Origin of the sequence: Salmonella sp. SJTUF15581 (assembly GCF_043356775.1) — a bacterium.
Classification (GTDB): Bacteria; Pseudomonadota; Gammaproteobacteria; order Enterobacterales; family Enterobacteriaceae; genus Salmonella; species Salmonella enterica.
Genome location: NZ_JBEUJY010000015.1, coordinates 1 through 56,615 on the forward strand (window position 1 = coordinate 1; position 56,615 = coordinate 56,615).

The following is a 56,615-nucleotide window of genomic DNA, read 5'->3' on the forward strand; positions in this document are numbered from 1 at the left end:
TCTCCTGAAGGAACGTTGAAGACGACGACGTTGATAGGCCGGGTGTGTAAGCGCAGCGATGCGTTGAGCTAACCGGTACTAATGAACCGTGAGGCTTAACCTTACAACGCCGAAGATGTTTTGGCGGTTGAGAAGACAACAATTTTCAGCTCAGATTCAGAGTCCGAAGGATTTTACGCTGAGACAAGGCGGCAAACGCAGCGACGGAAGGAGCATACAGAAGTATGTGACTGACGCTCGCAAGAGCAGCCAACGCCGTATCAGTGTAAAAGACACAGGACAGAGCACAAAGAATTTGCTTGGCGGCACTAGCGCGGTGGTCCCACCTGACCCCATGCCGAACTCAGAAGTGAAACGCCGTAGCGCCGATGGTAGTGTGGGGTCTCCCCATGCGAGAGTAGGGAACTGCCAGGCATCAAATTAAGCAGTAAACTGATGTAAAAATCAGTGGTTGTAAAAGAATTCGGTGGAGCGGTAGTTCAGTTGGTTAGAATACCTGCCTGTCACGCAGGGGGTCGCGGGTTCGAGTCCCGTCCGTTCCGCCACCCTAATTAGGGGCGTAGTTCAATTGGTAGAGCACCGGTCTCCAAAACCGGGTGTTGGGAGTTCGAGTCTCTCCGCCCCTGCCAGAAATAATCCTTAGCATCTGCTAAGGATTTTTTTTTGCCTGAAATTACCTGATTATCTGGTCAGGTAATCGTAAGTTCCCTTCTTTTTCTTTTCATCATTTTCATTGTTCATCCAGCACATCCGTTTTTAACAGATCGCAGATCAGCGAGTATTTATCGCTGTTTTGCAGCCAAATGGCGTATAGCGGCCGTGAAAGCGTTGCGCTGTCGGCAACGGTATGTAATCCGCCCTTTTCATTTGCCCAGTTTACAGGAAGCCAGCTACAGCCATTTAATGCGCTAAGCTGCTGTCGGGCGAGTTCGGCTGAGCTGGTTGTTAATACCGGCACTTCATCTGCTGCGATCAGCCCGGTTTCATGCTGTTGGAAGTCTGGTCCCCACTCCAGCCGCAGATAATTGAGTTCTGATTTCTTACGGGCAGGGCTGCTGCAATATAACGCCAAAGTGAAGTGCCCTAACAACTGACTGCTGAACTCATCCATTTTGGGCGCTTCGGTAGTAATGAGGAGATCAAGCTGGCGTTCATGAAGTTGCTTCACAAGCGATTGCCGTTGAGCGATTCTGGCTTCGAACTGCAGGCCGCTTTGCGGCTCCTGTAGTTGGTACAGTCGCCCCAGCCAGGCGTTAAGCATACACTCCCATAAAGACGCGCTGGCGCCGATGGAAAACTCGTTATGGCGTGAGGTATGCGCCACCTCTTTACGTGCCGCCTGCCACGTATTCATCAACGTTTCCGCATACGGTAAAAGTTTTTCGCCAGCCGTGGTTAAACGGATATTGTTTCTGTGCCGCGTAAAAAGGTTTACGCCCAGTTGATTCTCCAGTTGCCTGATACGAAAGCTCACCGCGGATTGCGTCAGGTAAAGTGCTTCTGCGGCCCGCCCGAAATGGCGTGTCCGGCTAACTTCCAGGAAAGTTTTTAACAATTCCGTATCCACTGTGCTCTCCACAAAATTATTTGTCGTTATGATTTAAATGTTTTGTTTTACACTCTGTCAAGCGTAACTAATACTCCGCGCCATAAATAGCTCAGACAAAGAATTAGGAGCGTGCAGGATGGCGGAAAGCTTTACGACGACTAATCGATATTTTGACAATAAACATTATCCACGTGGATTCTCTCGTCACGGTGATTTCACGATTAAAGAGGCACAACTGCTTGAGCGTCATGGTCATGCCTTTAATGATCTGGATCTTGGCAAGCGTGAGCCTGTGACTGAAGAAGAGAAGCTGTTTGTAGCGGTATGTCGCGGCGAACGCGAGCCGGTAACGGATGCAGAACGCGTCTGGTCCAAGTATATGACGCGTATCAAGCGTCCAAAACGCTTCCACACCTTGTCTGGCGGCAAGCCGCAAGTTGAAGGCGCAGAAGACTACACCGAAGCTGATGATTAATAAAAAGGGCGTAATGCCCTTTTTTTACGCCAACAGCTTTTGCAAATGAATTAACAATCTGTCTATCGCCCGATAGCTTACCGCCTCCTGCAAATGCTGACGCGAGATCTGGTCAGCCAGTTCTATGTCGGCAATGGTTCTGGCCACTTTTAGTAAACGCTGCCAGGCGCGAATGGATAATCCAAGATGCACCAGCGTGTCTTCAAGCCAGCGGGCGTCATCGTGATGCAAAATACAATATTTTTGGATTTCGCGACCCTCCAGACGCGCGTTTAACTTCTTCTGCCGTCGGTACTGCCGTTCATGGGCGGCGATGACCCGCTTTTTTACCGTAGCGCTGCTCTCACCCTTTGAGGCGTGTTGGCTAAGAATCCCGGGCGGTGGAAGCGGTATCTCAAGCGAAAGGTCAAAACGATCAAGAAACGGGCCTGACAACCGATTAAGGTAACGTAGTGTCTGTTCTGGCGTGCAGCGATTATGGTTTCCCTGATAATGTCCGGTCGGGCTGGGATTCATTGCGGCGATTAACTGGAACCTGGCAGGGTACGTTATTTTCGCTCTGGTACGGGATAAATGAATTTGACCGGATTCTATAGGTTCACGTAGCGCATCCAGTGTGCGTCGTTCAAATTCAGGCAATTCATCAAGGAACAAAATTCCGTTGTGCGCCAGCGATATCTCTCCCGGGGCGGGTATTGCGCCGCCGCCGACCATAGCAGTAAGCGAGGCGCTATGATGAGGTGAGCGAAAGGGACGTTGCTGCCATCGTTTTTGTACCGTATCGGCATTAACCAGACTGAGGATCGCGGCGCTTTCCAACGCCTCTTCATTGCTTAATGGTGGAAGAATCCCGCTTAGTCGACTGGCCAGCATGGTTTTACCCGTACCCGGCGGGCCGATCAATAGCAGATTATGTCCCCCTGCCGCTGTAATCTCCAGGCCGCGTTTACCCTGCTCCTGACCGATCACATCGCGAAGATCGGCAGTTGCGGTAGACGATGCCATATTCTGAGCTAAAGGTCTTTCCAGGGCGTGTTTCCCTTCCAGAAAGGCGCAGACGGTTTGTAGATGATCGGCGATAAAACATCCTTCTTTGCTGATAAGCCCAACCTCCGCCGCGTTCTCTGTTGCGACGATAATATTTCTGCCGGCCCTGATGGCTTCCGTTGCACTTGATATTGCGCCAGGAACGCCGCGTAATGCGCCTGTAAGCGCTAACTCACCCACCAGCTCATATGCCTCAAGATTCGACGCTGTAAGCTGCTCAGACGCGGCCAGAAGCGCAACAGCAATAGGCAGGTCATACCTTCCGCCCTCTTTCGGTAGATCGGCTGGAGCAAGGTTAATGGTTATTTTTTTAGCCGGAAATTCATATCCGCTATTAATAATCGCACTACGTACCCGATCACGCGCCTCTTTTACCGTGGTTTCCGGTAGGCCAACCATGGTTAATCCCGGTAATCCATTACTGATATGCACCTCTATAGTGATAGGCGGCGCATTGACGCCAAGTGCGGCGCGAGTATGAACAATCGCCAGTGACATAATCCCTCCTGTTACGTGGATTATGCGGGATAGAAGAGAAAATCGAATTACTGACTTTTTGTTTTTTAGCGGCTGCTTCCTGAATTTTGGCGTCATTTTCAGGTAAGAAACATCAAACTGGAAGAACGCTCGCAGAAGCGAAAAGAAGGAAAACAGGATGTAAAGCGCGCCAAAAGGGGGAGGAAAACGTGAAAATTTTTCAGTTGCTAATTTTTCTTATAAAAAACAAAGCACTTTTAGGCATTCACCTGCATTATCTGAAACGTGGTTAAAAAAATATCTTGTGCTATTGGCAAAACCTATGGTAACTCTTTAGGTATTCCTTCGAACAAGATGCAAGAATAGACAAAAATGACAGCCCTTCTACGAGTGATTAGCCTGGTCGTGATTAGCGTGGTGGTGATTATTATCCCACCGTGCGGGGCTGCACTTGGACGAGGAAAGGCTTAGAAATCAAGCCTTAACGAACTAAGACCCCCGCACCGAAAGGTCCGGGGGTTTTTTTTGGCCTGAAAAACTTAAGCGAGGAGCAGAGCGTGAATAACAGCATAAAATTCTGTTTCTCAAGATTTACGACGGGGATGTAACTATGAACGGGGCACAGTGGGTGGTACATGCTTTGCGAGCGCAGGGGGTGAAAACCGTATTTGGTTATCCTGGCGGCGCAATTATGCCGGTTTACGACGCGTTGTATGACGGTGGTGTGGAGCATTTGTTGTGCCGACACGAGCAGGGTGCCGCAATGGCGGCAATCGGTTATGCCCGTTCTACCGGCAAAACCGGTGTTTGTATCGCCACTTCCGGCCCTGGCGCCACTAACCTGATCACTGGCCTGGCGGATGCGTTGTTAGATTCGGTCCCCGTCGTCGCGATCACGGGTCAGGTTTCCGCCCCGTTCATCGGCACTGATGCGTTCCAGGAGGTGGATGTGTTAGGCCTGTCGCTGGCCTGTACCAAACACAGCTTCCTGGTGCAGTCGCTGGCAGAGCTGCCTCGTATCATGGCGGAGGCTTTTGAAGTCGCCAACGCTGGCCGTCCTGGCCCGGTTCTGGTGGATATCCCGAAAGATATCCAGTTGGCCAGCGGTGAGCTGGAACCCTGGTTTACTACCGTTGCTAACGAAGCGACCTTCCCGCAGGCTGATGTTGAACAGGCGCGCCAGATGCTGGAACAGGCGAAAAAACCCATGCTGTACGTCGGCGGTGGTGTTGGTATGGCGCAGGCGGTTCCGGCGCTGCGTAAATTTATCGCGGTAACGCAAATGCCAGTTACCTGCACGCTGAAAGGGTTGGGGGCTGTTGAAGCTGATTATCCGTACTATCTGGGCATGCTGGGAATGCACGGTACTAAAGCGGCTAATTTCGCGGTGCAAGGGTGTGATTTACTGATCGCAGTGGGTGCACGTTTTGATGACCGGGTGACCGGTAAGCTGAATACGTTTGCGCCGAACGCCAGCGTAATCCATATGGATATCGACCCGGCGGAAATGAACAAACTGCGTCAGGCACACGTCGCGTTGCAGGGCGATTTAAATTCGCTGTTGCCGGCATTACAGCAACCGCTGAAGATCGACGCATGGCGTCAGTCCTGTGCAGAGCTGCGCGCAGAACACGCCTGGCGCTATGACCATCCTGGCGAGACTATCTATGCGCCGTTGTTGTTGAAGCAATTGTCGGAACGCAAACCCGCAGACAGCGTGGTGACGACGGATGTGGGGCAGCATCAGATGTGGTCAGCCCAGCATATGACTTACACCCGCCCGGAGAACTTCATCACTTCCAGCGGTCTGGGGACGATGGGATTCGGCTTACCGGCGGCCGTTGGCGCGCAGGTAGCGCGACCGAATGATACCGTTATCTGTATCTCCGGTGACGGCTCCTTCATGATGAATGTTCAGGAGTTGGGCACCGTAAAACGCAAGCAGTTACCGTTGAAAATAGTCTTACTCGACAACCAGCGGTTAGGGATGGTTCGACAATGGCAGCAACTGTTTTTCCAGGAGCGATATAGCGAAACCACCCTGACCGATAACCCCGATTTCCTCATGCTGGCCAGCGCCTTCGGCATTCCAGGCCAGCACATTACTCGTAAAGACCAGGTTGAAGCGGCACTCGACACGATGTTGGCAAGCGAAGGGCCGTACCTGCTTCACGTCTCAATCGACGAACTTGAAAATGTCTGGCCGTTGGTGCCGCCTGGCGCCAGTAACTCTGAAATGCTGGAGAAATTATCATGATGCAACATCAGGTCAATGTATCGGCACGCTTTAATCCAGAAACCTTAGAACGTGTTTTACGCGTGGTGCGCCATCGTGGTTTTCAGGTGTGCTCCATGAATATGGAAGCCGCGACCGATGCGCAGAATATAAATATTGAATTGACCGTTGCCAGTCCCCGGTCGGTCGACTTACTGTTTAGTCAGTTAAGTAAACTGGTAGATGTTGCGCATGTCGCAATCTGCCAGAGCGCTGCCACATCACAACAAATCCGCGCCTGAGCGCAAAAGGAAGAAAAATGACGACGAAAAAAGCTGATTACATTTGGTTCAATGGCGAGATGGTGCGCTGGGAAGACGCGAAGGTTCACGTAATGTCTCACGCGCTGCACTACGGTACGTCGGTATTTGAAGGGATTCGGTGCTACGACTCTCACAAAGGCCCGGTAGTGTTTCGTCATCGTGAACATATGCAGCGCCTGCGCGACTCAGCAAAAATTTATCGTTTTCCGGTTTCCCAGAGTATTGATGAGCTGATGGAAGCCTGCCGCGAAGTGATCCGCAAAAACAACCTGACCAGCGCCTATATCCGTCCGTTGGTATTTGTCGGCGATGTCGGTATGGGCGTTAACCCGCCCCCGGGATACACCACTGACGTCATCATCGCCGCGTTCCCGTGGGGGGCATACCTGGGCGCCGAAGCGCTGGATCAGGGGATCGATGCGATGGTTTCTTCCTGGAATCGCGCTGCGCCGAACACCATTCCAACCGCTGCGAAAGCGGGCGGTAACTATCTCTCCTCACTGCTGGTGGGTAGCGAAGCGCGCCGCCACGGCTATCAGGAAGGCATCGCCCTGGATGTAAACGGCTATATCTCCGAAGGCGCAGGCGAAAACCTGTTTGAGGTAAAAGATGGCGTGCTGTTTACTCCGCCGTTTACCTCTTCCGCGCTGCCAGGCATTACTCGCGATGCGATCATCAAACTGGCGAAAGAGCTGGGTATTGAAGTGCGTGAGCAGGTGCTGTCCCGTGAATCGCTGTATCTGGCCGACGAAGTGTTTATGTCCGGAACCGCGGCAGAAATTACTCCGGTACGCAGCGTTGATGGTATCCAGGTAGGTGAAGGCCGTTGCGGCCCTGTTACCAAGCGTATTCAACAAGCCTTCTTTGGTCTCTTCACTGGAGAAACCGAGGATAAATGGGGCTGGTTGGATCCGGTAAATTCATAATAAATAAAATTAATATTTTCCCAAAATAATTTGCGTCACAGGAAGGCGGCAACGCAGCGAATCCCCAGGGCTTACTGTCGTAAGTGACTGGGGTGAGTGAGGCAGCCAACGCACCTGTGGCGTGAAGTATGAAGGGAAAAGATGGGGAGTAAATAAAGCATGCCTAAGTACCGTTCCGCCACCACCACCCATGGTCGTAATATGGCGGGTGCCCGCGCGCTGTGGCGCGCCACCGGAATGACCGACAGTGATTTTGGCAAACCGATTATCGCCGTGGTGAACTCATTCACTCAGTTTGTGCCGGGTCACGTTCATCTGCGCGATCTCGGTAAGCTGGTCGCCGAACAGATTGAAGCTTCCGGCGGTGTGGCGAAAGAGTTCAACACTATTGCCGTGGATGACGGGATCGCCATGGGGCACGGGGGTATGCTCTATTCACTGCCGTCGCGCGAGCTGATCGCCGACTCTGTTGAGTACATGGTGAACGCTCACTGCGCTGACGCGATGGTGTGTATTTCCAACTGTGACAAAATCACCCCAGGGATGCTCATGGCCTCGCTGCGCCTGAATATTCCGGTGATCTTTGTCTCCGGCGGACCGATGGAAGCCGGGAAAACCAAGCTTTCAGACAAAATTATCAAGCTGGATCTGGTTGATGCCATGATTCAGGGCGCGGACCCGAAAGTCTCTGACGATCAAAGTAACCAGGTGGAGCGTTCCGCCTGTCCAACCTGCGGCTCCTGCTCCGGCATGTTTACCGCTAATTCCATGAACTGCCTGACCGAAGCGCTGGGCCTGTCGCAGCCGGGCAACGGCTCACTGCTGGCAACCCACGCTGACCGGAAGCAGTTGTTCCTCAATGCCGGTAAGCGGATTGTTGAACTGACTAAACGCTATTACGAGCAGGATGACGAAAGTGCACTGCCGCGTAACATCGCCAGCAAAGCCGCGTTTGAAAACGCCATGACGCTGGATATTGCGATGGGCGGTTCGACCAATACCGTTCTGCATCTACTGGCGGCGGCGCAGGAAGCGGAAATCGACTTCACCATGAGTGATATCGACAAGCTGTCCCGCAAGGTGCCGCAGTTGTGTAAAGTGGCGCCAAGTACCCAGAAATACCATATGGAAGACGTTCACCGTGCCGGCGGTGTGCTGGGTATTTTAGGCGAGCTGGATCGCGCCGGGCTGCTGAACCGCAACGTGAAAAACGTATTAGGCCTGACGCTGCCGCAAACGCTGGAACAGTACGACATCACGGTTACGCAGGACGAAGCGGTTAAAAAAATGTTCCGTGCTGGCCCTGCCGGTATCCGTACTACCCAGGCGTTCTCGCAGGATTGTCGCTGGGATTCGCTGGATGACGACCGCGCAGCGGGTTGCATCCGCTCGCTGGAGTATGCCTATAGCAAAGACGGCGGTCTGGCGGTGCTGTATGGCAACTTCGCCGAAAACGGCTGCATTGTGAAAACCGCAGGCGTGGATGACAGCATCCTTAAATTTACCGGCCCGGCTAAAGTGTATGAAAGCCAGGACGACGCGGTAGAGGCGATTCTCGGCGGCAAAGTAGTGGAAGGCGATGTAGTCGTGATCCGCTACGAAGGGCCGAAAGGCGGGCCGGGAATGCAGGAAATGCTCTATCCGACCAGTTTCCTGAAGTCGATGGGGCTGGGCAAAGCCTGCGCGCTCATCACCGATGGGCGTTTCTCCGGCGGTACTTCGGGTCTTTCCATCGGCCACGTCTCGCCGGAAGCGGCCAGCGGCGGCACTATTGCGCTGATTGAAGATGGCGACACTATTGCGATTGATATCCCAAACCGCAGCATTCAGTTGCAGTTGAGCGAGGCTGAAATCGCCGCACGCCGCGAGGCGCAGGAAGCTCGCGGCGATAAAGCCTGGACGCCGAAAAATCGTCAGCGTCAGGTTTCGTTTGCCCTGCGTGCCTACGCCAGCCTGGCGACCAGCGCCGATAAAGGCGCGGTGCGCGATAAATCGAAACTGGGAGGTTGATGATGGCGGAATCTCAACCACTGTCAGTCGCGCCGGAAGGGGCGGAGTATCTGCGCGCGGTGCTACGCGCGCCAGTATACGAGGCGGCGCAGGTGACGCCGCTGCAAAAAATGGAAAAGCTCTCGTCACGTCTGGATAACGTTATTCTCGTCAAACGCGAAGACCGGCAGCCGGTACATAGCTTTAAGCTGCGCGGCGCTTACGCGATGATGGCCGGATTGACCGAAGAACAAAAAGCCCACGGCGTGATTACCGCGTCGGCGGGGAACCATGCACAGGGCGTGGCGTTTTCCTCCGCGCGGCTTGGCGTGAAGTCGCTGATCGTCATGCCAAAAGCAACGGCGGATATTAAAGTCGATGCGGTACGCGGTTTTGGCGGCGAAGTGCTGTTGCACGGCGCTAATTTTGATGAAGCGAAAGCGAAAGCTATTGAACTGGCGCAGCAGCAGGGTTTTACCTGGGTGCCGCCGTTTGATCACCCAATGGTGATCGCCGGGCAGGGCACGCTGGCGCTGGAGCTGCTTCAGCAGGATTCGCATCTCGATCGTGTCTTTGTGCCGGTTGGCGGCGGCGGCCTGGCGGCGGGCGTAGCGGTACTGATCAAACAATTGATGCCGCAAATCAAAGTAATTGCCGTCGAAGCGGAGGATTCCGCCTGCCTGAAAGCGGCGTTGGAAGCCGGTCATCCAGTGGATCTCCCGCGCGTTGGGTTATTTGCTGAAGGCGTGGCGGTAAAACGCATCGGCGACGAAACCTTCCGCCTGTGCCAGGAATATCTCGACGACATTATTACAGTCGATAGCGACGCGATCTGCGCGGCGATGAAAGACCTGTTTGAAGATGTGCGTGCGGTGGCGGAGCCGTCCGGCGCGCTGGCGCTGGCGGGGATGAAAAAATATATCGCCCAGCACAATATTCGCGGCGAACGCCTGGCGCACGTCCTTTCCGGCGCCAACGTCAACTTCCACGGCTTGCGCTATGTGTCTGAACGCTGCGAGCTGGGGGAACAGCGCGAAGCGTTACTGGCGGTGACCATTCCGGAAGAAAAGGGGAGCTTTCTCAAATTCTGCCAGTTGCTTGGCGGGCGTATGGTCACCGAATTTAACTACCGTTTTGCCGACGCGAAAAATGCCTGTATTTTTGTCGGCGTACGCGTCAGTCAGGGGCTGGAGGAGCGAAAAGAGATTATCACCCAACTGTGCGACGGCGGTTATAGCGTAGTGGATCTCTCCGACGATGAAATGGCGAAGCTGCATGTGCGCTATATGGTCGGTGGGCGTCCATCCCATCCGCTACAGGAACGCCTCTACAGCTTTGAATTTCCGGAGTCACCCGGCGCGTTGCTCAAATTCCTGCATACGCTTGGCACGCACTGGAATATTTCGCTATTCCATTACCGTAGCCACGGTACCGATTATGGCCGCGTGCTGGCGGCGTTCGAGTTAGGCGATCATGAGCCGGATTTCGAAACCCGGCTGCATGAGCTGGGCTATGAATGCCATGATGAGAGCAATAACCCGGCGTTCCGGTTCTTTCTGGCGGGTTAATTCAGCGTTTAGTTTTTCGGGCCCACAAAGTAAAGTGGGCCTAATATCAAGATATTATCTTCCCTCAGTTATTGGGCTTTTCTGCCAGCCCGGAGCATCCACTCATTTAATTTTGCGAGACGTTTTCCAGAAGGCGCCCAATCTGCTTGTGGTGAAACTCGGCTCACCATATCGTTAGCACCGCTATCACTTGCACCTGCTAAAAACAATGTATAAAATTTTATACACAAGGATGTTATGTTACTCACCCGAGCTCTCTCCAATGAAAAAGAAATTCGATGGGTGGGATCTTCTCTGGAGGATCTCCTGGCTTTTCCCATAACGGTACGTAAAGCAGTCGGTTATCAGCTTCACAAAATTCAGTATGGAATTGAACCCGATGACTGGAAACCGTTTTCAGAAATTGGGGCTGGGGTAAATGAAATTCGGATTCGTGACAACAATGGTATCTATCGCGTTATGTATGTCGCTAAGTTTGAAGAAGCACTCTACGTTTTGCATAGTTTCCAAAAACAGACGCAACAAACCAGTCAGCACGATAAAAACATCGCCAGAACGCGTTATAACCGGGTGGTGCAACAACGGAGAAACAGCTTGTGATTGCCAAAACTGATAGTGATATTCGCCATGTGACGCCATCTGGCGGTAATGTTTTTGCTGATTTGGGGTTTGATAAGCAGGACGCAGAAAAGTTTTACGCTGATTCCCTGAGTGAAATCGAAAACACGTTAGCCATTAAAGAACAGCTCATGGAAGAAATTACCCTCTGGATTACGCGAAACCAGATGAAGCAAGCCGAGGTTGCTACAGTTTTGCATATATCCCGACCGCGCGTTTCGGATGTCGTCAACAAGAAATGCAGCAAATTCACCATTGATGCTCTGGTGAATATGCTTAGCCGTATTGGGAAGCCTGTTCGGGTAATGGTAGGGCCGTAAAACTAATTCGGTAAAATCTTCCAGAACGCATCAATTAGCGGCTCATGCAGCCGCTTTTTCTGCACGCAGACGCCCAGCTCAAACGGCGTTTTTTCATCACTACGTTCTAAAATCATTACCCGGTTGCGCACCGGTTCCGGGCTGTTTTCCAGCACCACTTCCGGCAGCAGCGCCACGCCGCAGCCCAGCGCCACCATTGAGACCATCGCTTCGTGACCGCCGACGGTGGCGTAAATCTGCGGATTGCTGATTTTATGGCGGCGAAACCACAGCTCAATACGGCGGCGTACCGGCCCCTGATCGGCCATGATAAACGGCACCGTCGACCAGTCGGGCTTATCAACCGAAACCTGATTGCGCACCGGGCAGGGCAGCGCCGGGGCGATCAGCACCACCGCCAGATTTTCCAGCATCGAAAACGCCACCGCGCCCGGTAGCGTTTCTGGTTTGCCGGCGATTGCCAGGTCCGCTTCTCCCGTTACCACCTTTTCCATCGCATCGGCGGCGTCTCCGGTCGTCAATTTGATTTCAACAGAAGGGTGTTCGGCGCGAAAACGGTCTAGGATCGGCGGCAGATGACTGTATGCCGCGGTCACTGAACAGAAGATATGGAGTTCGCCGGAAAGGGACGGCCCCTGCTGATCGAGGGTATGGCGCAACTGCTGATATTGCAAAAGCGTCTGTTGGGCAAACACTCGCAGCTCTTCACCCGCTTCGGTCAGCGTGACCGTGCGGTTATCGCGCACAAACAGCGGCTGGCCGAGATCTTCTTCCAGCCGCTGAATCTGCCGGGAAAGCGTGGAGGGGCTGACGTGCATCGCTCGCGCGCTGCGGCCAAAGTGGCGGCTTTCCGCCAGATGCAGGAAGGTTTTTAGATCGCGTAAATCCACAGACAGACCTCCGGTTTTTGACGTTGCATAAACCGCAACATAACGTTGTGAATATATCAATTTCCGCAATAAATTTCCTGTTGTAATGTGGGTTCATTCGCACAGATAGCAATCTGTAAACCGAACAATAAGCGCGACAACACAACATCACGGAGTACACCATCATGGCTAACTACTTTAATACACTGAATCTGCGTCAGCAGCTGGCACAGCTGGGTAAATGCCGCTTTATGGGCCGCGACGAATTCGCCGACGGCGCGAGCTACCTGCAGGGTAAAAAAGTGGTCATCGTCGGCTGTGGCGCTCAGGGGCTGAACCAGGGCCTGAACATGCGTGACTCCGGTCTGGATATTTCCTACGCCCTGCGTAAAGAAGCCATTGCTGAAAAGCGTGCCTCCTGGCGTAAAGCGACCGAAAACGGCTTCAAAGTGGGTACCTACGAAGAGCTGATCCCGCAGGCGGATCTGGTGGTTAACCTGACGCCAGACAAACAGCACTCCGACGTGGTGCGCTCCGTACAGCCGCTGATGAAAGACGGCGCGGCGCTGGGCTATTCACACGGCTTCAACATCGTGGAAGTGGGCGAGCAGATCCGTAAAGACATCACCGTAGTGATGGTAGCGCCGAAGTGTCCGGGCACCGAAGTACGTGAAGAATACAAGCGTGGCTTCGGTGTGCCAACGCTGATCGCCGTTCACCCGGAAAACGATCCGAAAGGCGAAGGCATGGCGATTGCTAAAGCCTGGGCTGCGGCCACCGGCGGCCACCGTGCGGGCGTACTGGAATCTTCTTTCGTGGCGGAAGTGAAATCTGACCTGATGGGCGAGCAGACTATTCTGTGCGGTATGTTGCAGGCCGGTTCTCTGCTGTGCTTCGACAAGCTGGTGGCAGAAGGCACCGAACCGGCATACGCGGAAAAACTGATTCAGTTCGGCTGGGAAACCATCACCGAAGCGCTGAAGCAGGGCGGCATCACCCTGATGATGGACCGTCTGTCTAACCCGGCGAAACTGCGTGCTTACGCGCTGTCCGAACAATTGAAAGAGATCATGGCGCCGCTGTTCCAGAAACACATGGATGACATCATCTCCGGCGAATTCTCTTCCGGCATGATGGCTGACTGGGCTAACGACGATAAGAAACTGCTGACCTGGCGTGAAGAGACCGGCAAAACCGCGTTCGAAACCGCGCCGCAGTTTGAAGGTAAGATCGGCGAGCAGGAGTACTTCGATAAAGGCGTGCTGATGATCGCGATGGTGAAAGCGGGCGTTGAGCTGGCGTTCGAAACCATGGTCGATTCCGGCATCATCGAAGAATCCGCTTACTACGAATCACTGCACGAACTGCCGTTGATCGCCAACACCATCGCCCGTAAGCGTCTGTATGAAATGAACGTGGTTATCTCTGATACCGCAGAATACGGTAACTACCTGTTCTCTTACGCTTGCGTACCGCTGCTGAAACCGTTTATGGCGGAATTGCAACCGGGCGATCTGGGTAGTGCTATCCCGGAAGGCGCGGTAGACAACGCACAGCTTCGCGACGTGAACGACGCGATTCGTAGCCATGCGATTGAGCAGGTAGGTAAGAAATTGCGCGGCTATATGACGGATATGAAGCGTATTGCGGTAGCGGGTTGATATACCTTGTCGGGTGGCGCTAGCGCTTACCCGACCTACAAAATCAAGCAGACGATGTAGGCCGGGTAAGGCGTAGCCGCCACCCGGCTTTTTATTTGCGATACAATACCTTAATGATGTGATAACCGAACTGGGTGTGCAATGGGCCGGTTGGCTCCAGTACCGGGCAGGAAAAGACTACTTTATCGAATGCCGGAACCATCTGGCCCTGACGAAATTCGCCTAAATGACCGCCTTTTTTACCGGATGGGCAGATAGAATGCTTCTTCGCCAGCTTCTCAAAATCGCCGCCGTTTTTAATTTGCTCCAGAAGATCTAAAGCCAGTTTCTCTTCTTTTACAAGAATATGCAGTGCTGCTGCCATTTTTGCCATTATTGTGTTCTCACGTCGCAAAGATTGGCCGTCACTTTATCACTCCTTAGGCCGTCAGACATATACTCTTCGCCATTACAGGACAGATGTCCCGCCTGATTTAATGAACCGGGAGATAAGCGGCATTTTTAGCAGGCGTATTTCGGATGCGCGGGACGGCGGTCCTGTCCTTTCTGACAAGGGGCGAGATACCATGAACATAATGAAAAACGCAGAATTTCCAGACGACTGGCTTTTAGGGCTACGCCAGGTTGTACGCGACCCAGTGCTCTATGAATTACTCAAATACTGCCCGTTGGAAATCATGCAGTGCTGGCGATTTGACGACATTTCCCGCGGCGCGCTTATCTGCCGCCAGGGGGAAATATGCCAGCAATTTTCACTCATTGTGGCCGGCGAAGTGGATGTTTTTTACGAAGCTGAAGATGGACGCCGTTACCGGCAGGCGCGTTATGGCAAAGGAGACATGCTGGGCGAGCTAGAGATATTTGAGTCGCGGCATTACATCTGTTCTGTCGTAGCCGTCGGCAATGTACAGCTACTCAGCCTGCCGCAAGCGCATTTTTGCCGCTGGCTGACGCTGGATAACCACTTTAACCAGCGAATGCTGCGGTTTTTCAGCCAACAGTATTACCAGTTGTCGAAAAAGGCCAGTAGCGACAATTTGTACTCGCTGCATCAGCGCGTATGCCAGGCATTATGGCTGCGTTATCAACAATATGAATCAACCACTATTTTGCTTGATAAGCAGAATCTTGGTCAGGAATTTGCGGCGACGACGCGCAGTATCAACCGGATACTGCACGATCTGAAATCGCTGAACATTATCGATACCGACGGTGAGCGGATCATTTTACTGGCTCCTGAAAAACTCAAACAGGAGGCGGAAATCTGAACCTCTCAGAACAATAAGGAGACGGGAGATGCAACCCCATATTCGGCTTAACACAAGCATGACCCGCGCGAAATATGCGCTTTTGCCCGGCGATCCCGGGCGGGTGGATAGAATCGCCCGTTTTCTTGATAAGGCTGAGATTCTGGGGCAAAACCGGGAGTTTCGCGCGGCGCGCGGTTGGTACCAGGGGGTTGAAATAGTCGTGCTCTCCACGGGAATCGGCGGACCGTCAACCGCTATCGCCATTGAGGAGTTACGCCAGGTTGGCGTCAACACGCTAATCCGTATCGGTAGTTGCGGCGCGTTGCAGGACTCGCTGGCGTTGGGCGATGTGATCATCGCCCACGGCGCGGTGGCTGACGACGGCGCCAGCAAAACCTATGCGCCCGCCAGTTATCCGGCCTGTGCGGACCCGTATCTTACCGCCACGCTGATACAGCAGGCGAAACAGATGAACATCTCTGCCGTTTGCGGGCTGGTGCGCAGCCATGACAGTTTTTATACCGATCGCGAAGCTGAACTGGATGCCGAATGGTCGGCCAGGGGAGTTCTCGGCGCGGATATGGAAACCGCCGCGCTGATGGTGGTGGGGGCGTTACGTGGGCTGCGTACCGCGTCGTTGCTAAACGTGGTCGTCGCGCATAGTGGCTGTCTGGAGAGCAGCATTAACCATTATGTTCAGCAGGAAACCTTGTGCCAGCAAGGTGAAGAGCGCCAGATTTCTCTGGCGCTTCAGGCCATTTATTTCGATAGTTTGCAAGGAGAGCAATGATGGACTTTTTCAGCATTAACAATGTAATGGTCAACATTCCTCTCGGCGAGGGTGGGTATGCGCTGTCGTGGATTGAGGCTATCGGCACCGTCTTTGGCTTATTGTGCATCTGGTGCGCCAGCCGGGAAAAAATCGTTAATTACCTGTTTGGTTTGATTAACGTCACTCTGTTTGCCGCCATCTTTTTTCAGATTCAACTGTATGCCAGCTTGCTACTTCAGGTATTTTTCTTTGCGGCGAATATTTACGGCTGGTACGCATGGAGCCGGCAGAATGACGCCCGGGAAGCCGCTCTGAAAGTACGCTGGCTTTCTCGTCAACAAACATGGAGGTTGGGGGGCATATGTATTATCGCCATTCTGCTGATGACGTGGTTTATCGATCCGGTCTTCGCTATGTTGACCCGCGTTATGCTCGCTCTGCTGCAAACGGTAGGTATGCAGGTGGCGATGCCTGAACTCCAGCCGGACGCGTTCCCGTTCTGGGATTCCACCATGCTGGTGTTGTCGATTGCGGCGATGGTGCTGATGACCCGCAAGTACGTGGAAAACTGGCTGCTGTGGGTGATTATTGATGTAATTAGCGTCGTGATCTATGCAGTACAGGGCGTTTATGCGATGTCGCTTGAGTATGTTCTGCTGACGGCGATCGCGCTAATGGGTTCTTACAGTTGGATCAAGAGCGCACAGCGTAATGGCTATACGCCGCTTGCCGCCAGAGCCTGCTGATTGACCTTTTCCAGGCTGCCTGAAAAAGCAGCCTGGTCTTCTCTGGGCCTCGCTTTCTGCTACAATCCCTCCCCCGTTCGAAGATTGAGCACTATTCCCATGCGTTTAAATCCCGGCCAACAACACGCTGTCGAATTCGTCACCGGACCCTGCCTGGTGCTGGCAGGAGCGGGTTCTGGTAAAACTCGCGTAATTACCAATAAAATCGCCCACCTGATCCGCGGATGCGGCTATCAGGCCCGGCATATTGCGGCGGTGACGTTTACCAACAAGGCAGCGCGTGAGATGAAAGAACGCGTCGGGCAGACGCTCGGCCGTAAGGAAGCGCGCGGTTTGATGATCTCCACCTTTCATACGCTAGGGCTGGATATTATTAAGCGTGAGTACGCTGCGCTGGGGATGAAATCGAACTTTTCATTGTTTGACGATACCGACCAGGTCGCCTTGCTCAAAGAGCTGACCGAAGGCCTGATCGAAGACGACAAGGTTCTGTTGCAACAGCTGATCTCCACGATCTCCAACTGGAAAAACGATCTCAAAACGCCTGCGCAGGCAGCGGCGGGGGCGAAAGGTGAACGCGATCGTATTTTTGCCCACTGCTACGGGCTTTACGACGCCCATATGAAGGCATGCAACGTTCTCGATTTTGATGATTTGATTTTGCTGCCGACGCTGCTGCTGCAACGCAATGACGAGGTGCGCGAGCGCTGGCAGAATAAAATTCGTTATCTGTTGGTGGATGAATATCAGGATACTAACACCAGCCAGTATGAGTTGGTTAAGCTGCTGGTCGGGCAACGCGCGCGCTTTACGGTCGTAGGCGATGACGATCAGTCTATCTACTCCTGGCGCGGGGCGCGTCCGCAAAACCTGGTGTTACTGAGCCAGGATTTTCCGGCGCTGCAGGTGATTAAACTGGAGCAAAACTATCGTTCTTCGGGCCGTATCCTGAAAGCGGCGAATATTCTCATCGCCAACAATCCGCACGTCTTTGAAAAGCGCCTCTTTTCCGAACTCGGTTACGGCGCGGAACTCAAAGTGTTAAGCGCAAACAATGAAGAGCATGAAGCTGAGCGCGTTACCGGCGAACTGATTGCCCATCACTTTGTGAACAAGACCCAGTACAAGGATTACGCCATTCTGTATCGCGGGAATCATCAGTCGCGGGTATTTGAAAAATTCCTCATGCAGAACCGCATTCCGTACAAAATTTCCGGCGGCACCTCATTCTTCTCCCGTCCGGAGATTAAAGACCTGCTGGCCTACCTGCGTGTGTTGACCAACCCGGATGATGACAGCGCTTTCCTGCGCATCGTGAATACGCCAAAACGCGAAATCGGTCCGGCTACTCTGCAAAAGCTGGGTGAATGGGCAATGACGCGTAATAAGAGCCTGTTTACCGCCAGCTTTGATATGGGACTTAGCCAAAAGCTGACCGGACGTGGTTACGATTCATTGACGCGTTTTACCCACTGGCTGGGGGAAATCCAGCGTCTGGCCGAACGCGAGCCTGTCGCCGCCGTGCGCGATCTCATCCACGGTATTGACTATGAATCCTGGTTGTACGAAACCTCGCCGAGCCCCAAAGCGGCGGAAATGCGTATGAAAAACGTTAATCAGCTCTTTAGCTGGATGACTGAGATGCTGGAAGGCAACGAACTCGATGAGCCGATGACGCTCACCCAGGTGGTTACACGCTTTACGCTGCGCGATATGATGGAGCGCGGCGAGAGCGAAGAAGAGCTGGATCAGGTACAGTTGATGACGCTTCATGCATCGAAAGGACTGGAATTCCCGTATGTCTATATGGTGGGAATGGAAGAAGGATTTTTGCCGCATCAAAGCAGCATTGACGAAGATAATATTGAGGAAGAGCGTCGGCTGGCCTATGTCGGGATCACTCGCGCGCAGAAAGAGCTTACCTTTACATTATGTAAAGAGCGCCGTCAGTATGGGGAACTGGTGCGCCCGGAACCCAGCCGCTTCCTGTTAGAACTGCCGCAGGATGATTTAATCTGGGAGCAGGAGCGCAAAGTGGTAAGCGCTGAGGAGCGAATGCAAAAAGGGCAAAGTCACCTGGCTAATCTGAAAGCCATGATGGCGGCAAAGCGAGCGAAATCGTAGGCCGGATAAGCGAAGCGTCATCCGGCAATCAGACTACAGTTAGCGAACGTCCAGCGGCCAGTGTACATAGCTTTGCCACTGGCTTTCCTGATCAATCAACTCTTTACCCAGCGGGTGATGCGCCAGCCAGTCGCCAGGTAAGGTTAACGTCAGATTTTCATTTAGCGCCTGTAGCGTAATTTCTGGTACCAGATCGTCACGACGGCGACCGGCAAAAAGAATCGCCAGGCGCAGCAAACGGCATAGCTGTTCCGCAACACGGGGCGGTACCGCGTTTTGCTGATGAAGCGAAGAGAGATCGACCGGATTGGTCTGATTCAGTAAGAGGGTGGCGAGCAACTTTTTCTGCGCGGGCGTATAGCCAGGCAGATCCAAATGGCGTACTAAATAGGCGGCATGATAGGGCGCCTGTTTAAAATCAACGCTCAAACCGATCTCATGCAATTGGCAAGCGCTCAGCAACAGTTCACGACTGATAGGCTCAATATGCCAGGCATTTTCTACCTGTTTGAGGAAGTTATCTGCCAGCTTCGCCACGCGATTCGCCTGATCGGTATCGACGATAAACCGACGCTGAATGTTTCGCAGCGTGCGGCTGCGGATATCCTGATCTACCGCCAGATGCAACATCCCATACACCAGCCCTTCGCGTAACGCGCCGCCTGCCAGCGTCATGCTCTGGATGTTCAGCTCGGTAAATATCGCGATCAGAATAGCCAGCCCGCTTGGGAAAACCAGCGCGCGCTCCAGCGTCAGGCCTTCGATTTCCAGCTCTTCCAGACGCCCGCACTGTATCGCGCGTTGTTTTAGCTGCTGCAGTTTGGCGAGCGTAATGCGCTCGTCCATCCCCTGCGCCATCATGATTTCCTGCAATGCCTGTACGGTGCCGGAGGCACCCACGCAGACCTTCCAGCCATGAAAACGCAGTTCATCGGCGACCGGACGCAGTACATCGCGCGCGGCTTTCTCCGCGTCATCAAAATTTTCTTGCGCCAGATTACGATCGCTAAAATAGCGTTCAAGCCACGTTACGCAGCCCATCGACAGGCTAAACAGCGACGTGGTTTGCGCGCCAGTGCCGGTAACCAGTTCAGTGCTGGCGCCGCCGATATCCACCACCAGTCGCTGATCTGCGCCGCCGGTGGTATGAGCGACCCCCTGATAAATCAGCCGCGCCTCTTCTTCGCCGCTGATAACCTGCACCGGACAACCAAGGATAGTCTGCGCTTTCGCGATAAATTCCCCTGCATTGACGGCGAGACGCAATGTTGCGGTGGCAACCACGCGGATTTGCGGCTGCGGGATATCCTGCAAACGTTCAGCAAATAGACGCAGGCATTGCCAGCCGCGTTCCATCGCTTCGGCTGAAAGGTGGTTGTCGTTGTTCAGACCCGCGGCCAGACGCACCTTGCGTTTTATTCGGGTCAGCGTCTGGATGCTTCCCGCCGCCTCGCGCACGACCAGCATATGAAAACTATTGGAACCGAGATCAATGGCGGCATACAACGAGGTGGAATTCATACACTTCATCCTTCAACCTGTATCCATGTTGGCTGCGTACTCTTCCTAAGCTCATCGGGATTTGTTTTCTTGCCGCCTTGATACAGGCTAAATGATTTTGTGTATGGCATAACTTTTCTTAACCTGAACGACGACGATTACGCGGAGCGCCAGCGCGGCGCGGACCATTGCCAGGACGCGAACGCGTCAGACGCAACGGCTTGGGCAGATCGTTCATGAGCGCTTCCGGATTGTATTTGCTGACCGGAATCGAGTGGCCGATATAGCTCTCAATAGCGGGCAGATTCAGCGCATACTCTTCACAAGCCAGGCTGATGGAATGTCCGCTAGCGCCAGCGCGACCGGTACGACCGATACGGTGAACATAGTCTTCACAATCGTCTGGCAGATCGTAGTTAAAGACGTGCGTTACGGCGGGGATATGCAACCCGCGCGCCGCGACATCGGTCGCCACAAGAATATCCAGATCGCCGCGGGTGAACTCATCCAGAATCCGCAGGCGCTTTTTCTGCGCGACGTCGCCGGTCAGCAGACCAACACGATGGCCATCTGCCGCCAGGTGTCCCCAGATATCTTCGCAACGATGCTTGGTGTTGGCGAAAATAATGGCGCGATCCGGCCACTCTTCTTCGATCAGCGTTTGCAGTAAACGCATTTTCTCTTCATTAGAGGGATAGAAAAGCTCTTCTTTAATGCGGTGGCCGGTCTTTTGCTCCGGTTCCACTTCAACATATTCGGCGTTGTTCATCTGTTCAAACGCCAGCTCGCGAACCCGATAAGACAGGGTGGCGGAGAACAACATGTTCAGACGCTGCGTAGCCGGCGGCATACGACGGAACAGCCAGCGGATATCTTTAATAAAGCCCAAATCGTACATGCGATCGGCTTCATCGAGTACGACGACCTGAATGGCGCCGAGGTTAATGTGATTTTGTTTGGCGTAGTCGATCAGTCGGCCCGTCGTACCAATAAGAATATCAACGCCGCTTTCCAGCACTTTAAGCTGCTTGTCGTAACCATCGCCGCCGTAAGCCAGGCCTAATTTTAAGCCTGTCGCTTGCGCCAACGGCTCCGCGTCTGCGTGAATTTGTACGGCTAATTCACGCGTCGGCGCCATGATCAGCGCGCGCGGCTGGTTCACCTTGCGATCGTCGATCGCGGGATGAGAAAGTAAATAATGAAACGTTGACGTCAGAAACGCCATCGTTTTCCCGGTACCGGTTTGCGCCTGCCCTGCAACGTCACGACCCGCCAGCGTTAGCGGAAGGGCCAGTGCCTGAATGGGCGTACAATTATAAAACCCTTTTTTTTCAAGGGCTTCAACCACCTGTGGGTGCAGGGCGAAGTCGGAAAACTTCTGTTCTGTTAAATGTGTTTTGCTCATAGTGTGGTAGAATATCAGCTTACTATTGCTTTACGAAAGCGTATCCGGTGAAATAAAGTCAACCTTTGTTGGCGAAGTTAACATCAGCACCTCGTTGGTTAATGCTACACCAACACGCCAGGCTTATTCCTGTGGAGTTATATATGAGCGATAAAATTATTCACCTGACTGACGACAGTTTTGACACGGATGTACTCAAAGCGGACGGGGCTATCCTCGTTGATTTCTGGGCAGAGTGGTGCGGGCCGTGTAAAATGATCGCTCCGATTCTGGATGAAATCGCTGACGAATATCAGGGCAAATTGACCGTTGCCAAACTGAACATTGACCAGAACCCAGGTACTGCGCCTAAATATGGCATCCGCGGTATTCCGACTCTGCTGCTGTTTAAAAACGGCGAAGTGGCGGCAACCAAAGTAGGCGCACTGTCTAAAGGTCAGTTGAAAGAGTTTCTCGACGCCAATCTGGCGTAATACCTTTTATACGTCGAATGACAAAGGCGCTGTATAGTCAGGCGTCTGTCATTCGACGAATGATTAAGGTATCAGGCAGTTTCGTGGCGTCTGTTGTCCTTACGTTATTCTTAAATTGTCAGGATCTCTGGACGCCCGGTCTGAGTCGTGCTAAGTTAGTATTGACTTCGAATTAAACATACCTTATTAAGTTTGAATCTGGTTTTATCCGTCACTTCCCGTTTTTTCTCGCACGAGAAGTGGAAAGATTCCTGGCTCTTCGCTCATTCCGTCTTGTCGTTTCAGTTCTGCGTACTTTCCTGTGACCAGACAGCGAACAGACATGAGTTGATAGCCGTAAACAGGCATGGATGACCCTGCCATACCATTCACAACATTAAGTTCGAGATTTACCCCAAGTTTAAGAACTCACACCATTATGAATCTTACCGAATTAAAGAATACGCCGGTTTCTGAGCTGATCACTCTCGGCGAAAGTATGGGGCTGGAAAACCTGGCCCGTATGCGCAAGCAGGACATTATTTTTGCCATCCTGAAGCAGCACGCAAAGAGTGGCGAAGATATCTTTGGCGACGGTGTGCTGGAGATATTGCAGGATGGATTTGGTTTCCTCCGTTCTGCAGACAGCTCCTACCTCGCCGGTCCTGATGATATCTACGTTTCCCCCAGCCAAATCCGCCGTTTCAACCTCCGCACTGGTGATACCATTTCTGGTAAGATTCGCCCGCCGAAAGAAGGTGAACGCTATTTTGCGCTGTTGAAAGTTAACGAAGTTAACTACGACAAACCGGAAAACGCCCGTAACAAAATCCTCTTTGAGAACTTAACCCCGCTGCACGCAAACTCTCGTCTGCGTATGGAGCGTGGTAACGGTTCTACCGAAGACTTAACGGCGCGCGTTCTGGATCTGGCTTCGCCGATCGGTCGCGGCCAGCGCGGTCTGATTGTCGCGCCGCCGAAGGCGGGTAAAACCATGCTGCTGCAGAACATCGCGCAGAGCATCGCGTATAACCACCCAGACTGCGTGCTGATGGTGCTGCTGATTGACGAACGTCCGGAAGAAGTAACCGAGATGCAGCGTCTGGTGAAAGGCGAAGTGGTTGCGTCTACCTTTGACGAACCTGCATCCCGCCACGTTCAGGTTGCCGAAATGGTTATCGAGAAGGCGAAACGTCTGGTTGAACACAAGAAAGACGTTATCATCCTGCTCGACTCCATCACCCGTCTGGCGCGTGCCTACAACACCGTGGTGCCGGCTTCCGGTAAAGTATTGACCGGTGGTGTGGACGCTAACGCCCTGCATCGTCCGAAGCGTTTCTTCGGCGCGGCGCGTAACGTGGAAGAGGGCGGTAGCCTGACTATCATCGCGACGGCGCTAATCGATACCGGTTCCAAGATGGACGAAGTTATCTACGAAGAGTTTAAAGGCACCGGTAACATGGAGCTGCATCTCTCGCGTAAGATCGCTGAAAAACGTGTCTTCCCGGCTATCGACTACAACCGTTCCGGTACCCGTAAAGAAGAGCTGCTCACCACTCAGGAAGAGCTGCAGAAAATGTGGATCCTGCGTAAAATCATCCATCCGATGGGTGAAATTGACGCGATGGAATTCCTCATTAACAAACTGGCGATGACCAAAACTAATGACGACTTTTTCGAGATGATGAAGCGCTCATAACCTGGTCTTTACCTGAAAACGCCACGTTTTTACGTGGCGTTTTTGTTTTATATCTGTAATCTTAACGACACATTTACAAAACGATGATAAACCGGGTCCGGGCTTCGCCATCCATTCGTTATCGGTATCGTGTGGTTGATATTTAAACAATTCTGCCTGATTCAGAGCAGGGTTTCCCTTCTGAATAAAGGTCTTCATGGTTATACTTCTGGTACTAATTTTATCTGAGAGCACGCATTGTGAATTTACTGACCGTGAGTACTGATCTCATCAGTATTTTTTTATTCACGACACTGTTCCTGTTTTTTGCGCGTAAAGTTGCAAAAAAAATCGGTTTAGTGGATAAACCCAACTTTCGTAAACGCCACCAGGGGCTGATACCGTTGGTTGGAGGGATTTCGGTTTACGCAGGGATTTGCTTCACATTCGGAATTGTTGATCACTATATTCCTCATGCGTCGCTTTATCTTTCTTGTGCGGGCGTACTGGTTTTTATCGGTGCGCTGGACGACCGTTTTGATATCAGCGTAAAGATCCGTGCGACCATACAGGCCGCGATCGGTATCATTATGATGGTATTCGGTAAGCTCTATCTTAGCAGCCTCGGCTATATCTTTGGCTCCTGGGAGATGGTGCTCGGTCCCTTCGGCTATTTCCTTACTCTGTTTGCCGTATGGGCGGCGATCAACGCTTTCAATATGGTGGACGGTATTGACGGCCTGTTGGGCGGGCTATCCAGCGTCTCATTCGCGGCGATGGGGCTGATTTTATGGTTTGACGGTCAAACCAGCCTGGCAATATGGTGCTTCGCCATGATTGCCGCGATTCTGCCTTACATTATGCTTAATCTCGGTATTTTGGGGCGGCGTTATAAAGTCTTTATGGGCGATGCCGGTAGTACTCTGATTGGTTTTACCGTTATCTGGATCTTACTGGAAACGACGCAGGGGAAAACTCACCCTATCAGTCCGGTTACCGCGCTATGGATTATCGCTATCCCGCTGATGGATATGGTGGCGATTATGTATCGCCGTCTGCGTAAAGGGATGAGCCCCTTTTCCCCTGATCGTCAGCACATTCACCATCTTATCATGCGCGCCGGATTTACCTCTCGTCAGGCGTTTGTACTGATTACGCTTGCCGCCGCCATTCTGGCGGGAGTAGGCGTAGCTGCAGAATATTCTCATTTTGTTCCTGAATGGGTTATGTTGGTGCTCTTTTTGCTAGCATTCTTCCTCTATGGCTACTGCATTAAGCGGGCCTGGAAGGTGGCGAGATTTATTAAGCGTGTGAAGCGTCGCCTGCGCAGGCACCGTAAGAACCGGCCAAACTTAACCAAGTAAATGAGGATACGATGACACAACCATTACCGGGGGCACGCGCGGTGAGCGCTGAAAATGAACTGGATATTCGCGGGTTGTTTCGTACTTTATGGGCTGGCAAATTCTGGATTATCGGCATTGGCCTGCTATTTGCCCTTATCGCGTTAGCCTATACCTTTTTTGCTCGTCAGGAGTGGAGTGCGACGGCGATCACCGATCGCCCAACCGTAAATATGTTGGGCGGTTATTACTCCCAGCAGCAGTTTCTGCGCAACCTGGATATTAAGACCGATCCTGCTTCTTCTGATAAGCCCTCGGTGATGGATGAAGCGTATAAAGAGTTCATCATGCAACTTGCCTCCTGGGATACGCGTCGCGATTTCTGGTTACAGACGGACTATTACAAGCAGCGAATGGTCGGGAATAGCAAAGCTGATGCGGCGATGCTTGATGAACTGATCAATAACATACAGTTTACGCCCGGCGATTTTACACGCGCCATCAACGACAATGTGAAGCTGATTGCTGAAACTGCGCCGGACGCCAATAATCTGCTGCGTCAGTATGTCGCATTCGCCAGCCAGCGGGCGGCGAGCCATCTGAATGATGAATTAAAAGGTGCCTGGGCTGCGCGTACCGTGCAGATGAAAGCCCAGGTCAAACGGCAGGAGGAGGTTGCGAAAGCGATCTATTCGCGTCGTGTAAACAGTATTGAGCAGGCGCTCAAAATTGCGGAACAACATAATATTTCTCGTAGCGCGACGGATGTCCCGGCAGATGAATTACCGGACTCAGAGCTTTTTTTACTCGGTCGCCCTATGTTGCAGGCGCGTCTTGAAAATCTGCAAGCGGTTGGCCCTGCGTTCGATTTGGACTACTTTCAAAATCGGGCAATGTTGAATACGCTTAATGTGGGGCCGACCCTGGACCCTCGTTTTCAGACCTATCGTTATTTGCGTACGCCGGAAGAACCGGTAAAACGTGATAGCCCACGCCGAGCCTTCCTGATGATCATGTGGGGTATCGTTGGGGCGCTAATCGGTGCGGGCGTTGCCTTAACCCGTCGCCGCACGATTTAGCAACACCTCTGCAGTAGGGGGCTGGGCCCCTACTGTCTATTCGAAGAGAATCGATGTGAAAGTACTGACTGTATTTGGTACACGACCGGAGGCCATTAAGATGGCGCCTCTGGTCCATGCGCTGGAAAAAGATCCTCATTTCGAGGCCAAAGTATGCGTTACTGCGCAGCATCGGGAGATGCTTGATCAGGTATTAACTCTTTTTTCTATTGTGCCTGATTACGATCTCAACATTATGCAGCCGGGACAGGGGTTGACGGAAATTACCTGCCGAATTCTGGAGGGATTAAAGCCGATCCTGGCAGATTTTAAACCTGATGTGGTGCTGGTTCATGGCGATACCACCACTACGATTGCTACCAGCCTGGCGGCTTTCTATCAACGAATTCCGGTAGGGCACGTAGAAGCCGGGTTGCGAACCGGCGATCTCTATTCCCCCTGGCCGGAAGAGGCAAACCGCACGCTGACCGGACATCTGGCGATGTACCACTTTGCGCCGACGGAAAACTCGCGGCAGAATCTGTTGCGGGAGAACATTCCGGATGAGCGCATTTTTGTCACTGGCAATACCGTTATCGACGCGCTGATCTGGGTACGCGATCGCGTTCTGACGAGCGATACATTACAGGCTGAACTGGCCGAGCAGTATCCTTTCCTCAACGCGAATAAGAAGATGATTTTGGTGACCGGTCATCGGCGTGAAAGCTTTGGTCAGGGCTTTGAGCATATCTGCCAGGCGCTGGCGGAAATCGCCGCCGCGAACCAGAATGTGCAAATTGTCTATCCGGTGCATCTCAATCCCAACGTCAGCGAACCTGTCAACCGTATCCTCGGCCATGTTGAAAACGTGGTACTGATTGAGCCGCAGGACTACTTACCTTTTGTCTGGCTGATGAATCACGCCTGGCTCATTCTGACCGATTCCGGCGGTATTCAGGAAGAAGCGCCGTCATTAGGTAAGCCGGTATTGGTCATGCGTGAAACCACAGAGCGTCCGGAAGCCATTACCGCTGGTACGGTAAGACTGATCGGCACGGACTCCCGGCGCATTGTGGCGGAAGTTATGCGTCTGCTGCACGACGAAAATGAATATCAAACCATGAGCCGCGCCCATAATCCTTATGGTGACGGGCAATCATGCGCGCGCATTTTACAGGCGTTAAAAAGTTATCGGGTATCGTTATGAGTTTTACGACCATTTCTGTTATTGGGCTGGGGTATATCGGATTACCGACTGCGGCCGCTTTTGCTTCCCGCCAGAAGCAGGTTATCGGCGTGGATATCAACCAACATGCGGTAGACACCATAAATCGCGGTGAAATTCACATCGTGGAGCCGGCGTTGGGCAATGTGGTGAAGATGGCGGTGGAAGGCGGCTTTCTGCGTGCGACGACGACACCTGTCGAGGCCGATGCGTACCTGATTGCCGTGCCGACGCCATTCAAAGGCGAGCACGACCCTGACATGGCCTATGTGGAAGCCGCGGCAAAATCCATTGCGCCGGTATTAAAAAAAGGGGCACTGGTGATTCTGGAATCAACATCGCCGGTCGGCGCAACGGAGCAAATGGCTGGCTGGCTGGCCGGGATGCGCCCGGATCTGACCTTTCCCCAGCAGGCGGGCGAGCAGGCCGACGTGAATATCGCCTATTGTCCGGAGCGTGTGCTGCCGGGTCAGGTGATGGTGGAACTCATTAAAAATGACCGCGTGATTGGCGGTATGACGCCAGTATGTTCGGCTCGCGCCAGCGCGCTGTACAAAATTTTCCTTGAGGGCGAATGCGTTGTCACCAACTCGCGCACCGCAGAGATGTGCAAGCTGACGGAAAATAGCTTCCGTGATGTGAATATCGCCTTTGCGAATGAATTGTCGCTGATTTGCGCCGAACAGGGGATTAACGTCTGGGAATTGATCCGTCTGGCGAACCGCCATCCGCGCGTCAATATTTTGCAGCCGGGCCCAGGCGTTGGCGGGCACTGCATTGCGGTCGATCCGTGGTTTATTGTGGCGCAAAATCCGCAGCAGGCGAGACTGATTCGCACCGCGCGTGAAGTGAACGACGGCAAACCGCACTGGGTAGTCGATCAGGTAAAAGCCGCGGTCGCAGATTGCCTGGCGGCCACCGATAAACGCGCCAGCGAAGTGAAAATCGCCTGTTTTGGGCTGGCCTTTAAGCCGAATATCGACGATCTGCGCGAAAGCCCGGCGATGGGGATCGCCCAAAGTATCGCCCGCTGGCACAGCGGCGAAACCCTGGTCGTCGAACCGAATATCCGTCAGTTGCCAAAAAAATTGGACGGACTTTGCACGCTGGCGAAACTGGACGCGGCGCTGACCGCCGCCGATGTGCTGGTGATGCTGGTCGATCACGACGAATTTAAAGCGATTCCCGGCGATGCGGTTCATCAACGTTATGCGGTTGATACCAAAGGAGTCTGGCGCTGATGAAACGCATTCTGGTGACCGGCGGCGCAGGCTTTATCGGATCTGCGGTGGTGCGGCATATCATCCATGAAACGGCAGACGCGGTGGTGGTGGTGGATAAACTCACCTATGCGGGCAACCTGATGTCTCTGGCATCGGTGACGCAAAGCGACCGTTTCGCCTTTGAGAAGGTGGATATCTGCGATCGGGCATCACTGGAGCGAGTCTTCCAGCAGTATCAGCCCAATAGCGTGATGCACCTGGCGGCGGAAAGCCATGTAGACCGTTCCATCGACGGCCCGGCGGCGTTTATTGAAACGAATATCGTTGGTACTTACACCTTGCTGGAAGCCGCTCGCGCTTACTGGTCCGCGCTTGACGCGGACGCTAAAGCGGCGTTCCGCTTCCACCATATCTCCACCGATGAAGTGTATGGCGATCTGCATACTGCAGACGATTTCTTCACCGAAACCACGCCATATGCGCCAAGCAGTCCTTATTCCGCCTCCAAAGCCAGCAGCGACCATCTGGTACGCGCCTGGTTACGTACCTACGGTCTGCCTACGCTTGTCACCAACTGCTCTAATAACTACGGGCCCTACCATTTCCCGGAAAAACTGATCCCACTGATGATTCTGAATGCGCTGGCGGGTAAACCATTGCCGGTCTATGGCAACGGTCAGCAAATTCGCGACTGGCTGTATGTGGAAGATCATGCCCGTGCGTTGTATCACGTGGTGACGAACGGCGCGGTGGGCGAAACGTATAATATCGGCGGTCATAACGAACGTAAAAATCTGGATGTGGTCAGGACGATCTGCGCTCTGCTGGAAGAACTGGCCCCGCAAAAACCGCAGGGTGTAGCGAATTATCACGATCTGATTACCTTCGTCGACGATCGACCCGGCCATGACTTACGTTATGCCATCGACGCGTCGAAAATCGCCCGCGAGCTGGGCTGGACGCCGCAGGAAACCTTCGAAAGTGGGATGCGAAAAACCGTTCAATGGTATCTCGCCAATGAGGCCTGGTGGAAACCCGTGCAGGATGGCAGTTATCAGGGCGAACGCTTAGGTCTGAAACGCTAAACGGCAGGTTCTTACTCCTGGAGGAGAAACGAATGAAAGGCATCATTCTGGCGGGAGGTTCCGGTACCCGGTTGCATCCCATTACGCGCGGCGTATCAAAGCAGCTTCTGCCCGTCTACGACAAACCGATGATTTACTATCCGTTATCGGTGCTAATGCTGGCGGGCATTCGTGAGATCTTGATCATCACCACGCCGGAGGATAAACGCGACTTTCAGCGTTTGTTGGGCGACGGCGCAGCATTCGGTATCGATTTACATTATGCCGAGCAGCCCAGTCCGGACGGGCTGGCGCAGGCCTTTATCATTGGCGAAACGTTCCTCAACGGTGAACCCTCATGCCTGGTATTGGGCGACAATATCTTTTTTGGTCAGGGCTTTAGCCCCAAACTCCGTCAGGTCGCGGCGCGTACCGAAGGCGCTACGGTATTTGGCTATCAGGTCATGGACCCGGAACGCTTTGGCGTCGTGGAGTTTGACGATGATTTTCGCGCGCTCTCGCTGGAAGAAAAGCCGAAACAGCCTAAATCTAACTGGGCGGTCACCGGCCTCTATTTCTATGACAGCAAGGTCGTCGAGTATGCGAAGCGCGTGAAACCGTCCGGGCGTGGCGAGCTGGAGATCACTTCTATCAACCAGATGTATCTGGAGGAAGGTAAGCTGACCGTTGAACTGCTGGGCCGCGGCTTCGCCTGGTTGGATACGGGCACCCACGACAGTCTGATTGAGGCGAGCACTTTTGTGCAGACGGTGGAAAAGCGCCAGGGCTTCAAAATTGCCTGTCTGGAGGAGATTGCCTGGCGCAACGGCTGGCTGGATGATGATGGTTTGAAACGCGCCGCCAGTCAGCTTGAAAAAACCGGCTATGGCCAATATTTACTGGAGTTGCTCCGTGCCCGTCCGCGCCAGTATTGAACCGTTACTCTGGGAAAATACGTTCTTTGGCGTGAATAGCGGCATTGTGCGTATCGATGCCTCAGCGCCCGAATTAACGCCAGAAGCGCTGCAGGCGTGGCAACGCGTGCAGGTAAAAGTGCCGGCTGAAAACATCGCCTGGCTGTCGGCGTTGCAATCGCTGGGATTCTCTTTGGTTGAAGGCGAGGTGGATTTTGCGTTGCCGGTAAAAGGGCATCGCGACCAGCATGGCGCGGAAATTGCACACCTTACGGACATTCCTGCTTTGCGTCAGTTGGCCGGAGAGGCGTTTACGCAGAGTCGTTTTCGCGCGCCGTGGTATGCGCCCGACGCCAGCGCCCGTTTTTACGCCCAGTGGATTGAGAATGCGGTACGCGGCACGTTTGATCACCAATGCCTGGTGCTTCGCACGGAGACAGGCGCTATCCGCGGTTACGTCTCGCTGCGGGAATTGAATGATACCGACGCGCGCATCGGTCTGTTGGCCGGACGCGGCGCGGGAGCGGAACTTATGCAGGCGGCGATCTGTTGGGCGCAGAGTCGCGGCAAAGCAACATTGCGGGTGGCGACCCAGTTGGGCAACACCGCCGCGCTTAAACGTTACATACAAAGCGGTGCCAACATCGAAAGCACTGCGTACTGGTTATACAGGTGACAACATGATTCCTTTTAATGCGCCGCCGGTGGTGGGAACCGAACTCGAATACATGCAGTCTGCAATGAGCAGCGGCAAACTGTGCGGCGACGGCGGCTTTACGCGTCGTTGCCAGCAGTGGCTGGAGCAACATTTCGGCAGCGCGAAGGTGTTGCTGACGCCTTCCTGTACCGCATCGCTGGAGATGGCGGCCCTGTTGTTGGATATTCAGCCCGGCGATGAAGTGATCATGCCGAGCTTTACGTTTGTCTCCACCGCTAACGCTTTTGTCCTGCGCGGCGCGAAAATTGTGTTTGTCGATATTCGTCCGGATACGATGAATATTGACGAAACGCTGATTGAGGCGGCGATTACTGATAAAACCCGCGCTATCGTGCCGGTACACTACGCTGGCGTCGCTTGTGAAATGGATGTCATCATGGCGCTGGCGGATAAGTATAATCTGTTCGTTGTCGAGGATGCCGCCCAGGGTGTGATGTCCACGTACAAAGGGCGCGCGTTAGGGACGATCGGTCACATCGGCTGTTTTAGCTTCCATGAAACCAAAAATTACACCGCTGGCGGCGAAGGCGGCGCGACGCTGATCAACGATCGTACGCTGATTGAACGCGCGGAGATCATCCGCGAAAAAGGCACCAACCGTAGCCAGTTCTTCCGTGGTCAGGTGGACAAATACACCTGGCGGGATATCGGCTCCAGTTATTTGATGTCCGATCTGCAGGCTGCCTATCTGTGGGCGCAACTGGAGGCCGCCGATCGTATCAATCAACAGCGTCTGTCGCTGTGGCAGACTTACTACGATGCGTTAACGCCGCTGGCGCGCGCCGGGCGTATCGAGCTGCCTTCTATTCCGGAAAACTGCGGGCATAATGCCCACATGTTTTACATCAAACTGCGGGATATCGCCGATCGCAGCGCGCTGATTAATTTCCTGAAAGAGGCGGAAATCATGGCGGTATTCCATTACATTCCGCTGCATGATTGTCCGGCGGGCGATAAATTCGGCGAGTTTATCGGGGACGATGTCTACACCACAAAAGAGAGCGAACGTTTGCTGCGTCTGCCGCTGTTTTATAACCTTGCGCCCGTCGATCAACGAACGGTGATTACTACCTTGCTAAATTATTTCTCCTGATATGTCGCTTGCTAAAGCCTCCCTGTGGACGGCGGTCAGTACGCTGGTAAAAATTGGCGCCGGACTGCTGGTGGTGAAACTACTGGCCGTCTCTTTTGGTCCGTCGGGCGTCGGACAAGCGGGTAACTTCCGCCAGATGATCACCGTGCTGGGCGTATTGGCTGGCGCCGGGATATTTAACGGCGTTACCAAACTCGTCGCACAACATCATGATGGCCCGGCGCAGTTACGTACCGTGGTGGGAACCTCCTCCGCGATGGTATTGGGGTTCTCTACGCTGCTGGCGCTGGTCTTCCTGCTGGCGGCGGCGCCGATTAGCCAGGGACTGTTCGGTCATACGGACTATCAAGGGTTGGTGCGTCTGGTTGCGCTGGTACAAATGGGGATCGCCTGGGCGAACCTGCTGCTGGCGCTAATGAAGGGCTTTCGTGACGCGTCGGGTAATGCCTTATCGTTAATTGTCGGCAGCTTTTTGGGCGTCGCCGCCTGGTATCTCTGCTACCGTGTCGGCGGCTATGAAGGCGCTCTGCTTGGCCTGGCGCTGGTGCCGGCGCTGGTGGTAGTGCCAGCCGGTATAATACTGATTAAGCGCGGCACCGTCCCGCTACGCTATCTCAAGCCCTCCTGGAACAACGGTCTGGCAGGGCAGCTCAGTAAATTTACCCTGATGGCGCTGATTACCTCCGTTACGATGCCGGTCGCCTATGTGATGATGCGAAACCAACTGGCCGCGCACTATAGCTGGAGCGATGTCGGGATCTGGCAGGGCGTAAGCAGTATTTCTGACGCCTATCTGCAATTTATCACCGCCTCCTTCAGCGTTTACCTGTTACCCACGCTCTCACGCCTGACGGAAAAACAGGACATTACGCGTGAAGTGGTAAAAGCGCTGAAATTTGTTTTACCGGCGGTTGCGGCGGCGAGTTTTACCGTCTGGCTACTGCGCGATTTTGCTATCTGGCTGCTTTTTTCCGCCAAATTCACCGCGATGCGCGATCTGTTCGCCTGGCAGTTAGTGGGCGACGTGCTGAAAGTCGGCGCCTATGTTTTCGGTTATCTGGTGATTGCCAAAGCGTCGTTGCGATTTTACATTCTGGCCGAAATTAGCCAGTTCATTCTGTTAACGGCGTTCGCTCACTGGCTGATTCCCGCTCACGGCGCGCTGGGTGCGGCACAGGCTTATATGGCCACCTATATTGTCTATTTTTCACTTTGTTGCGGCGTATTTTTACTCTGGCGTAGGCGAGCATGACTGTACTGATTCACGTCCTGGGATCGGATATCCCTCACCATAACCACACCGTGCTGCGGTTTTTCAATGATACGCTGGCCGCCACAAGCGAGCACGCGCGCGAATTTATGGTTGCTGGCGAAGATAACGGCTTCACGGAAAGCTGCCCGGCGCTCTCGCTTCGTTTTTATGGCAGTAAGAAAGCGCTGGCGCAGGCGGTCATCGCCAAAGCGAAAGCAAATCGTCGACAGAGATTCTTCTTTCACGGTCAGTTCAACACCAGCCTGTGGCTGGCGCTGTTAAGCGGCGGTATTAAGCCAGCTCAGTTTTACTGGCATATCTGGGGCGCGGATCTCTACGAAGTGTCCCACGGGCTGAAATTCCGCCTTTTCTACCCGCTTCGTCGTATCGCGCAGGGGCGAGTAGGGTGCGTATTCGCGACGCGCGGCGATCTCAGCTATTTTGCGCGTCAGCATCCGGACGTACGCGGCGAGTTGCTCTATTTCCCGACGCGCATGGATCCTTCCCTGAATGCTATGGCAAAAGAGCGCCAACGTGCGGGGAAATTGACCATTTTGGTAGGGAACTCCGGCGATCGTAGTAACCAACATATTGCGGCGTTACGGGCGGTGTATCAGCAGTTTGGCGACACGGTAAACGTGGTGGTGCCGATGGGCTATCCGGCCAATAACCAGGCCTATATTGATGAGGTTCGTCAGGCCGGCCTGGCGCTATTTAGCGCCGAAAATCTACAAATTCTTAGCGAAAAAATGGAATTTGATGCCTATCTTGCGCTGTTGCGCCAGTGCGACCTCGGTTATTTTATTTTTGCCCGCCAACAGGGGATCGGGACGTTGTGTCTGCTAATTCAGGCCGATATCCCGTGCGTGTTGAGTCGCGACAATCCTTTCTGGCAGGATATGGCGGAACAGCATCTGCCCGTCCTGTTTACCACGGACGATCTTAATGAGCAGGTCGTGCGCGAGGCGCAGCGTCAGCTCGCATCGGTAGATAAAAGCGGCATCACCTTCTTTAGCCCCAACTACCTGCAACCGTGGCATAATGCGTTGAGAATCGCCGCAGGAGAAGCCGAATGAGTTTAATGCAATTCAGCGGGCTGCTGGTGGTCTGGCTGCTCTCTACGCTGTTTATCGCCACGCTGACCTGGTTTGAATTCCGCCGCGTGCGTTTTAACTTCAACGTTTTCTTTTCGTTGCTGTTTTTGTTGACCTTCTTTTTTGGTTTTCCGCTAACCAGCGTGCTGGTATTTCGTTTCGACGTTGGCGTCGCGCCGCCGGAAATCTTATTGCAGGCTCTATTATCCGCCGCCTGTTTCTACGGCGTGTATTACGTGACCTATAAAACGCGTTTACGCAAACGCGTTGTGGATGTACCACGCAAGCCGCTATTTACCATGAACCGGGTGGAAACCCACCTTACCTGGGTGATCCTGATGGGCATCGCGCTGGTGAGCGTGGCGATTTTCTTTATGCATAACGGCTTTTTGCTGTTCCGGCTGCACTCCTACAGCCAGATCTTTTCCAGCGAAGTCTCCGGCGTGGCGTTAAAACGGTTCTTCTATTTCTTCATTCCGGCGATGCTGGTGGTCTATTTCCTGCGCCAGGACAGCAAAGCGTGGCTGTTCTTTCTGGTGAGCACCGTCGCGTTTGGTCTGTTGACTTACATGATTGTCGGCGGCACGCGCGCTAACATCATTATTGCGTTTGCTATCTTCCTGTTTATCGGCATTATTCGGGGCTGGATCAGCCTGTGGATGCTGGTGGCGGCGGGCGTGCTGGGGATTGTCGGTATGTTCTGGCTGGCGCTCAAACGCTACGGATTAAATGTGAGCGGTGATGAGGCGTTCTATACGTTTCTTTATCTGACGCGCGATACCTTTTCGCCGTGGGAGAATCTGGCGCTGCTGTTGCAAAATTACCACAATATCGATTTTCAGGGGCTGGCCCCTATCGTGCGTGATTTCTACGTCTTTATTCCCACCTGGTTATGGCCGGGACGACCCAGCATCGTGCTGAATTCTGCGAATTACTTCACCTGGGAAGTCCTGAACAACCATTCTGGCCTGGCGATATCGCCAACGCTTATCGGATCGCTGGTGGTCATGGGCGGGGCGCTGTTTATTCCGCTCGGCGCGATCGTTGTCGGGTTGATTATCAAATGGTTCGACTGGCTGTATGAACTGGGTAACCGGGAGCCCAATCGCTATAAGGCGGCGATTCTGCACAGTTTCTGCTTTGGCGCCATCTTTAATATGATTGTGCTGGCGCGAGAAGGGCTGGATTCGTTTGTCTCGCGCGTGGTTTTCTTCCTGGTGGTTTTTGGCGCCAGCCTGCTGGTCGCTAAGCTTCTGTTCTGGTTATTTGATAGCGCCGGACTGATTCATAAACGTACAACTTCGCTCCCTCAGGCACAGGTGGAAGGAAAACTATGACCAACAATGCCGCTGCGCCCCTTTACTCGCTGCGTGGATTACCTCTGATTGGCTGGCGCGACATGTCACATGCGCTGAATTATCTGTTTGCCGATGGTCAACTGAAGCAAGGCACGTTGGTGGCGATCAACGCCGAAAAGCTGCTGACGGCGGAAGATAATCCGGAAGTCCGCGCGTTGATAGCGGCGGCGGAATTTAAATATGCCGATGGTATCAGCGTGGTGCGTTCAATACGTAAAAAATTTCCGCAGGCGCAGGTTTCTCGTGTGGCTGGCGCTGACCTTTGGGAAGCGTTAATGGCGCGCGCGGGGAAAGAAGGCACACCGGTATTTCTTGTCGGCGGCAAGCCTGAGGTGCTGGCGCAGACGGAAGCAAAACTGCGGACGCAGTGGAACGTCAATATTGTGGGTAGCCAGGACGGTTACTTTACGCCGGAGCAGCGTCAGGCGCTATTTGCGCGTATCCATGCCAGCGGCGCGAAAATTGTCACCGTCGCGATGGGATCGCCAAAACAGGAATTACTCATGCGCGATTGTCGGGAAGTGCATCCCCATGCGTTATATATGGGGGTGGGCGGGACCTATGATGTGTTTACCGGTCACGTCAAACGCGCCCCAAAAATATGGCAGAACCTGGGGCTGGAGTGGTTGTATCGTCTGCTTTCTCAACCGAAGCGTATTACCCGCCAGATGCGTCTGCTGCGCTACCTTCGCTGGCACTATACTGGCGATCTCTAATTCTCCCTTCTGATGACTTGAGCAGCGGATTGTGCTTATGGCGCTGCTCATTTACAACATAATCGATGATTTCTTACACAATAAGTGCATTTTTTTAATGCTCCATTTGCCATTTGTCCAAATTTAAGAAAATATTCGCAACAATCGATGTACCCATAACAATAACCGGTACTACCGGAACCGTTGCAAACACGACATGAGGATTTATGGCAGAGAAAAAACCGGAGCTACAGCGTGGGCTGGAAGCTCGTCATATTGAATTGATTGCCCTCGGGGGCACCATCGGCGTCGGACTCTTTATGGGCGCCGCCAGTACGCTGAAATGGGCGGGCCCGTCAGTGCTGCTGGCGTATATCATCGCCGGATTGTTCGTCTTTTTCATCATGCGTTCGATGGGGGAGATGCTCTTTCTGGAACCTGTTACCGGCTCCTTTGCCGTGTACGCCCACCGGTATATGAGTCCTTTTTTTGGCTATCTTACCGCCTGGTCATACTGGTTTATGTGGATGGCGGTCGGGATCTCGGAAATTACCGCCATTGGGGTCTACGTCCAGTTCTGGTTTCCGGAGATGGCGCAGTGGATACCGGCGCTGATTGCCGTCGGACTGGTCGCGTTGGCGAATCTGGCTGCGGTGCGCCTGTATGGTGAAATCGAATTCTGGTTTGCGATGATCAAAGTCACCACGATTATTGTGATGATCATCATCGGTCTGGGGGTGATTTTCTTCGGTTTTGGTAACGGCGGCCAGGCGATTGGCTTTGGTAATCTGACCGAGCATGGCGGCTTTTTTGCTGGCGGCTGGAAAGGCTTTCTGACCGCATTATGTATCGTGGTGGCCTCTTATCAGGGGGTTGAGTTGATCGGTATTACCGCCGGTGAAGCGAAGAATCCGCAGGTGACGTTGCGTAGCGCGGTGGGTAAGGTGCTGTGGCGTATCCTGATTTTTTATGTTGGCGCGATTTTCGTGATCGTCACCATTTTCCCGTGGAATGAGATTGGCAGCAACGGCAGCCCCTTTGTGCTCACCTTCGCGAAAATCGGCATCACCGCCGCGGCGGGCATTATCAACTTTGTCGTGCTGACGGCGGCGCTCTCCGGCTGTAACAGCGGAATGTATAGCTGTGGGCGTATGCTTTACGCGCTGGCGAAAAACCGTCAACTGCCGGCGGCAGTCGCGAAAGTCTCTCGCCACGGCGTGCCGGTCGCGGGCGTGGCGCTCTCTATTTTGATTTTGCTGGTAGGCTCTTGCCTGAACTACATCATCCCCAATCCGCAGCGCGTCTTTGTTTACGTTTATAGCGCCAGCGTACTGCCGGGGATGGTGCCGTGGTTTGTCATTCTGATTAGCCAACTGCGCTTTCGTCGGGCGCATAAAGAAGCGATTGCGGATCATCCTTTTCGTTCCATTATGTTTCCGTGGGCGAACTATTTGACGATGGCGTTTCTGGTTTGCGTTTTAATCGGCATGTACTTTAATGAAGATACGCGCATGTCGCTGTTTGTCGGCGTCATCTTCCTGCTGGCCGTCACGCTGGTCTACAAAGTTTTCGGCCTGAATCGTCACGGAACCGCCCACAAGGTGGGGGAATAAGCGCCAAAATGCGCAAAGCATAACCAAACGCGCATTTTATTTAAAAAGGCACTGGACAGCGGGGTGTGAAGTCCGTATTATCCACCCCCGCAACGGCGCTAAGCGCCCGTAGCTCAGCTGGATAGAGCGCTGCCCTCCGGAGGCAGAGGTCTCAGGTTCGAATCCTGTCGGGCGTACCATTTATTTAGGTGCTTGAGCTGCGGTGGTTTAATACCGCGTAAAAAGTTTCAGTGGTGGCTATAGCTCAGTTGGTAGAGCCCTGGATTGTGATTCCAGTTGTCGTGGGTTCGAATCCCATTAGCCACCCCATTAATATAGAGTTGTGAAACGCGAAGGTGGCGGAATTGGTAGACGCGCTAGCTTCAGGTGTTAGTGTCCTTACGGACGTGGGGGTTCAAGTCCCCCCCCTCGCACCACGACTCAATGAATTGAACTAAAAATTCAAAAAAGCAGTATATCGGCGAGTAGCGCAGCTTGGTAGCGCAACTGGTTTGGGACCAGTGGGTCGGAGGTTCGAATCCTCTCTCGCCGACCAATTTTGAACCCCGCTTCGGCGGGGTTTTTTGTTTTCTGTTCATTTTCAACCCCTTATCCCGCACGTGTTGCCATTATGGTTTATTGGCGATATCCCAGTCTTCATTTGTCGCTATTCGGTGACGAATAATCTATTGATTTATAATCACTTTATAAAAAGCATCCTGTTCTGTCTCCGCCGGGCGACACGCTAAAACCTCGCCAGCGGCGGGGGGATGACAATCGCGTGAATTGTCTACGTTTTTTAATGCCTGCGCCTGTATTTTAGCGGTGCAAAGATGGCACGTTATGTGCAATAATGTACGGGTAGATGCTCATTCCATCTCTTATGTTCGCCTTCTGGCCTCATAAACTCAGGAATGATGCAGAGCCGTTTACGGTGCTTATCGTCCACTGACAGATGTCGCTTACGCCTCATCAAACACCCTGGACACAACGTTGAGTGAAGCACCCCTTTATGTTGTCATACAGACCTGTTTTGACGCCTGCCCCTTAACCGGGCAGGCGTTTTTTTATGCATCCCGAATGATTTTGTGTAGGCGGTAGGCCCGGTAAGCGAAGCGCCACCGGGCAAGAGGGAATTACTGCGGGGGATTGTTCTGTAATGTCAGCATCAGGCCATCGCGCCGCATGGCGGCGGCCTCTTCCGGTTGATGCAGTCGATCAAGCGCATCGGCAAGCCAGGCATAATCATACGCGTCCGGGCGTTGTTTTAGCGCGGCGCGGAAAGCCAGGGTCGCCTCCTGCCATTCACCGTGTTTCATTAGCGACTGGCCGAGCGTGCTCCATAACAGCGGGCGATCGCCTACCGTCTTGATTTGCTGGCGCAGCACTTTCTCCAGTTGTTCCGGATTATTGGTTCTGAGGCGAGGAATGGGCAGCACCAGCCGATCGTCATACTGGCGTTTCAGACCGTCGATGATAATCTGCTGCGCCATATCATGATCGTCACATTCGATCAGATGCTCGGCCATCGCGACCTGCAGCGCCACCTGATGGCGGGTTTTACGGCTTTGGTTTTTCCACCAGGTGCGTAATCCTTCGCTGCCCTGCTCGGCGCGCGCCTGATCCATGAGTCCTATCCACGCCTGTTGTTCGAGCATGGCGCGATGCGCTTCATCGCCGACGTGCGCTTTCGCCATGGATGGGATGATATCCAGTAAAGAACTCCATGCGCTGGTGCGAATATAGGCCTGCTCCGCCAGACGCAGAACTTCCGGGTGACGCGGCGTGACCTCCAGCAGTTTGTCCACGCCGTGACGCGCTGCGTGATTTTCATTGCGCGCCAGCTGTAAGCGCACGCGCGTGATCTCGACCGGGATGGTGTCGTTCCCCGCCAGCTCTGCCGCACGTTCAAGGTGCTGATTAGCGCGTGCTTCATCGCCGCGCTGCTGCGCCGCTTCTGCCGCCAGCAGATAATTTACCACCGGTTGTTCAGCATGGTCGGCATTTTTTGACATCAGCTTTTCAACCTGCTGATAGTCGCCCTCCGCCAGCTTCAGCAGCGCCTGTTCGGTCTGCTTGCGGGCGCGACGGCGTTTACGGCCAGCAAACCAACCGCGGGTGTGCGCGCCGGTACGAAACAGACGGCGTAGTAACCACTCAATGGCGAATAGCACCACCATAGCGACGATGAGAATGATCGCCAGTCCGGTGACGCTGGTTTCAATGTTGTAGTTATCGGTCTGGATTAACACATAGCCCTGGTGACCGGCTATCATCGGGCCGACCACGATACCCGCAAGCAACAACACAAAGAGCAATAATACTTTTAGCATCATTATTCTCCTTGCGGCGCGGCTGCCGGAGCGTCTGTCTGCGTGGCAGGCGCTGCCGTAGAGACTGTCGGTTGCGCCAGCAGATTACGCACGCGGGTTTGCATCAGTTTTTCAAGAATCGCCTGGCTTCCCAGGGTTTCTGGCAGATCCATCGTAATATTTTGCTGGCTTAATTTATCGACCTCCTCCAGAAAGGCTTTTGTCGCGGCGTCGTCAGTATCGTAATAAGCGCGAACCCAGGTCGAAACGTTATCCAGCGCCTGACGGTATGTTTCTTCCTGATGGCGTGGCACGGCCTGCGCGGCGACTAACAGGCGGGAGCGAATATTTTCGCGTAAATAGACGTCCTGGTTGGGCGCCAACAGCGGTACGGCGGTATCATCGCGGCGGCGAATGGTAATAAAGCTGTCCATAAAGTTCTGCCAGCTTTTTTGCAGGTTAACGTGCCATTCGCTTAACGAGCTGGACAGCTCGCTGCTGTCTGAATCCATCGGCGAACCATCAGTATCGTTATCCGCCAGACGCAAGTTATCGATTTGGTAAGAGAGCTGATTGAGCTTGAGAATAATGCCGTCGTAGTCGATCTGCGCAACGGATGACAGGCTGGCGATATCGTCAGTAATCGCGCGTCGTGCGGTAATCAGGCTGGGGTCGTTCATGTCCGCCAGACTGGCGTCAGCGCTTTTGAGCAGCGCAGCGGCGGTAGTGACGTCCTGATCGCTCCACAGCTTACGTCCGGCGAGTTTCACCAGGAAATCAGCCTGCGCCAGCAGCCAGGTTTTAGCATCGCTGCCGGAAATGGTGGCGACTTTTTGTTGTACTTCATCAAGCTGTTTCGCCAGCGCCGCCTGTTGGCGATTCGCGTCATCTAACTGCGCCGCTTGTTTTTTGATAATCCCTTCCAGCTCCGCTTTTTGGCTCTCCTGCGCCTTTTGCAAGGCGGTCAATTGCGTCGCCAGCGCATCGCTGGTTTCCGTTTGCGCGGTTGCTTGCTGTTTCCCCCAGCCATAAAGCCCAATACCTGCCGCCAGGGCAATCGCAATCGCCACCGCGCTTAATACCAGCGCGGCGCCGTTCTTACTTTTTTTCTCGGTATTAACTGGCTGTGGCGTGGTTTCCACGCTCTCCCTGGTCTCATCAACCACGGCGGAGGATTTTTCTTGTTCCGTCATTATGGCATCCCATTATGAGAGTTATTGTAATGCGCGCAACAGCGCATCGTTGTCGGCGTTATCAGCGACCTTAATATCTTGCCAGCCCAGCTCCCGGGCGAGGTGCGCCAGACGTTCACTGACGACCAATAGCCGACAGCGTAGTAACCAGTGCTCACGATACCACTCGGGAGTCAGCGACCAGAGCCGTTGCAACATCTCGCCGCTGGTAACAACAAGCGTTGTTACGCCGCGAGTATGCCAGCGCATCGCTTCTTCCGCGCCATCGTAATGTTTCGCACATCGTTGATAACATTCACAAAAACTGACTTCGGCTCCGCGAGCTGTCAGGGTTTCGCCCAGCAGTTCGCGGCCGCCATTGCCACGCAAAATCAGCGCGCGTTTGCCCGCAATATTTTGTAATTCAGGTAATTGTAGCAAGGCTTCGCTGATTTCCCGATCCAATGGATAACGAATATCGAACCCGCTAACGGTATGAAGGGCGAGCGCCGTGGTGCGGCCAATCGCGAAATAGCGCGGCGACGCAGGCCAGTTTCGGCCATCCCGCTGGAGCTGGGCGTGAGCAAAGGCGACAGCGTGCTGTGAAAGGGCAAAAACCAGATCGTTTTCCGCGAGCGTCGCCAGGCGGTCGGCCAGGGTGGGTAGCTCCCGACCAGCGACAAATTCAATCAGTGGAAAACTCCAGGCCACCTGCCCCAGTGCGCGCAGACGGCTCACTAACGCTTCCCCTGCGGGAGAGGGGCGGGTGATCAGAATACTCATGCGGGCGTCTCGCCGTTATAAACTTCCGTCAGAATCGCGCGTGCGCCGTTTTCCAGCAGTTCCTCTGCAAGCGAGATGCCCATTTGCTCCGCCTGCTCGGGAGAACCACGACGTTCGCCGCGCACCATCACCGAACCGTCCGGCGCGCCAACCAGCGCGCGTAGCCAAATTTCACCGTTGATGATTTCTGCATAGCTGCCAATCGGCACCTGACACCCGCCTTCCAGGCGGGTGTTCATAGCGCGTTCCGCCGTTACGCGTAGCGCGGTTTGCGAGTGATTCAACGGTGCGAGCAGCGCCTGTGTTCGCGCGTCGTCAAGACGACACTCAATCCCGACGGCGCCCTGGCCTACGGCAGGAAGCGAAACGTCGGGCGGCAAGGCTGTACGAATGCGCGACTCCAGACCTAAGCGTTTCAGACCGGCCACGGCCAGGATAATGGCGTCATAGTCGCCGTTGTCCAGCTTGCCGAGACGTGTGCCGACGTTGCCGCGCAACGAACGGATAATGAGGTCCGGACGGCGTTCCGCCAGTTGACACTGGCGACGCAAACTGGACGTCCCGACGATACTACCCGCGGGCAGATCGTCCAGACTGTGATATTTATTCGAGACAAACGCGTCGCGCGGATCTTCGCGCTCGCAAATGGTCACCAGACCGAGACCGTCCGGGAAGGCCACCGGAACGTCTTTCATAGAGTGCACGGCGATATCAGCGCGCTTTTCCAGCAGCGCGATTTCAAGCTCTTTAACAAACAGTCCCTTACCGCCAACTTTCGCCAGGGGAGTATCGAGAATCACGTCGCCGCGTGTGACCATCGGCACCAGTTCTACCGTCAGTCCCGGATGGGTTGCCATCAATGCGTCTTTGACATAATGTGCCTGCCAAAGCGCAAGGGGACTTTGGCGTGTGGCAATTCTTAAAACATTGTCTAACATGCTTGTTACCGTCATTATCAATCATTGACCATCCTAACATCCTTATAGAGAGTATGTTAGTTTTCCGGTCACCGTGAGTGAGAGGATAAGGCGCAGTGTCGTCAAGGACAGTGAATAATGACGAGAAACCGCCAGCCCGTATTTAAGAATTTACACGCAGCGAACGGTGCTACACTTGTATGTAGCGCATCTTTCTTTACGGTCAATGAGCAAGGTGTTAAATTGATCACGTTTTAGACCATTTTTTCGTCGGTATTAGATAAAAATATGCAGACGAGAAAGGGTAACGGTTATTTTTGACATACGGTTTATCCCGAATGGCGACGGTCAAGTACTGACCTGCACCATGACGGGTAGCAACATCAGGCGATACGTCTTGTACCTCTATATTGAGACTCTGAAACAGAGACTGGATGCCATAAATCAACTGCGTGTGGATCGCGCGCTTGCTGCCATGGGACCCGCTTTTCAGCAGGTTTACAGTCTTCTGCCGACATTATTGCACTATCACCATCCACTGATGCCGGGTTACCTTGATGGTAACGTTCCCAGCGGTATTTGCTTCTACACGCCTGATGAAACCCAACGCCACTATCTGAACGAACTTGAGCTGTACCGCGGTATGACGCCGCAGGACCCGCCGAAGGGCGAGCTGCCGATTACCGGCGTTTACACCATGGGCAGCACCTCCTCGGTCGGGCAGAGCTGCTCGTCCGACCTGGATATCTGGGTGTGCCATCAGTCCTGGCTCGACGGCGAAGAGCGTCAGTTGCTGCAACGTAAGTGTAGCCTGCTGGAAAGCTGGGCCGCCTCGCTTGGCGTTGAGGTGAGCTTCTTCCTGATCGACGAGAACCGTTTCCGCCATAACGAAAGCGGCAGTCTGGGCGGGGAAGACTGTGGTTCTACGCAGCATATCCTGTTGCTTGATGAGTTTTATCGTACCGCTGTGCGCCTGGCCGGGAAGCGTATCCTGTGGAGTATGGTGCCGTGCGACGAAGAAGAGCATTACGACGACTATGTCATGACGCTCTACGCGCAGGGCGTATTAACGCCAAACGAATGGCTGGATCTGGGGGGCTTAAGCTCGCTCTCCGCCGAAGAGTACTTTGGCGCCAGCCTGTGGCAGCTATACAAGAGCATTGACTCGCCGTACAAAGCGGTGCTGAAAACGCTGCTGCTGGAAGCCTACTCATGGGAATATCCCAACCCACGTCTGCTGGCGAAAGATATTAAACAACGTCTGCATGACGGTGAAATCGTATCGTTTGGACTCGATCCCTACTGCATGATGCTGGAACGGGTCACTGAATACCTGACGGCGATTGAAGATCCGACGCGGCTGGATTTAGTCCGCCGCTGCTTTTACCTGAAAGTGTGCGAGAAATTAAGTCGCGAGCGCGCCTGCGTAGGCTGGCGTCGGGAAGTATTAAGCCAGTTAGTCAGCGAGTGGGGATGGGACGACGCGCGTCTGACCATGCTCGATAATCGCGCAAACTGGAAAATCGATCAGGTGCGCGAAGCCCACAACGAATTGCTCGACGCAATGATGCAGAGCTATCGTAATCTGATTCGCTTTGCGCGGCGCAACAACCTCAGCGTGAGTGCCAGCCCGCAGGATATCGGCGTACTGACGCGTAAGCTGTACGCGGCGTTTGAAGCGTTGCCGGGTAAAGTCACGCTGGTGAACCCGCAGATATCGCCGGATCTGTCCGAGCCGAATTTAACCTTTATCCATGTGCCGCCGGGACGCGCCAACCGTTCAGGCTGGTATCTCTACAACCGCGCGCCGAACATGGATTCCATCATCAGCCATCAGCCGCTGGAATATAACCGTTATCTTAATAAGCTGGTCGCGTGGGCGTGGTTCAACGGCCTGCTGACGTCGCGAACGCATCTGTTTATTAAGGGCAACGGTATTGTCGACCTGCCTAAGTTGCAGGAGATGGTCGCCGATGTTTCGCACCATTTCCCGCTGCGCTTGCCTGCTCCGACGCCGAAAGCGCTCTACAGCCCCTGTGAAATTCGCCATCTGGCGATTATCGTTAACCTCGAATATGACCCGACGGCGGCGTTTCGCAATAAAGTGGTCCATTTTGACTTCCGTAAGCTGGACGTTTTCAGCTTTGGCGAAGAGCAAAACTGTCTGATAGGCAGTATCGACTTGTTATATCGCAACTCGTGGAACGAAGTGCGTACTCTGCACTTTAACGGCGAGCAGGCGATGATCGAAGCGCTGAAAACGATTCTGGGGAAAATGCACCAGGATGCCGCGCCGCCGGATAGCGTGGAGGTGTTCTGTTACAGTCAGCATCTTCGCGGTCTGATTCGCACCCGCGTGCAACAACTGGTCTCCGAATGTATCGAGCTACGTCTTTCCAGCACCCGTCAGGAGACCGGTCGCTTCAAGGCGCTGCGGGTTTCCGGGCAGACGTGGGGACTATTCTTCGAACGCTTGAATGTCTCGGTGCAGAAGCTGGAGAACGCTATCGAATTCTACGGAGCGATTTCGCATAACAAGCTGCACGGGCTGTCGGTACAGGTGGAAACCAACCAGGTGAAATTGCCGTCAGTGGTGGATGGCTTCGCCAGCGAAGGGATCATCCAGTTCTTCTTTGAAGAAACGGGCGATGAGAAAGGCTTTAATATTTATATTCTGGATGAAAGTAACCGGGCGGAAGTGTATCACCACTGCGAAGGTAGCAAGGAAGAACTGGTGCGCGACGTCAGTCGCTTCTATTCGTCATCGCACGATCGCTTCACGTATGGCTCCAGTTTTATCAACTTTAACCTGCCGCAGTTCTACCAGATAGTGAAAACCGATGGCCGCGCGCAGGTGATCCCATTCCGTACGCAGCCTATCAACACCGTGCCGCCAGCAAACCAGGATCATGACGCACCGCTATTGCAGCAGTATTTTTCGTAAGTGCTGCGCCGGGCAAAGCTGCCCGGCCGGCGTTCACCGCTTCACATTAACTTCACCCAACTTCGTTACCGTGACCTCCGCATTTGGTTTACAGGAGGAGGTTTGAGGTGGCAGATGCGTTCATTTTGTTAGGGATAGTCATGGCGATGGTCAGCCTCGGCTTCATTCTTATAAATAAGTTATTCTGTTTTATATCCGCTGGGTGCCTGCTCTCGCTATGCGCCAGCATGGCCAGTTTTCAACTCTGGGATGCGTCTTACTGGGGGCGATGGGGAAAAGTATGTCCCGGTCTGGAGGATGTGATCATCTCCTGCGACAATTACCATTTTCTCTATGACTTGGGATGGGAATTGTACGGTATCGCCTTTTTGTTCTTTACCGCGTTAATGCTCACATGTGCGGCCATTATTCTTATCAATATGATTATGGCTTTAGAACGATACTGTGCCGGATGGCGGCGCTAACACGCCTTATCCAGCCTACATTCGAAGAATGCTCATTGAGCGGAACAAGGTTTAGACAATATTTTTTTCTTATACAATTTATGTAGTAATATCCAGACCGTTCAAAACGCTATCGCGTCTTTCATTGTTTTCGTAAATATGTTTTGAAAAACCATATTAGAAACAAAAGCTCTTTAATGGTTTCTTATGGATGTTTTTATAAAAGGATATTATATGTCAATAAACAACCCTATTCTTATTTACGTGAATAAGAAACGACAAATAAAATTAGCTCTGTTTTATTCAGTGGTAGCTATAGCTCTTATGATGAGCCTCTTTCTAAATTATAGTATTATGCTAAAGATGGTGTGTGTTTTTTTAATACTCCTCATGATAGCAGGCGCAAGTGCTTACTGGTACTCCGCCTTTTCAGGAAAGCCACAGCTAACGTTGAACCAGGAGGGAGTAACATTACACACAACCAGGCTACCAATAGTTTACTGGCATGAAATCGACTATGTTGGTGAGCGTGTTAGCGATAATACGCCTGTGCTGGCCGTTTTTGTCAAAGATGTTGAGCTTTATTGTCAGCGAATTACTAATGAGAAAATGCGTAATAATTTTCTGTCATTATTAAATAAGCATGGAAGTAATCGCGTGATGAATATCTCTCTAAACGATCTCGATTATGATTCAGATGAGTTACAGGATATTTTTAAAATGGCTGTTGCCAGAAACCTGGAACAATAGGGTAGAGATATATGTTTTTTGTTATTACTCACCATATTGATGTGCTGCCTCTGGCAACCCTACCCACACATGAAACATGCCCTTATTGTAATAATCAGGATGTATGGTTGATTATTCGCCAAAAAAGGACCCGTACATGTGGTCTGTCTCAAGCGAGAAAAAGAGATAAGTTTGGTTTAGCGATATGCAATCATTGCAGCAATGAAATCAAGGAAAAACGTTGGTCACCAGCGTTACGTCAACTTTTTACCGAGCAGAAGCCACTATTTAACCTAACCTTTTGGCAACGCTACGGTTTTTGGGTTGGTTGGTTGAGTGTATGGCCCGCGCTGTTTCTGGCAACCTGGCTGTATTTCACATTTCGGGGTTGGTAATACGACCGCATATCTCGTTAAATATACGCAGGAAAGCGCTATTCTTCTGGCTCTCCTGCGGAATTAAAACTTAGCGAAAACTCACCTTTTCACCCGCCTGCTGCGTTGCCGCCTGCTCCAGCAGATCCCAGAAGGTTTCGCCGCTGCGATCGCAAACCCACTCGTCGCCTTTCAGATCGAAATGATAGCCGCCCTGTTTGGTCGCCAGCCACACCTGGTGCAACGGCTCCTGACGGTTAATAATGATCTTACTGCCGTTCTCAAAGCTGAGTGTCAGCACGCCGCCGTTGATTTCGCAGTCGATATCGCTGTCGCCGTCCCAGTTATCGAGGCGTTCTTCAATGGTGAGCCACAGGGCGTCAGCCAGGCGATGAAATTCACTGTCGTTCATTGTTTTATCCCGCTATTGAGTGATATCGCCAGTATAAGGGGAAGCGTCAGCTTCTGGAACCGATACGAATTACCGTTGTGAGCGGTAAAGGATAAAACTCAGCGGTAGGTAAATGACGATAAATAGCGCACCGGTGATAAGTATGACGGACGCGTTAACCGGGAAATGGTTCAGAGCCGACAGCATTGCCACCATCAGTGCGACGCAGCCGCCGCAGAGGAGAAAATGCAACAGGATTAAGGGGGCGCGCGGCTTTGCTTTGATATCCAAAAGAGCGCTAAGCAGACCGAGTACCGCGCTTATCGTCAGGACTCCGGCAGCTTCAACACCGTTTATCGTGCCGTGCATAATGCTTTCAATAATGACGTAAATGCATGAACCGATCCCCACGCCCCGAAGGGCGTTTTTCAAATGTTTATTCAAACGCGCAAAACGGTTTAGCGGCGTCATTTTTGGCATTCCTGCGCCCGCGTTATGATGATGATGTCTTTATTGTCGGAGTACATATTCTGATTCAAATTGAGCGTCTTATCCGGGCAGGGGGATGCTGTTCGGTAAAGCTGGCTGCCAATCCACGTATAAACGTAGCGGTTATCATACGCAAAACGTTCGGTGACTTTTAGCGGCCCATTGATGCTAAGGACCTGAATATCCTGAGCCTGCTGGCTATTATGCATAAAGTAGCCGTGCTCTTTTCCGGCGTTAATTTCCCGGTTCAGGAAGGGGGCTGTGCTATCCAGTTCCAGCCCTGAGTTGCCGGGTTAATCAATGAATTGGGTAACCGACGCAGGCGTTTGAAATTCACCTCCGGCAACAAAAGATTGTTCTCCTCTTCTGGCTGGAGATAAACCACGCCGCTGCCTTGCCGTTGATAAACATTGTGCGGAGGTTCACTCAGCCGACATCCCCAGGCGGGAGACAGCAGAAGTGAAAGCGAAAAAAGGCAAAACAAATTACGATATTGCATAAGGTCATCCGGGCGTGGTACGTAAACCTGAAGTGATTAGCAAAGCATGTTTCCTGATGTAAATGCGCAATAATCATGGCAACGCGCCGCTTTTCAGATTTTATAAAGAGCCCCTAAACGCTTGCTTTTACGCCTTCTCCTGCGATGATAGAAAATAGAAAGCATGAACTTACAGGCAATCCATAATGAAAAACGTGTTTAAGACACTCGCTGTACTTCTGACTCTGTTCAGCCTGACGGGCTGCGGTTTGAAAGGGCCGCTTTATTTCCCGCCAGCCGATAAAAATGCGCCGCCGCCGACGAAAAAAGTCGATTCGCAAACGCAGTCCACGATGCCCGATAAGAACGATCGCGCAACGGGAGATGGCCCGTCCCAGGTCAATTACTGAGGATAGTTTTCTGTCCCCGCGTGAACGGAGTGAATGATGCAATTCTCTAAAATGCATGGCCTTGGCAACGATTTTATGGTCGTCGACGCGGTAACGCAGAATGTCTTTTTTTCGCCGGAACTGATTCGTCGGCTATCCGACAGACACCTGGGCGTAGGGTTTGATCAGCTGCTGGTGGTTGAGCCGCCCTATGATCCTGAGTTGGACTTTCATTACCGCATCTTCAACGCCGACGGCAGTGAAGTCTCGCAGTGCGGCAATGGCGCGCGCTGTTTCGCGCGATTTGTTCGCCTGAAAGGGCTAACCAATAAACGCGACATTCGGGTCAGTACCGCGAATGGCCGGATGGTACTGAGCGTCACGGAAGATGAACTGGTGCGGGTGAATATGGGGGAACCAAACTTTGAACCCGCGCAGGTGCCTTTTCGCGCCAACAAAGCGGAAAAGACGTATATTATGCGAGCGGCGGAACAGACCATATTGTGCGGCGTGGTTTCAATGGGTAATCCGCACTGTGTCATTCAGGTTGATAACGTCGACACGGCGGCCGTTGAAACACTGGGGCCGGTTCTGGAAAGCCATGAGCGTTTTCCGGAACGCGCCAACATTGGTTTTATGCAGGTTGTAAGACGTGAGCATATCCGGCTGCGAGTCTATGAACGCGGCGCAGGGGAGACCCGCGCGTGCGGCAGCGGCGCGTGCGCTGCCGTTGCCGTGGGGATTCAGCAGGGGCTGCTGGCTGAAGAAGTACGCGTGGAATTACCGGGCGGTCGGCTGGATATCGCCTGGAAAGGTCCGGGTCATCCGTTATACATGACTGGTCCGGCGGCACATATCTACGACGGATTTATCCATTTATGAAGCAACCAGAGGAAGAACTACAGGAAACGCTCACGGAACTGGACGATCGAGCGGTCGTCGATTACCTGCGCCATCACCCTGAGTTTTTTATCCGTAACGCCCATGCCGTGGAAGCGATGCGTGTTCCACATCCCGTGCGGGGAACGGTTTCGCTCGTTGAGTGGCATATGGCCCGCGCGCGTAATCACATCAATGTGCTTGAAGAAAATATGACGCTGCTGATGGAACAGGCTCATGCCAATGAAAGCCTGTTTTATCGCTTGCTGCATCTGCAAAGCCGTCTGGTCGCCGCGGATAGTCTGGATGAGATGCTGGTGCGGTTTCACCGCTGGGCGCGCGATTTGGGTCTTGCCGGCGCGACGCTGCGTTTGTTCCCGGATCGGTGGCGTCTTGGCGCGCCATCGCGCTATACGCATCTGGCTTTAAACCGTCAGGCCTTCGAGCCGCTGCGTATTCAACGACTGGGACAGTCGCAGCATTATCTTGGCCCGCTAAACGGCCCGGAACTGCTGGTGGTCTTGCCGGAGGCGAAGGCTGTAGGCTCGGTAGCCATGTCGATGATGGGCAGCGATGGCGACCTCGGGGTGATTCTCTTCAGCAGCCGTGACCCGCACCACTATCAGCCGGGACAGGGGACGCAGCTTTTACAGGAGATCGCGCTGATGCTGCCGGAACTGCTGGAACGCTGGATTAAACGCGTATGACGGATGTCGCGCTTTCTCAGGACGTCTCGCGGTTCCTGCGCTATTTAGGCGTGGAGCGCCAGCTTAGCCCTATTACCCTGCTGAACTACCAGCGTCAGCTTGATGCCATTATCGCTTTAGCCGGAGAAACCGGGCTGAAAAGCTGGCAACAATGTGACGCTGCGATTGTGCGCAGTTTTGCGGTGCGCAGTCGGCGCAAAGGGCTTGGCCCTGCCAGTCTGGCGCTACGTCTCTCGGCATTGCGAAGCTTTTTTGACTGGTTAGTCAGTCAGGGCGAATTGAAAGCTAACCCGGCGAAGGGCGTCTCCGCACCGAAAGCGCCGCGTCATCTGCCGAAAAATATTGATGTCGACGACGTTAACCGCCTGCTGGACATCGATCTTAACGATCCGCTCGCCGTACGTGACCGGGCGATGCTGGAGGTCATGTACGGCGCGGGACTGCGTTTATCCGAACTGGTTGGCCTGGATATAAAGCACCTCGATCTTGATACCGGCGAAGTGTGGGTAATGGGTAAAGGCAGCAAAGAGCGACGCCTGCCGATTGGCCGTAACGCGGTGACGTGGATTGAGCACTGGCTGGATCTGCGCGGCCTGTTCGCCAGCGACGAAGAGGCGTTATTCCTGTCGAAGCTCGGCAAGCGTATCTCCGCGCGCAATGTCCAAAAACGGTTCGCCGAATGGGGCATAAAGCAGGGGCTAAACAGCCACGTGCATCCACATAAGCTGCGCCATTCGTTCGCGACCCATATGCTGGAATCGAGCGGCGATCTGCGCGGCGTGCAAGAGCTGCTGGGTCATGCCAACCTTTCCACCACCCAAATTTATACTCATCTTGATTTTCAACACCTTGCTTCAGTGTACGACGCGGCGCATCCGCGCGCTAAACGGGGGAAATAATGCGTTTTTACCGGCCTTTGGGGCGTATTGCCGCGCTCACCTTTGACCTGGATGATACCCTTTATGATAACCGTCCGGTGATTTTGCGTACTGAGCAGGAAGCGCTCGCTTTTATGCAAAATTATCACCCGTCGCTACGTTCGTTTCAAAACGTCGATTTACAGCGGATACGGCAGGCGGTGCGTGAAGCGGAGCCGGAAATCTATCATGACGTTACCCGCTGGCGCCATCGCGCGATAGAGCAGGCCATGCGGGATGCGGGATTATCGGCGCAGGAGGCCATTGCCGGCGCGAATGCGGCGATGATGCATTTTGCCAAATGGCGCAGCCAGATTGAGGTTCCGCAGGCTACCCATGAGACGTTACAGCAGCTTGCGAAAAAATGGCCGCTGGTGGCGATCACTAACGGCAATGCCCAGCCAGAACTGTTTGGCCTCGGCGATTACTTTAAGTTTGTACTGCGCGCCGGCCCGGATGGACGTTCCAAGCCGTTTAGCGACATGTATTTCCTGGCGGCGGAAAAACTGCATGTGCCGATCGGCGAGATCCTGCATGTCGGCGACGATCTGACTACCGATGTGGCTGGCGCTATTCGCTGTGGGATGCAGGCCTGCTGGATTAAACCTGAAAATGCCGACCTGATGCGGACGCAGGACAGCCGTTTACTGCCGCATATCGAAATTTCGCGGTTGGCATCTCTCACCTCGCTGATATAATCACCAGTAGTTCTGTATAAATTCCCAGTTATTCTGGCGGATGGCGCTATGCTTATCCGCCCTACGATAAGTAGCCCCGGTAAGCGAAGCGCCCCGGGCGTTTTTAGTTTTCATGTTTTTACGCGGCGGTGCCAATGGACGTTTCTTACCTGCTCGACAGCCTTAATGATAAACAGCGCGAAGCGGTGGCCGCGCCACGTAGCAACATGCTGGTGCTGGCGGGCGCGGGAAGCGGGAAAACCCGCGTGCTGGTGCACCGTATCGCCTGGTTACTGAGCGTAGAAAACAACTCGCCATACTCCATCATGGCGGTGACTTTTACCAACAAAGCGGCGGCGGAAATGCGCCATCGTATTGGCCAGTTGATGGGGACCAGCCAGGGCGGAATGTGGGTAGGGACGTTCCACGGTCTGGCGCACCGCCTGCTGCGCGCGCATCATATGGACGCTAATTTGCCGCAGGATTTCCAGATTCTCGACAGCGAAGATCAGATGCGTTTGCTTAAACGCCTGATTAAGGCGATGAATCTTGATGAGAAGCAGTGGCCGCCGCGTCAGGCGATGTGGTACATCAATAGCCAGAAAGACGAAGGGCTACGCCCGCACCATATCCAAAGCTATGGCAATCCGGTGGAACAGACCTGGCAGAAGGTGTATCAGGCCTATCAGGAAGCGTGCGATCGCGCTGGTCTGGTGGATTTCGCCGAGCTACTGCTGCGCGCTCATGAACTATGGCTGAACAAGCCGCACATCCTGCAACACTATCGCGAGCGGTTTACTAACATCCTGGTGGACGAATTCCAGGATACCAACAACATTCAGTACGCCTGGGTTCGTCTGCTGGCGGGCGACACTGGTAAGGTAATGATCGTTGGCGACGATGACCAGTCGATCTACGGCTGGCGCGGGGCCCAGGTAGAGAACATCCAGCGCTTCCTCAATGATTTCCCCGGCGCGCAGACCATTCGTCTGGAGCAGAATTACCGCTCGACCAGCAACATCCTTAGCGCGGCGAACGCTCTGATTGAGAATAACAATGGGCGTTTGGGTAAAAAGCTGTGGACCGACGGCGCCGACGGCGAGCCGATCTCGCTCTACTGCGCGTTCAACGAACTCGACGAAGCCCGCTTTGTGGTCAACCGTATTAAAACCTGGCAGGACAACGGCGGCGCGCTTGCGCAATGCGCCATTCTTTATCGCAGCAACGCCCAGTCGCGCGTGCTGGAAGAAGCGTTATTACAGGCCAGTATGCCGTACCGCATTTACGGCGGTATGCGCTTCTTCGAACGCCAGGAGATCAAAGATGCGCTCTCTTATCTGCGTTTGATTGCCAATCGCAACGATGATGCCGCCTTTGAACGCGTGGTGAATACCCCAACGCGCGGCATCGGCGACCGCACGCTGGACGTGGTGCGCCAGACCTCGCGCGATCGCCAGCTAACATTGTGGCAGGCGTGCCGTGAATTGTTACAGGAAAAAGCCCTGGCCGGGCGTGCGGCCAGCGCGCTGCAACGCTTTATGGAACTGATCGACGCCCTGGCGCAGGAAACCGCCGACATGCCGCTGCATGTGCAGACTGACCGGGTGATCAAAGATTCCGGCCTGCGCACCATGTATGAGCAAGAAAAAGGCGAGAAAGGCCAGACGCGCATCGAAAACTTAGAGGAACTGGTGACGGCAACGCGGCAGTTCAGCTACAACGACGAAGATGAAGATTTAATGCCGTTGCAGGCCTTCCTCTCTCACGCGGCGCTGGAAGCGGGCGAGGGGCAGGCGGATACCTGGCAGGATGCGGTACAGCTGATGACGCTGCACTCGGCCAAAGGCCTGGAGTTTCCGCAGGTGTTTATTGTCGGCATGGAAGAGGGCATGTTCCCCAGCCAGATGTCGCTGGATGAGGGCGGGCGTTTGGAAGAGGAGCGTCGTCTGGCCTACGTCGGCGTTACCCGTGCCATGCAGAAACTAACGCTAACCTATGCCGAAACGCGTCGTCTGTACGGTAAAGAGGTTTATCATCGCCCGTCGCGTTTTATCGGCGAGTTGCCGGAGGAGTGCGTGGAAGAGGTCCGTCTGCGCGCCACCGTCAGTCGTCCGGTGAGCCATCAACGAATGGGAACGCCGCTGGCGGAAAACGACACAGGCTACAAACTCGGCCAACGCGTGCGCCATGCGAAGTTCGGCGAGGGAACTATTGTCAACCTGGAGGGCAGCGGCGAGCATAGCCGGTTGCAGGTGGCTTTTCAGGGGCAAGGGATCAAATGGCTGGTTGCCGCGTATGCGAAGCTGGAGACGGTTTGACCGGCTCTCATATTGCCGGATGGCACCTCTTATCCGGCCTACGCGCTGGCTAACATTTTGATTTGTAGGCCGGATAAGGCGAAGCCGCCATCCGGCGATATATTGATGTTAATATTCTGAAATCATAGATAAATACTCTCACTCTGCTAACCTTTCTGCATAAGGGGAAATTATTGCTTTTTCGCGTTTCGTTGCGTGTTGACGGCAAATTTTTGCTGGCGTAACATGCGCCCACGATTACGCTAAGAGGACATTCGCCTTGGACACACCCAGTAGATACTGGCTCATTATCCTGTCATCCAGGATCAACTCCTAAGGCTATCCCTTTTTGCTGATAGCCTTAGCGGTTGTCAGCGACCTTTCATTTTTTCCCGTCGCGTTGAGTCAGGCTGTTTAATGGTCTGAAACCCAATTTGTTTCTGTGTGCCCATCTGAACTGTCCGATATTTTTACGCATTGGGAGTCCCGGTCATGCTGAGCGCATTTCAACTGGAAAAAAACCGACTGACCCGGCTGGAAGTCGAGGAGTCACAAAGCCTGATTGATGCCGTATGGGTCGATTTGGTCGAACCGGACGACGACGAGCGATTGCGCGTACAATCTGAGCTGGGCCAGAGTCTGGCGACGCGTCCTGAACTGGAAGATATCGAAGCATCCGCGCGCTTCTTTGAAGACGAAGACGGACTGCATATCCACTCCTTCTTCTTCTTCGAAGATGCGGAAGATCATGCCGGTAACTCTACGGTGGCATTCACTATTCGCGATGGCCGTCTGTTTACGCTGCGTGAACGCGAACTGCCCGCCTTCCGTTTGTATCGTATGCGCGCCCGCAGCCAGGCGATGGTCGACGGTAATGCTTATGAACTACTGCTCGATCTGTTCGAAACCAAAATTGAACAGTTGGCGGATGAAATCGAAAACATCTACAGCGATCTGGAAAAACTGAGCCGCGTCATTATGGAAGGGCATCAGGGCGATGAATACGACGAAGCGCTCTCCACGCTGGCGGAACTGGAAGATATCGGCTGGAAGGTACGCCTGTGTCTGATGGATACCCAACGCGCGCTGAACTTCCTGGTGCGCAAGGCGCGCTTACCGGGCGG

Annotated in this window: 56 protein-coding genes, 6 tRNA genes, 2 rRNA genes and 1 pseudogene (1 of these 65 running past the window's edge); 51 read left to right on the forward strand and 14 right to left on the reverse strand. The window is 53.4% G+C overall.

Features of this window, described 5'->3' with window-relative positions; genetic code table 11:
- The 4 genes from ABVN36_RS20230 to ABVN36_RS20245 all read left to right on the forward strand — a co-directional run.
- Positions 1-103 (forward strand): 23S ribosomal RNA (locus tag ABVN36_RS20230); the annotation flags it as partial.
- Positions 104-298: 195 nt separating this feature from the next.
- Positions 299-414, forward strand: a 5S ribosomal RNA gene (rrf, locus tag ABVN36_RS20235).
- A 54-nt stretch (positions 415-468) separates the two neighbouring features.
- Positions 469-545, forward strand: a tRNA-Asp gene (locus tag ABVN36_RS20240).
- A gap of 8 nt (positions 546-553) precedes the next feature.
- A tRNA-Trp gene (locus ABVN36_RS20245) sits at positions 554-629 on the forward strand.
- A gap of 101 nt (positions 630-730) precedes the next feature.
- On the opposite strand, the gene hdfR is transcribed toward ABVN36_RS20245, so the two are convergent.
- Positions 731-1,579 carry an HTH-type transcriptional regulator HdfR gene (hdfR, locus tag ABVN36_RS20250; protein ID WP_001541181.1) on the reverse strand — a complete coding sequence of 283 codons (849 nt, stop codon included), beginning with the start codon at positions 1,577-1,579 and terminating at the stop codon, positions 731-733.
- Positions 1,580-1,685: 106 nt separating this feature from the next.
- On the opposite strand from hdfR, the gene maoP reads away from it, so the two are divergent.
- A complete protein-coding gene (gene maoP / locus ABVN36_RS20255; RefSeq protein WP_000840996.1) occupies positions 1,686-2,024 on the forward strand; it encodes a macrodomain Ori organization protein MaoP in 339 nt (112 codons plus the stop codon).
- A gap of 24 nt (positions 2,025-2,048) precedes the next feature.
- Here maoP and ABVN36_RS20260 read toward each other — a convergent pair whose 3' ends face one another.
- Positions 2,049-3,569 carry a YifB family Mg chelatase-like AAA ATPase gene (locus ABVN36_RS20260; protein ID WP_000050222.1) on the reverse strand — a complete coding sequence of 507 codons (1,521 nt, stop codon included), beginning with the start codon at positions 3,567-3,569 and terminating at the stop codon, positions 2,049-2,051.
- 351 nt (positions 3,570-3,920) lie between these two features.
- Between ABVN36_RS20260 and ilvL the strand changes: the two genes are divergently transcribed.
- The 9 genes from ilvL to ABVN36_RS20305 all read left to right on the forward strand — a co-directional run bounded on the left by ilvL (position 3,921) and on the right by ABVN36_RS20305 (position 11,507).
- Positions 3,921-4,019 carry an ilv operon leader peptide gene (gene ilvL / locus ABVN36_RS20265; RefSeq protein WP_001311244.1) on the forward strand — a complete coding sequence of 33 codons (99 nt, stop codon included), beginning with the start codon at positions 3,921-3,923 and terminating at the stop codon, positions 4,017-4,019.
- 86 nt (positions 4,020-4,105) lie between these two features.
- Positions 4,106-4,156, forward strand: coding sequence for a peptide IlvX (ilvX, locus tag ABVN36_RS20270; RefSeq protein WP_192930503.1), 51 nt, complete (start codon positions 4,106-4,108; stop codon positions 4,154-4,156).
- A 2-nt stretch (positions 4,157-4,158) separates the two neighbouring features.
- A complete protein-coding gene (gene ilvG, locus ABVN36_RS20275; protein WP_001012555.1) occupies positions 4,159-5,805 on the forward strand; it encodes an acetolactate synthase 2 catalytic subunit in 1,647 nt (548 codons plus the stop codon).
- Complete coding sequence (ilvM, locus tag ABVN36_RS20280) at positions 5,802-6,065, forward strand: acetolactate synthase 2 small subunit (protein ID WP_000983260.1); 264 nt, start codon at positions 5,802-5,804, stop codon at positions 6,063-6,065. Before ilvG ends, ilvM begins: the two co-directional genes overlap by 4 nt.
- Positions 6,066-6,082: 17 nt before the next feature.
- A complete protein-coding gene (ilvE, locus tag ABVN36_RS20285; RefSeq protein WP_000208532.1) occupies positions 6,083-7,012 on the forward strand; it encodes a branched-chain-amino-acid transaminase in 930 nt (309 codons plus the stop codon).
- A 159-nt stretch (positions 7,013-7,171) separates the two neighbouring features.
- A complete protein-coding gene (ilvD, locus tag ABVN36_RS20290) occupies positions 7,172-9,022 on the forward strand; it encodes a dihydroxy-acid dehydratase (protein ID WP_001127429.1) in 1,851 nt (616 codons plus the stop codon).
- Positions 9,023-9,024: 2 nt separating this feature from the next.
- A complete protein-coding gene (gene ilvA, locus ABVN36_RS20295; protein ID WP_033903558.1) occupies positions 9,025-10,569 on the forward strand; it encodes a threonine ammonia-lyase, biosynthetic in 1,545 nt (514 codons plus the stop codon).
- Positions 10,570-10,851: 282 nt separating this feature from the next.
- A complete protein-coding gene (locus ABVN36_RS20300) occupies positions 10,852-11,169 on the forward strand; it encodes a type II toxin-antitoxin system RelE/ParE family toxin (RefSeq protein WP_000535852.1) in 318 nt (105 codons plus the stop codon).
- Positions 11,166-11,507 (forward strand): helix-turn-helix domain-containing protein, encoded by a 342-nt coding sequence (locus tag ABVN36_RS20305; RefSeq protein ID WP_000560822.1) that lies wholly within the window; start codon positions 11,166-11,168, stop codon positions 11,505-11,507. The genes ABVN36_RS20300 and ABVN36_RS20305 overlap by 4 nt, the downstream gene beginning before the upstream one ends.
- 2 nt (positions 11,508-11,509) lie before the next feature.
- On the opposite strand, the gene ilvY is transcribed toward ABVN36_RS20305, so the two are convergent.
- The gene (gene ilvY, locus ABVN36_RS20310; RefSeq protein ID WP_023137859.1) at positions 11,510-12,397 is read right to left on the reverse strand and encodes an HTH-type transcriptional activator IlvY; all 888 of its coding nucleotides are present in this window, start codon (positions 12,395-12,397) and stop codon (positions 11,510-11,512) included.
- Between the two features lie 164 nt (positions 12,398-12,561).
- Between ilvY and ilvC the strand changes: the two genes are divergently transcribed.
- A complete protein-coding gene (ilvC, locus tag ABVN36_RS20315) occupies positions 12,562-14,037 on the forward strand; it encodes a ketol-acid reductoisomerase (protein ID WP_023137858.1) in 1,476 nt (491 codons plus the stop codon).
- Positions 14,038-14,128: 91 nt separating this feature from the next.
- Here ilvC and ppiC read toward each other — a convergent pair whose 3' ends face one another.
- Positions 14,129-14,410, reverse strand: coding sequence for a peptidylprolyl isomerase PpiC (ppiC, locus tag ABVN36_RS20320; protein WP_001096806.1), 282 nt, complete (start codon positions 14,408-14,410; stop codon positions 14,129-14,131).
- 193 nt (positions 14,411-14,603) lie between these two features.
- On the opposite strand from ppiC, the gene ABVN36_RS20325 reads away from it, so the two are divergent.
- The 4 genes from ABVN36_RS20325 (at position 14,604) to rep (ending at position 18,929) form a co-directional block, all read left to right on the forward strand.
- Positions 14,604-15,305 carry a Crp/Fnr family transcriptional regulator gene (locus ABVN36_RS20325; RefSeq protein WP_001024340.1) on the forward strand — a complete coding sequence of 234 codons (702 nt, stop codon included), beginning with the start codon at positions 14,604-14,606 and terminating at the stop codon, positions 15,303-15,305.
- Between the two features lie 28 nt (positions 15,306-15,333).
- Positions 15,334-16,077: a nucleoside phosphorylase gene (locus ABVN36_RS20330; protein WP_001182428.1), complete on the forward strand. Its 744-nt coding sequence runs from the start codon at positions 15,334-15,336 to the stop codon at positions 16,075-16,077.
- A complete protein-coding gene (gene pnuC, locus ABVN36_RS20335) occupies positions 16,077-16,805 on the forward strand; it encodes a nicotinamide riboside transporter PnuC (RefSeq protein WP_001747468.1) in 729 nt (242 codons plus the stop codon). The genes ABVN36_RS20330 and pnuC overlap by 1 nt, the downstream gene beginning before the upstream one ends.
- Positions 16,806-16,904: 99 nt before the next feature.
- Entirely contained in the window at positions 16,905-18,929 is a 2,025-nt protein-coding gene (gene rep, locus ABVN36_RS20340) for a DNA helicase Rep (protein WP_001238842.1), read from the forward strand.
- A gap of 39 nt (positions 18,930-18,968) precedes the next feature.
- On the opposite strand, the gene gppA is transcribed toward rep, so the two are convergent.
- Positions 18,969-20,450 carry a guanosine-5'-triphosphate,3'-diphosphate diphosphatase gene (gppA, locus tag ABVN36_RS20345; RefSeq protein WP_001089447.1) on the reverse strand — a complete coding sequence of 494 codons (1,482 nt, stop codon included), beginning with the start codon at positions 20,448-20,450 and terminating at the stop codon, positions 18,969-18,971.
- Positions 20,451-20,568: 118 nt separating this feature from the next.
- Complete coding sequence (gene rhlB / locus ABVN36_RS20350) at positions 20,569-21,834, reverse strand: ATP-dependent RNA helicase RhlB (protein WP_023137857.1); 1,266 nt, start codon at positions 21,832-21,834, stop codon at positions 20,569-20,571.
- A gap of 143 nt (positions 21,835-21,977) precedes the next feature.
- Here rhlB and trxA point away from each other — a divergent pair, with 143 nt between their 5' ends.
- The 20 genes from trxA (at position 21,978) to ABVN36_RS20450 (ending at position 39,149) form a co-directional block, all read left to right on the forward strand.
- A complete protein-coding gene (trxA, locus tag ABVN36_RS20355; protein WP_001280776.1) occupies positions 21,978-22,307 on the forward strand; it encodes a thioredoxin TrxA in 330 nt (109 codons plus the stop codon).
- A 247-nt stretch (positions 22,308-22,554) separates the two neighbouring features.
- The gene (locus ABVN36_RS20360) at positions 22,555-22,638 is read left to right on the forward strand and encodes a rho operon leader peptide (RefSeq protein ID WP_134820045.1); all 84 of its coding nucleotides are present in this window, start codon (positions 22,555-22,557) and stop codon (positions 22,636-22,638) included.
- A gap of 87 nt (positions 22,639-22,725) precedes the next feature.
- Positions 22,726-23,985: a transcription termination factor Rho gene (gene rho / locus ABVN36_RS20365; protein WP_001054532.1), complete on the forward strand. Its 1,260-nt coding sequence runs from the start codon at positions 22,726-22,728 to the stop codon at positions 23,983-23,985.
- Between the two features lie 239 nt (positions 23,986-24,224).
- On the forward strand, positions 24,225-25,328 hold the full coding sequence (gene wecA / locus ABVN36_RS20370) for a UDP-N-acetylglucosamine--undecaprenyl-phosphate N-acetylglucosaminephosphotransferase (protein WP_001050945.1): 1,104 nt from the start codon (positions 24,225-24,227) through the stop codon (positions 25,326-25,328).
- Positions 25,329-25,339: 11 nt separating this feature from the next.
- A complete protein-coding gene (gene wzzE / locus ABVN36_RS20375) occupies positions 25,340-26,386 on the forward strand; it encodes an ECA polysaccharide chain length modulation protein (protein WP_000193413.1) in 1,047 nt (348 codons plus the stop codon).
- A 55-nt stretch (positions 26,387-26,441) separates the two neighbouring features.
- Complete coding sequence (gene wecB / locus ABVN36_RS20380; protein ID WP_000866685.1) at positions 26,442-27,572, forward strand: non-hydrolyzing UDP-N-acetylglucosamine 2-epimerase; 1,131 nt, start codon at positions 26,442-26,444, stop codon at positions 27,570-27,572.
- Positions 27,569-28,831 carry a UDP-N-acetyl-D-mannosamine dehydrogenase gene (gene wecC, locus ABVN36_RS20385; protein WP_023137856.1) on the forward strand — a complete coding sequence of 421 codons (1,263 nt, stop codon included), beginning with the start codon at positions 27,569-27,571 and terminating at the stop codon, positions 28,829-28,831. Before wecB ends, wecC begins: the two co-directional genes overlap by 4 nt.
- Positions 28,831-29,898, forward strand: a complete 1,068-nt coding sequence (gene rffG, locus ABVN36_RS20390; protein ID WP_000822154.1) for a dTDP-glucose 4,6-dehydratase — start codon at positions 28,831-28,833, stop codon at positions 29,896-29,898. The genes wecC and rffG overlap by 1 nt, the downstream gene beginning before the upstream one ends.
- A gap of 32 nt (positions 29,899-29,930) precedes the next feature.
- On the forward strand, positions 29,931-30,812 hold the full coding sequence (gene rfbA, locus ABVN36_RS20395; RefSeq protein WP_000676077.1) for a glucose-1-phosphate thymidylyltransferase RfbA: 882 nt from the start codon (positions 29,931-29,933) through the stop codon (positions 30,810-30,812).
- Positions 30,790-31,467, forward strand: a complete 678-nt coding sequence (rffC, locus tag ABVN36_RS20400; RefSeq protein ID WP_001145156.1) for a dTDP-4-amino-4,6-dideoxy-D-galactose acyltransferase — start codon at positions 30,790-30,792, stop codon at positions 31,465-31,467. The genes rfbA and rffC overlap by 23 nt, the downstream gene beginning before the upstream one ends.
- A gap of 4 nt (positions 31,468-31,471) precedes the next feature.
- Complete coding sequence (gene rffA / locus ABVN36_RS20405) at positions 31,472-32,602, forward strand: dTDP-4-amino-4,6-dideoxygalactose transaminase (RefSeq protein ID WP_000612080.1); 1,131 nt, start codon at positions 31,472-31,474, stop codon at positions 32,600-32,602.
- A gap of 1 nt (position 32,603) precedes the next feature.
- Entirely contained in the window at positions 32,604-33,854 is a 1,251-nt protein-coding gene (wzxE, locus tag ABVN36_RS20410) for a lipid III flippase WzxE (RefSeq protein WP_023137855.1), read from the forward strand.
- A complete protein-coding gene (locus ABVN36_RS20415; RefSeq protein ID WP_023137854.1) occupies positions 33,851-34,930 on the forward strand; it encodes a TDP-N-acetylfucosamine:lipid II N-acetylfucosaminyltransferase in 1,080 nt (359 codons plus the stop codon). The genes wzxE and ABVN36_RS20415 overlap by 4 nt, the downstream gene beginning before the upstream one ends.
- On the forward strand, positions 34,927-36,285 hold the full coding sequence (gene wzyE, locus ABVN36_RS20420) for an ECA oligosaccharide polymerase (RefSeq protein WP_000055611.1): 1,359 nt from the start codon (positions 34,927-34,929) through the stop codon (positions 36,283-36,285). The genes ABVN36_RS20415 and wzyE overlap by 4 nt, the downstream gene beginning before the upstream one ends.
- Positions 36,282-37,022, forward strand: a complete 741-nt coding sequence (gene wecG, locus ABVN36_RS20425) for a lipopolysaccharide N-acetylmannosaminouronosyltransferase (RefSeq protein ID WP_000183617.1) — start codon at positions 36,282-36,284, stop codon at positions 37,020-37,022. The genes wzyE and wecG overlap by 4 nt, the downstream gene beginning before the upstream one ends.
- A 206-nt stretch (positions 37,023-37,228) precedes the next feature.
- Positions 37,229-38,614: an amino acid permease gene (locus ABVN36_RS20430; RefSeq protein WP_000818378.1), complete on the forward strand. Its 1,386-nt coding sequence runs from the start codon at positions 37,229-37,231 to the stop codon at positions 38,612-38,614.
- A gap of 102 nt (positions 38,615-38,716) precedes the next feature.
- Positions 38,717-38,793, forward strand: a tRNA-Arg gene (locus ABVN36_RS20435).
- A 54-nt stretch (positions 38,794-38,847) separates the two neighbouring features.
- Positions 38,848-38,923 (forward strand) — tRNA-His (locus ABVN36_RS20440).
- A gap of 20 nt (positions 38,924-38,943) precedes the next feature.
- Positions 38,944-39,030 (forward strand) — tRNA-Leu (locus ABVN36_RS20445).
- A 42-nt stretch (positions 39,031-39,072) separates the two neighbouring features.
- Positions 39,073-39,149 (forward strand) — tRNA-Pro (locus tag ABVN36_RS20450).
- 580 nt (positions 39,150-39,729) lie between these two features.
- Here ABVN36_RS20450 and hemY read toward each other — a convergent pair.
- Genes hemY through hemC form a run of 4 tightly spaced genes read right to left on the reverse strand, consistent with a single transcriptional unit; the run spans position 39,730 to position 43,798 of the window.
- Positions 39,730-40,926 (reverse strand): protoheme IX biogenesis protein HemY, encoded by a 1,197-nt coding sequence (gene hemY / locus ABVN36_RS20455; protein WP_001546072.1) that lies wholly within the window; start codon positions 40,924-40,926, stop codon positions 39,730-39,732.
- A gap of 2 nt (positions 40,927-40,928) precedes the next feature.
- Complete coding sequence (gene hemX / locus ABVN36_RS20460) at positions 40,929-42,098, reverse strand: uroporphyrinogen-III C-methyltransferase (RefSeq protein WP_112324609.1); 1,170 nt, start codon at positions 42,096-42,098, stop codon at positions 40,929-40,931.
- Positions 42,099-42,119: 21 nt separating this feature from the next.
- The gene (gene hemD / locus ABVN36_RS20465) at positions 42,120-42,860 is read right to left on the reverse strand and encodes a uroporphyrinogen-III synthase (protein ID WP_000025490.1); all 741 of its coding nucleotides are present in this window, start codon (positions 42,858-42,860) and stop codon (positions 42,120-42,122) included.
- Positions 42,857-43,798, reverse strand: coding sequence for a hydroxymethylbilane synthase (gene hemC, locus ABVN36_RS20470; protein ID WP_001521319.1), 942 nt, complete (start codon positions 43,796-43,798; stop codon positions 42,857-42,859). Before hemC ends, hemD begins: the two co-directional genes overlap by 4 nt.
- 376 nt (positions 43,799-44,174) lie before the next feature.
- Between hemC and cyaA the strand changes: the two genes are divergently transcribed.
- The 4 genes from cyaA to ABVN36_RS20490 all read left to right on the forward strand — a co-directional run bounded on the left by cyaA (position 44,175) and on the right by ABVN36_RS20490 (position 48,288).
- On the forward strand, positions 44,175-46,721 hold the full coding sequence (cyaA, locus tag ABVN36_RS20475) for a class I adenylate cyclase (protein WP_000281718.1): 2,547 nt from the start codon (positions 44,175-44,177) through the stop codon (positions 46,719-46,721).
- Between the two features lie 107 nt (positions 46,722-46,828).
- Entirely contained in the window at positions 46,829-47,185 is a 357-nt protein-coding gene (locus ABVN36_RS20480; RefSeq protein WP_000752580.1) for a hypothetical protein, read from the forward strand.
- A 186-nt stretch (positions 47,186-47,371) separates the two neighbouring features.
- Complete coding sequence (locus ABVN36_RS20485) at positions 47,372-47,914, forward strand: STM3941 family protein (protein WP_001747560.1); 543 nt, start codon at positions 47,372-47,374, stop codon at positions 47,912-47,914.
- Positions 47,915-47,925: 11 nt separating this feature from the next.
- Positions 47,926-48,288: a hypothetical protein gene (locus tag ABVN36_RS20490; RefSeq protein WP_010989084.1), complete on the forward strand. Its 363-nt coding sequence runs from the start codon at positions 47,926-47,928 to the stop codon at positions 48,286-48,288.
- A gap of 70 nt (positions 48,289-48,358) precedes the next feature.
- On the opposite strand, the gene cyaY is transcribed toward ABVN36_RS20490, so the two are convergent.
- The 4 genes and pseudogenes from cyaY to ABVN36_RS20510 form a co-directional block, all read right to left on the reverse strand.
- Complete coding sequence (cyaY, locus tag ABVN36_RS20495) at positions 48,359-48,679, reverse strand: iron donor protein CyaY (RefSeq protein ID WP_000999925.1); 321 nt, start codon at positions 48,677-48,679, stop codon at positions 48,359-48,361.
- Between the two features lie 69 nt (positions 48,680-48,748).
- Positions 48,749-49,138, reverse strand: a complete 390-nt coding sequence (locus ABVN36_RS20500) for a DUF3021 family protein (protein ID WP_001125561.1) — start codon at positions 49,136-49,138, stop codon at positions 48,749-48,751.
- Positions 49,126-49,425: pseudogene (locus tag ABVN36_RS20505) on the reverse strand (hypothetical protein); the annotation flags it as partial. The pseudogene ABVN36_RS20505 and the gene ABVN36_RS20500, both read right to left, overlap by 13 nt.
- Positions 49,395-49,646: a hypothetical protein gene (locus ABVN36_RS20510; RefSeq protein WP_024146526.1), complete on the reverse strand. Its 252-nt coding sequence runs from the start codon at positions 49,644-49,646 to the stop codon at positions 49,395-49,397. The pseudogene ABVN36_RS20505 and the gene ABVN36_RS20510, both read right to left, overlap by 31 nt.
- A 185-nt stretch (positions 49,647-49,831) precedes the next feature.
- Between ABVN36_RS20510 and ABVN36_RS20515 the strand changes: the two genes are divergently transcribed.
- From ABVN36_RS20515 to corA, 8 genes are all read left to right on the forward strand, one after another.
- Complete coding sequence (locus ABVN36_RS20515) at positions 49,832-50,035, forward strand: lipoprotein (RefSeq protein ID WP_000799903.1); 204 nt, start codon at positions 49,832-49,834, stop codon at positions 50,033-50,035.
- Between the two features lie 36 nt (positions 50,036-50,071).
- Positions 50,072-50,896: a diaminopimelate epimerase gene (dapF, locus tag ABVN36_RS20520; protein ID WP_001160671.1), complete on the forward strand. Its 825-nt coding sequence runs from the start codon at positions 50,072-50,074 to the stop codon at positions 50,894-50,896.
- Positions 50,893-51,600 (forward strand): DUF484 domain-containing protein, encoded by a 708-nt coding sequence (locus tag ABVN36_RS20525; protein WP_000812763.1) that lies wholly within the window; start codon positions 50,893-50,895, stop codon positions 51,598-51,600. The genes dapF and ABVN36_RS20525 overlap by 4 nt, the downstream gene beginning before the upstream one ends.
- On the forward strand, positions 51,597-52,499 hold the full coding sequence (xerC, locus tag ABVN36_RS20530; protein ID WP_000132874.1) for a tyrosine recombinase XerC: 903 nt from the start codon (positions 51,597-51,599) through the stop codon (positions 52,497-52,499). The genes ABVN36_RS20525 and xerC overlap by 4 nt, the downstream gene beginning before the upstream one ends.
- Positions 52,499-53,215, forward strand: a complete 717-nt coding sequence (gene yigB / locus ABVN36_RS20535; RefSeq protein WP_001213560.1) for a 5-amino-6-(5-phospho-D-ribitylamino)uracil phosphatase YigB — start codon at positions 52,499-52,501, stop codon at positions 53,213-53,215. Before xerC ends, yigB begins: the two co-directional genes overlap by 1 nt.
- A gap of 134 nt (positions 53,216-53,349) precedes the next feature.
- Positions 53,350-55,512, forward strand: coding sequence for a DNA helicase II (gene uvrD, locus ABVN36_RS20540; RefSeq protein ID WP_023138669.1), 2,163 nt, complete (start codon positions 53,350-53,352; stop codon positions 55,510-55,512).
- A gap of 259 nt (positions 55,513-55,771) precedes the next feature.
- The gene (ysgD, locus tag ABVN36_RS20545) at positions 55,772-55,828 is read left to right on the forward strand and encodes a YsgD/CorL family protein (RefSeq protein ID WP_212723238.1); all 57 of its coding nucleotides are present in this window, start codon (positions 55,772-55,774) and stop codon (positions 55,826-55,828) included.
- Positions 55,829-55,983: 155 nt separating this feature from the next.
- Positions 55,984-56,615: the 5' portion of a magnesium/cobalt transporter CorA gene (gene corA, locus ABVN36_RS20550; protein ID WP_000947139.1), read on the forward strand. 319 nt of this gene lie beyond the right edge of the window; 632 of the gene's 951 nt are visible here — the first part of the coding sequence; its start codon is at positions 55,984-55,986; its stop codon lies off the right edge, out of view.

Excerpts from the sequence above, each read along its gene's own strand:
- pnuC (WP_001747468.1), top strand. The coding sequence starts at position 16,077 with ATGGACTTTTTCAGCATTAACAATGTAATGGTCAACATTCCTCTCGGC.
- ilvL (WP_001311244.1), top strand. The coding sequence starts at position 3,921 with ATGACAGCCCTTCTACGAGTGATTAGCCTGGTCGTGATTAGCGTGGTG.
- cyaY (WP_000999925.1), bottom strand. The coding sequence starts at position 48,679 with ATGAACGACAGTGAATTTCATCGCCTGGCTGACGCCCTGTGGCTCACC.
- uvrD (WP_023138669.1), top strand. The coding sequence starts at position 53,350 with ATGGACGTTTCTTACCTGCTCGACAGCCTTAATGATAAACAGCGCGAA.
- rffA (WP_000612080.1), top strand. The coding sequence starts at position 31,472 with ATGATTCCTTTTAATGCGCCGCCGGTGGTGGGAACCGAACTCGAATAC.
- ilvE (WP_000208532.1), top strand. The coding sequence starts at position 6,083 with ATGACGACGAAAAAAGCTGATTACATTTGGTTCAATGGCGAGATGGTG.
- ABVN36_RS20510 (WP_024146526.1), bottom strand. The coding sequence starts at position 49,646 with ATGCAATATCGTAATTTGTTTTGCCTTTTTTCGCTTTCACTTCTGCTG.
- ilvD (WP_001127429.1), top strand. The coding sequence starts at position 7,172 with ATGCCTAAGTACCGTTCCGCCACCACCACCCATGGTCGTAATATGGCG.
- ABVN36_RS20330 (WP_001182428.1), top strand. The coding sequence starts at position 15,334 with ATGCAACCCCATATTCGGCTTAACACAAGCATGACCCGCGCGAAATAT.
- wecC (WP_023137856.1), top strand. The coding sequence starts at position 27,569 with ATGAGTTTTACGACCATTTCTGTTATTGGGCTGGGGTATATCGGATTA.
- ABVN36_RS20430 (WP_000818378.1), top strand. The coding sequence starts at position 37,229 with ATGGCAGAGAAAAAACCGGAGCTACAGCGTGGGCTGGAAGCTCGTCAT.
- ABVN36_RS20515 (WP_000799903.1), top strand. The coding sequence starts at position 49,832 with ATGAAAAACGTGTTTAAGACACTCGCTGTACTTCTGACTCTGTTCAGC.
- dapF (WP_001160671.1), top strand. The coding sequence starts at position 50,072 with ATGCAATTCTCTAAAATGCATGGCCTTGGCAACGATTTTATGGTCGTC.
- ABVN36_RS20500 (WP_001125561.1), bottom strand. The coding sequence starts at position 49,138 with ATGCCAAAAATGACGCCGCTAAACCGTTTTGCGCGTTTGAATAAACAT.
- ilvG (WP_001012555.1), top strand. The coding sequence starts at position 4,159 with ATGAACGGGGCACAGTGGGTGGTACATGCTTTGCGAGCGCAGGGGGTG.
- yigB (WP_001213560.1), top strand. The coding sequence starts at position 52,499 with ATGCGTTTTTACCGGCCTTTGGGGCGTATTGCCGCGCTCACCTTTGAC.
- xerC (WP_000132874.1), top strand. The coding sequence starts at position 51,597 with ATGACGGATGTCGCGCTTTCTCAGGACGTCTCGCGGTTCCTGCGCTAT.
- ppiC (WP_001096806.1), bottom strand. The coding sequence starts at position 14,410 with ATGGCAAAAATGGCAGCAGCACTGCATATTCTTGTAAAAGAAGAGAAA.
- hemD (WP_000025490.1), bottom strand. The coding sequence starts at position 42,860 with ATGAGTATTCTGATCACCCGCCCCTCTCCCGCAGGGGAAGCGTTAGTG.
- ABVN36_RS20525 (WP_000812763.1), top strand. The coding sequence starts at position 50,893 with ATGAAGCAACCAGAGGAAGAACTACAGGAAACGCTCACGGAACTGGAC.
- ilvM (WP_000983260.1), top strand. The coding sequence starts at position 5,802 with ATGATGCAACATCAGGTCAATGTATCGGCACGCTTTAATCCAGAAACC.
- hemC (WP_001521319.1), bottom strand. The coding sequence starts at position 43,798 with ATGTTAGACAATGTTTTAAGAATTGCCACACGCCAAAGTCCCCTTGCG.
- maoP (WP_000840996.1), top strand. The coding sequence starts at position 1,686 with ATGGCGGAAAGCTTTACGACGACTAATCGATATTTTGACAATAAACAT.
- ilvA (WP_033903558.1), top strand. The coding sequence starts at position 9,025 with ATGGCGGAATCTCAACCACTGTCAGTCGCGCCGGAAGGGGCGGAGTAT.
- ilvC (WP_023137858.1), top strand. The coding sequence starts at position 12,562 with ATGGCTAACTACTTTAATACACTGAATCTGCGTCAGCAGCTGGCACAG.
- ABVN36_RS20415 (WP_023137854.1), top strand. The coding sequence starts at position 33,851 with ATGACTGTACTGATTCACGTCCTGGGATCGGATATCCCTCACCATAAC.
- ABVN36_RS20260 (WP_000050222.1), bottom strand. The coding sequence starts at position 3,569 with ATGTCACTGGCGATTGTTCATACTCGCGCCGCACTTGGCGTCAATGCG.
- rep (WP_001238842.1), top strand. The coding sequence starts at position 16,905 with ATGCGTTTAAATCCCGGCCAACAACACGCTGTCGAATTCGTCACCGGA.
- hemY (WP_001546072.1), bottom strand. The coding sequence starts at position 40,926 with ATGCTAAAAGTATTATTGCTCTTTGTGTTGTTGCTTGCGGGTATCGTG.
- wzyE (WP_000055611.1), top strand. The coding sequence starts at position 34,927 with ATGAGTTTAATGCAATTCAGCGGGCTGCTGGTGGTCTGGCTGCTCTCT.
- rho (WP_001054532.1), top strand. The coding sequence starts at position 22,726 with ATGAATCTTACCGAATTAAAGAATACGCCGGTTTCTGAGCTGATCACT.
- rhlB (WP_023137857.1), bottom strand. The coding sequence starts at position 21,834 with ATGAGCAAAACACATTTAACAGAACAGAAGTTTTCCGACTTCGCCCTG.
- trxA (WP_001280776.1), top strand. The coding sequence starts at position 21,978 with ATGAGCGATAAAATTATTCACCTGACTGACGACAGTTTTGACACGGAT.
- wecG (WP_000183617.1), top strand. The coding sequence starts at position 36,282 with ATGACCAACAATGCCGCTGCGCCCCTTTACTCGCTGCGTGGATTACCT.
- ABVN36_RS20325 (WP_001024340.1), top strand. The coding sequence starts at position 14,604 with ATGAACATAATGAAAAACGCAGAATTTCCAGACGACTGGCTTTTAGGG.
- ABVN36_RS20490 (WP_010989084.1), top strand. The coding sequence starts at position 47,926 with ATGTTTTTTGTTATTACTCACCATATTGATGTGCTGCCTCTGGCAACC.
- wzzE (WP_000193413.1), top strand. The coding sequence starts at position 25,340 with ATGACACAACCATTACCGGGGGCACGCGCGGTGAGCGCTGAAAATGAA.
- wzxE (WP_023137855.1), top strand. The coding sequence starts at position 32,604 with ATGTCGCTTGCTAAAGCCTCCCTGTGGACGGCGGTCAGTACGCTGGTA.
- rfbA (WP_000676077.1), top strand. The coding sequence starts at position 29,931 with ATGAAAGGCATCATTCTGGCGGGAGGTTCCGGTACCCGGTTGCATCCC.
- gppA (WP_001089447.1), bottom strand. The coding sequence starts at position 20,450 with ATGAATTCCACCTCGTTGTATGCCGCCATTGATCTCGGTTCCAATAGT.
- ABVN36_RS20485 (WP_001747560.1), top strand. The coding sequence starts at position 47,372 with ATGGATGTTTTTATAAAAGGATATTATATGTCAATAAACAACCCTATT.
- rffG (WP_000822154.1), top strand. The coding sequence starts at position 28,831 with ATGAAACGCATTCTGGTGACCGGCGGCGCAGGCTTTATCGGATCTGCG.
- hemX (WP_112324609.1), bottom strand. The coding sequence starts at position 42,098 with ATGACGGAACAAGAAAAATCCTCCGCCGTGGTTGATGAGACCAGGGAG.